54 protein-coding genes and 1 pseudogene (1 of these 55 only partly in view) are annotated in these 56,322 nt (G+C 70.9%); 14 read left to right on the forward strand and 41 right to left on the reverse strand.

From position 1 onward, the window contains the following. From ACFYW7_RS32960 to fabG, 18 genes are all read right to left on the reverse strand, one after another. On the reverse strand, positions 1-93 hold a 93-nt coding region (locus ACFYW7_RS32960; protein WP_280842533.1), incomplete at its 3' end, for a biotin carboxylase N-terminal domain-containing protein. 122 nt (positions 94-215) lie between these two features. After that, a complete protein-coding gene (locus tag ACFYW7_RS32965) occupies positions 216-452 on the reverse strand; it encodes an acyl-CoA carboxylase epsilon subunit (RefSeq protein ID WP_389509160.1) in 237 nt (78 codons plus the stop codon). A 17-nt stretch (positions 453-469) separates the two neighbouring features. After that, entirely contained in the window at positions 470-2,038 is a 1,569-nt protein-coding gene (locus ACFYW7_RS32970; RefSeq protein ID WP_389509162.1) for an acyl-CoA carboxylase subunit beta, read from the reverse strand. Between the two features lie 3 nt (positions 2,039-2,041). Further along, the gene (gene fabD / locus ACFYW7_RS32975; RefSeq protein WP_389509164.1) at positions 2,042-3,025 is read right to left on the reverse strand and encodes an ACP S-malonyltransferase; all 984 of its coding nucleotides are present in this window, start codon (positions 3,023-3,025) and stop codon (positions 2,042-2,044) included. 16 nt (positions 3,026-3,041) lie between these two features. After that, entirely contained in the window at positions 3,042-4,634 is a 1,593-nt protein-coding gene (locus ACFYW7_RS32980; protein ID WP_389509166.1) for an MFS transporter, read from the reverse strand. 118 nt (positions 4,635-4,752) lie between these two features. After that, positions 4,753-5,481, reverse strand: coding sequence for a 2-hydroxychromene-2-carboxylate isomerase (locus ACFYW7_RS32985; protein ID WP_389509170.1), 729 nt, complete (start codon positions 5,479-5,481; stop codon positions 4,753-4,755). Further along, the gene (locus tag ACFYW7_RS32990) at positions 5,478-6,443 is read right to left on the reverse strand and encodes a thioesterase family protein (RefSeq protein WP_389509173.1); all 966 of its coding nucleotides are present in this window, start codon (positions 6,441-6,443) and stop codon (positions 5,478-5,480) included. The genes ACFYW7_RS32985 and ACFYW7_RS32990 overlap by 4 nt, the downstream gene beginning before the upstream one ends. Continuing rightward, positions 6,440-7,387 (reverse strand): alpha/beta fold hydrolase, encoded by a 948-nt coding sequence (locus ACFYW7_RS32995; RefSeq protein ID WP_389509175.1) that lies wholly within the window; start codon positions 7,385-7,387, stop codon positions 6,440-6,442. Before ACFYW7_RS32995 ends, ACFYW7_RS32990 begins: the two co-directional genes overlap by 4 nt. Position 7,388: 1 nt before the next feature. Further along, positions 7,389-8,375 carry a beta-ketoacyl synthase N-terminal-like domain-containing protein gene (locus tag ACFYW7_RS33000; RefSeq protein WP_389509177.1) on the reverse strand — a complete coding sequence of 329 codons (987 nt, stop codon included), beginning with the start codon at positions 8,373-8,375 and terminating at the stop codon, positions 7,389-7,391. Continuing rightward, positions 8,372-9,508: a beta-ketoacyl synthase N-terminal-like domain-containing protein gene (locus ACFYW7_RS33005; protein WP_389509180.1), complete on the reverse strand. Its 1,137-nt coding sequence runs from the start codon at positions 9,506-9,508 to the stop codon at positions 8,372-8,374. The genes ACFYW7_RS33000 and ACFYW7_RS33005 overlap by 4 nt, the downstream gene beginning before the upstream one ends. Further along, positions 9,483-10,628: a beta-ketoacyl synthase N-terminal-like domain-containing protein gene (locus tag ACFYW7_RS33010; protein WP_389509182.1), complete on the reverse strand. Its 1,146-nt coding sequence runs from the start codon at positions 10,626-10,628 to the stop codon at positions 9,483-9,485. The genes ACFYW7_RS33005 and ACFYW7_RS33010 overlap by 26 nt, the downstream gene beginning before the upstream one ends. Continuing rightward, a complete protein-coding gene (locus tag ACFYW7_RS33015; RefSeq protein ID WP_389509184.1) occupies positions 10,625-11,833 on the reverse strand; it encodes a beta-ketoacyl-[acyl-carrier-protein] synthase family protein in 1,209 nt (402 codons plus the stop codon). Before ACFYW7_RS33015 ends, ACFYW7_RS33010 begins: the two co-directional genes overlap by 4 nt. A gap of 1 nt (position 11,834) precedes the next feature. Next, positions 11,835-12,092, reverse strand: a complete 258-nt coding sequence (locus ACFYW7_RS33020; RefSeq protein WP_389509186.1) for an acyl carrier protein — start codon at positions 12,090-12,092, stop codon at positions 11,835-11,837. An 88-nt stretch (positions 12,093-12,180) separates the two neighbouring features. Then, positions 12,181-13,263 carry a beta-ketoacyl synthase N-terminal-like domain-containing protein gene (locus tag ACFYW7_RS33025; protein WP_389509188.1) on the reverse strand — a complete coding sequence of 361 codons (1,083 nt, stop codon included), beginning with the start codon at positions 13,261-13,263 and terminating at the stop codon, positions 12,181-12,183. Next, positions 13,260-14,456, reverse strand: coding sequence for a beta-ketoacyl synthase N-terminal-like domain-containing protein (locus ACFYW7_RS33030; RefSeq protein ID WP_389509190.1), 1,197 nt, complete (start codon positions 14,454-14,456; stop codon positions 13,260-13,262). The genes ACFYW7_RS33025 and ACFYW7_RS33030 overlap by 4 nt, the downstream gene beginning before the upstream one ends. Next, positions 14,453-14,938 carry a 3-hydroxyacyl-ACP dehydratase FabZ family protein gene (locus tag ACFYW7_RS33035; protein WP_389509192.1) on the reverse strand — a complete coding sequence of 162 codons (486 nt, stop codon included), beginning with the start codon at positions 14,936-14,938 and terminating at the stop codon, positions 14,453-14,455. The genes ACFYW7_RS33030 and ACFYW7_RS33035 overlap by 4 nt, the downstream gene beginning before the upstream one ends. Next, entirely contained in the window at positions 14,931-15,344 is a 414-nt protein-coding gene (locus ACFYW7_RS33040; protein WP_389509194.1) for a 3-hydroxyacyl-ACP dehydratase FabZ family protein, read from the reverse strand. The genes ACFYW7_RS33035 and ACFYW7_RS33040 overlap by 8 nt, the downstream gene beginning before the upstream one ends. 39 nt (positions 15,345-15,383) lie before the next feature. Beyond that, positions 15,384-16,124: a 3-oxoacyl-[acyl-carrier-protein] reductase gene (fabG, locus tag ACFYW7_RS33045; RefSeq protein ID WP_389509196.1), complete on the reverse strand. Its 741-nt coding sequence runs from the start codon at positions 16,122-16,124 to the stop codon at positions 15,384-15,386. Between the two features lie 584 nt (positions 16,125-16,708). On the opposite strand from fabG, the gene ACFYW7_RS33050 reads away from it, so the two are divergent. The 3 genes from ACFYW7_RS33050 to ACFYW7_RS33060 all read left to right on the forward strand — a co-directional run bounded on the left by ACFYW7_RS33050 (position 16,709) and on the right by ACFYW7_RS33060 (position 18,781). Beyond that, complete coding sequence (locus ACFYW7_RS33050) at positions 16,709-17,416, forward strand: TetR/AcrR family transcriptional regulator (protein ID WP_389509198.1); 708 nt, start codon at positions 16,709-16,711, stop codon at positions 17,414-17,416. Further along, positions 17,413-18,216 (forward strand): 4'-phosphopantetheinyl transferase family protein, encoded by an 804-nt coding sequence (locus ACFYW7_RS33055; RefSeq protein ID WP_389509200.1) that lies wholly within the window; start codon positions 17,413-17,415, stop codon positions 18,214-18,216. The genes ACFYW7_RS33050 and ACFYW7_RS33055 overlap by 4 nt, the downstream gene beginning before the upstream one ends. A gap of 385 nt (positions 18,217-18,601) precedes the next feature. Continuing rightward, entirely contained in the window at positions 18,602-18,781 is a 180-nt protein-coding gene (locus tag ACFYW7_RS33060; RefSeq protein ID WP_389509202.1) for a hypothetical protein, read from the forward strand. Positions 18,782-18,831: 50 nt separating this feature from the next. Here ACFYW7_RS33060 and ACFYW7_RS33065 read toward each other — a convergent pair whose 3' ends face one another. Continuing rightward, positions 18,832-19,905, reverse strand: coding sequence for a VWA domain-containing protein (locus ACFYW7_RS33065; RefSeq protein WP_389509204.1), 1,074 nt, complete (start codon positions 19,903-19,905; stop codon positions 18,832-18,834). Positions 19,906-20,371: 466 nt separating this feature from the next. Here ACFYW7_RS33065 and ACFYW7_RS33070 point away from each other — a divergent pair, with 466 nt between their 5' ends. Then, positions 20,372-21,445 (forward strand): hypothetical protein, encoded by a 1,074-nt coding sequence (locus ACFYW7_RS33070; protein WP_389509206.1) that lies wholly within the window; start codon positions 20,372-20,374, stop codon positions 21,443-21,445. Between the two features lie 531 nt (positions 21,446-21,976). Here the strand turns inward: ACFYW7_RS33070 and ACFYW7_RS33075 are convergent. Further along, positions 21,977-23,125, reverse strand: a complete 1,149-nt coding sequence (locus tag ACFYW7_RS33075) for a hypothetical protein (RefSeq protein ID WP_389509208.1) — start codon at positions 23,123-23,125, stop codon at positions 21,977-21,979. Positions 23,126-23,407: 282 nt separating this feature from the next. On the opposite strand from ACFYW7_RS33075, the gene ACFYW7_RS33080 reads away from it, so the two are divergent. Continuing rightward, the gene (locus tag ACFYW7_RS33080; RefSeq protein ID WP_389509210.1) at positions 23,408-23,827 is read left to right on the forward strand and encodes a contact-dependent growth inhibition system immunity protein; all 420 of its coding nucleotides are present in this window, start codon (positions 23,408-23,410) and stop codon (positions 23,825-23,827) included. 363 nt (positions 23,828-24,190) lie between these two features. Next, positions 24,191-25,083: pseudogene (locus ACFYW7_RS33085) on the forward strand (phosphorothioated DNA-binding restriction endonuclease). A 149-nt stretch (positions 25,084-25,232) separates the two neighbouring features. Here the strand turns inward: ACFYW7_RS33085 and ACFYW7_RS33090 are convergent. Both ACFYW7_RS33090 and ACFYW7_RS33095 read right to left on the reverse strand, forming a co-directional pair. Next, entirely contained in the window at positions 25,233-26,561 is a 1,329-nt protein-coding gene (locus ACFYW7_RS33090) for a class I SAM-dependent RNA methyltransferase (protein ID WP_389509212.1), read from the reverse strand. 198 nt (positions 26,562-26,759) lie between these two features. Continuing rightward, entirely contained in the window at positions 26,760-28,808 is a 2,049-nt protein-coding gene (locus ACFYW7_RS33095; protein WP_389509214.1) for an APC family permease, read from the reverse strand. Between the two features lie 435 nt (positions 28,809-29,243). Between ACFYW7_RS33095 and ACFYW7_RS33100 the strand changes: the two genes are divergently transcribed. Both ACFYW7_RS33100 and ACFYW7_RS33105 read left to right on the forward strand, forming a co-directional pair. Then, on the forward strand, positions 29,244-29,915 hold the full coding sequence (locus ACFYW7_RS33100; RefSeq protein WP_389509216.1) for a potassium channel family protein: 672 nt from the start codon (positions 29,244-29,246) through the stop codon (positions 29,913-29,915). Beyond that, a complete protein-coding gene (locus ACFYW7_RS33105) occupies positions 29,915-30,592 on the forward strand; it encodes a potassium channel family protein (RefSeq protein WP_389509218.1) in 678 nt (225 codons plus the stop codon). The genes ACFYW7_RS33100 and ACFYW7_RS33105 overlap by 1 nt, the downstream gene beginning before the upstream one ends. A gap of 102 nt (positions 30,593-30,694) precedes the next feature. Here ACFYW7_RS33105 and ACFYW7_RS33110 read toward each other — a convergent pair whose 3' ends face one another. The 7 genes from ACFYW7_RS33110 to ACFYW7_RS33140 all read right to left on the reverse strand — a co-directional run bounded on the left by ACFYW7_RS33110 (position 30,695) and on the right by ACFYW7_RS33140 (position 37,710). Then, entirely contained in the window at positions 30,695-31,453 is a 759-nt protein-coding gene (locus ACFYW7_RS33110) for a DUF3159 domain-containing protein (protein WP_389509220.1), read from the reverse strand. A 3-nt stretch (positions 31,454-31,456) separates the two neighbouring features. Beyond that, a complete protein-coding gene (locus tag ACFYW7_RS33115; protein WP_351121433.1) occupies positions 31,457-31,855 on the reverse strand; it encodes an OB-fold nucleic acid binding domain-containing protein in 399 nt (132 codons plus the stop codon). Positions 31,856-32,026: 171 nt separating this feature from the next. Next, positions 32,027-32,710, reverse strand: a complete 684-nt coding sequence (locus ACFYW7_RS33120; RefSeq protein WP_389509222.1) for a response regulator — start codon at positions 32,708-32,710, stop codon at positions 32,027-32,029. Continuing rightward, complete coding sequence (locus ACFYW7_RS33125; RefSeq protein ID WP_389509224.1) at positions 32,707-35,250, reverse strand: ATP-binding protein; 2,544 nt, start codon at positions 35,248-35,250, stop codon at positions 32,707-32,709. Before ACFYW7_RS33125 ends, ACFYW7_RS33120 begins: the two co-directional genes overlap by 4 nt. A 579-nt stretch (positions 35,251-35,829) precedes the next feature. Then, complete coding sequence (locus ACFYW7_RS33130) at positions 35,830-36,588, reverse strand: DUF3710 domain-containing protein (RefSeq protein ID WP_389509226.1); 759 nt, start codon at positions 36,586-36,588, stop codon at positions 35,830-35,832. Between the two features lies 1 nt (position 36,589). After that, positions 36,590-37,081 carry a dUTP diphosphatase gene (dut, locus tag ACFYW7_RS33135; protein WP_389509428.1) on the reverse strand — a complete coding sequence of 164 codons (492 nt, stop codon included), beginning with the start codon at positions 37,079-37,081 and terminating at the stop codon, positions 36,590-36,592. Between the two features lie 44 nt (positions 37,082-37,125). Then, positions 37,126-37,710: a PaaI family thioesterase gene (locus ACFYW7_RS33140; RefSeq protein ID WP_389509229.1), complete on the reverse strand. Its 585-nt coding sequence runs from the start codon at positions 37,708-37,710 to the stop codon at positions 37,126-37,128. Between the two features lie 58 nt (positions 37,711-37,768). Here ACFYW7_RS33140 and ACFYW7_RS33145 point away from each other — a divergent pair, with 58 nt between their 5' ends. Further along, positions 37,769-38,248, forward strand: a complete 480-nt coding sequence (locus tag ACFYW7_RS33145) for a DUF3093 domain-containing protein (RefSeq protein WP_389509231.1) — start codon at positions 37,769-37,771, stop codon at positions 38,246-38,248. 421 nt (positions 38,249-38,669) lie between these two features. On the opposite strand, the gene ACFYW7_RS33150 is transcribed toward ACFYW7_RS33145, so the two are convergent. From ACFYW7_RS33150 to ACFYW7_RS33165, 4 genes are all read right to left on the reverse strand, one after another. Beyond that, positions 38,670-39,581 (reverse strand): hypothetical protein, encoded by a 912-nt coding sequence (locus ACFYW7_RS33150; RefSeq protein WP_389509233.1) that lies wholly within the window; start codon positions 39,579-39,581, stop codon positions 38,670-38,672. 13 nt (positions 39,582-39,594) lie between these two features. Beyond that, positions 39,595-39,891, reverse strand: coding sequence for a DUF4193 domain-containing protein (locus ACFYW7_RS33155; RefSeq protein WP_003997302.1), 297 nt, complete (start codon positions 39,889-39,891; stop codon positions 39,595-39,597). A 393-nt stretch (positions 39,892-40,284) separates the two neighbouring features. Further along, positions 40,285-41,517 carry a sensor histidine kinase gene (locus ACFYW7_RS33160; RefSeq protein ID WP_389509234.1) on the reverse strand — a complete coding sequence of 411 codons (1,233 nt, stop codon included), beginning with the start codon at positions 41,515-41,517 and terminating at the stop codon, positions 40,285-40,287. 6 nt (positions 41,518-41,523) lie between these two features. Beyond that, positions 41,524-42,177, reverse strand: coding sequence for a response regulator transcription factor (locus ACFYW7_RS33165; protein WP_389509236.1), 654 nt, complete (start codon positions 42,175-42,177; stop codon positions 41,524-41,526). A 411-nt stretch (positions 42,178-42,588) separates the two neighbouring features. Here ACFYW7_RS33165 and ACFYW7_RS33170 point away from each other — a divergent pair, with 411 nt between their 5' ends. Then, entirely contained in the window at positions 42,589-42,762 is a 174-nt protein-coding gene (locus ACFYW7_RS33170) for a hypothetical protein (protein WP_167459062.1), read from the forward strand. 120 nt (positions 42,763-42,882) lie between these two features. On the opposite strand, the gene ACFYW7_RS33175 is transcribed toward ACFYW7_RS33170, so the two are convergent. Further along, complete coding sequence (locus tag ACFYW7_RS33175) at positions 42,883-43,698, reverse strand: inositol monophosphatase family protein (protein WP_389509238.1); 816 nt, start codon at positions 43,696-43,698, stop codon at positions 42,883-42,885. A gap of 8 nt (positions 43,699-43,706) precedes the next feature. Beyond that, complete coding sequence (locus ACFYW7_RS33180) at positions 43,707-44,834, reverse strand: ferrochelatase (RefSeq protein WP_389509240.1); 1,128 nt, start codon at positions 44,832-44,834, stop codon at positions 43,707-43,709. A gap of 290 nt (positions 44,835-45,124) precedes the next feature. On the opposite strand from ACFYW7_RS33180, the gene ACFYW7_RS33185 reads away from it, so the two are divergent. Further along, on the forward strand, positions 45,125-46,363 hold the full coding sequence (locus ACFYW7_RS33185) for an MFS transporter (RefSeq protein WP_389509242.1): 1,239 nt from the start codon (positions 45,125-45,127) through the stop codon (positions 46,361-46,363). After that, positions 46,323-47,642 carry a D-arabinono-1,4-lactone oxidase gene (locus ACFYW7_RS33190; RefSeq protein ID WP_389509243.1) on the forward strand — a complete coding sequence of 440 codons (1,320 nt, stop codon included), beginning with the start codon at positions 46,323-46,325 and terminating at the stop codon, positions 47,640-47,642. The genes ACFYW7_RS33185 and ACFYW7_RS33190 overlap by 41 nt, the downstream gene beginning before the upstream one ends. Here the strand turns inward: ACFYW7_RS33190 and ACFYW7_RS33195 are convergent. After that, positions 47,566-48,372 (reverse strand): hypothetical protein, encoded by an 807-nt coding sequence (locus tag ACFYW7_RS33195; RefSeq protein ID WP_389509245.1) that lies wholly within the window; start codon positions 48,370-48,372, stop codon positions 47,566-47,568. The genes ACFYW7_RS33190 and ACFYW7_RS33195 overlap by 77 nt on opposite strands. A 439-nt stretch (positions 48,373-48,811) precedes the next feature. On the opposite strand from ACFYW7_RS33195, the gene sepH reads away from it, so the two are divergent. Next, entirely contained in the window at positions 48,812-49,894 is a 1,083-nt protein-coding gene (sepH, locus tag ACFYW7_RS33200; protein ID WP_389509249.1) for a septation protein SepH, read from the forward strand. 290 nt (positions 49,895-50,184) lie between these two features. On the opposite strand, the gene ACFYW7_RS33205 is transcribed toward sepH, so the two are convergent. Continuing rightward, positions 50,185-51,012 (reverse strand): sulfurtransferase, encoded by an 828-nt coding sequence (locus ACFYW7_RS33205; protein WP_389509251.1) that lies wholly within the window; start codon positions 51,010-51,012, stop codon positions 50,185-50,187. Between the two features lie 323 nt (positions 51,013-51,335). Between ACFYW7_RS33205 and ACFYW7_RS33210 the strand changes: the two genes are divergently transcribed. Next, positions 51,336-52,139: a VOC family protein gene (locus tag ACFYW7_RS33210; protein WP_389509253.1), complete on the forward strand. Its 804-nt coding sequence runs from the start codon at positions 51,336-51,338 to the stop codon at positions 52,137-52,139. Positions 52,140-52,234: 95 nt separating this feature from the next. Here the strand turns inward: ACFYW7_RS33210 and ACFYW7_RS33215 are convergent, their stop codons facing one another. The 4 genes from ACFYW7_RS33215 to ACFYW7_RS33230 form a co-directional block, all read right to left on the reverse strand. Then, entirely contained in the window at positions 52,235-52,882 is a 648-nt protein-coding gene (locus tag ACFYW7_RS33215) for a thymidine kinase (protein WP_389509255.1), read from the reverse strand. Between the two features lie 44 nt (positions 52,883-52,926). Beyond that, a complete protein-coding gene (locus tag ACFYW7_RS33220) occupies positions 52,927-54,114 on the reverse strand; it encodes an alkaline phosphatase family protein (RefSeq protein ID WP_389509257.1) in 1,188 nt (395 codons plus the stop codon). Then, a complete protein-coding gene (locus ACFYW7_RS33225; RefSeq protein WP_389509259.1) occupies positions 54,114-54,701 on the reverse strand; it encodes a DUF5998 family protein in 588 nt (195 codons plus the stop codon). The genes ACFYW7_RS33220 and ACFYW7_RS33225 overlap by 1 nt, the downstream gene beginning before the upstream one ends. 312 nt (positions 54,702-55,013) lie before the next feature. Continuing rightward, positions 55,014-56,322 carry the 3' end of a GNAT family N-acetyltransferase gene (locus ACFYW7_RS33230; protein ID WP_389509261.1) on the reverse strand. 1,520 nt of this gene lie beyond the right edge of the window, so only the last 1,309 of its 2,829 coding nucleotides appear in the window; its start codon lies off the right edge, out of view; the stop codon is at positions 55,014-55,016.

A 56,322-nucleotide genomic window follows, 5' to 3' on the forward strand; every position in this document is an offset into this window, starting at 1 on the left:
ATAAACGGCAACGCTCGCGATCCCGGCATCCCGGCACGCCCGGGCCACGCGGACAGCGATTTCGCCACGGTTGGCGATGAGCACCTTGCGCACGACGGCTCCAGAGAAGGGTGACGATTTCAGATGGATCAAATGGTGCAGGTCGTCGATGTAGTTCAGATAGAGCGGTGGTCCAGGTGGTTCATTGCAGTCACGGGGTTTCCGGGGCGGAACGCTTACCCCGTGGCGGGTACTCCTCCGTGCCAGCTGAGGGGCGACCGGTAGCCCGCCGGACGCCACCTGGCCGGGAGGCCCGTCCCGCCACCGGTGCGGGACACGTCCTGGACCGCTTCGGCGCGGGCGAGCAACACCGCGGTGAGCGCGGCCAGTTCCTCGTCCGCGGGTTCGCCCTTGACGACGCGGACGAGGGGGTCCCGGACACCGTCCGGAAGAGTGAGCGGTGTCGTCATCATGTCGTCCTCTCCGGCCGTCACTGCGGCGGGTTCCCGTGCTTGCGGGCCGGCAGTTCGGCGTGCTTGGTGTGCAGCATCGCGAGCGACCTGATCAGGACCTCGCGGGTCTCGGCGGGGTCGATCACGTCGTCGACCAGGCCGCGCTCGGCCGCGTAATAGGGGTGCATCAGCTCGGCCTTGTACTCCTTGACCATGCTCGCGCGCATCGACTCCGGATCGTCGGCGTCGGCGATCCGGCGGCGGAAGATGACGTTGGCCGCTCCCTCCGCCCCCATCACGGCGATCTCGTTGGTCGGCCAGGCGAAGGACAGGTCGGTGCCCACCGAGCGGGAGTCCATGACGATGTAGGCGCCTCCGTACGCCTTGCGCAGGATGAGGGAGATCCGCGGCACCGTCGCGTTGCAGTACGCGTACAGCAGCTTCGCGCCGTGCCGGATGATCCCGCCGTGCTCCTGGTCGACACCCGGGAGGAAGCCGGGCACGTCCAGCAGCGTGATGATCGGGATGTTGAAGGCGTCGCACAGCTGCACGAACCGCGCGGCCTTCTCGGACGCCTCGATGTCCAGGACCCCGGCGAGGTGCTGGGGCTGGTTGGCGACGATGCCGACGACCCGGCCGCCCAAACGGGCCAGCGCGCAGACGATGTTGCGGGCCCAGCGCTCGTGGACCTCCACGTAGTCGCCGTCGTCCACCAGTTCCTCGATGACCTTGGTCATGTCGTAGGGGCGGTTGCCGTCGGCCGGGACCAGGTCCAGCAGCACCTCGCAGCGCCGATCGGCGGGATCGTCCGTGGATCCGGCGGGCGGGGTCTCGCGGTTGTTGCCCGGCAGCAGCGACAGGAGGTACCGCACTTCCTCCAGGCAGGTCTGTTCGTCGTCGTAGGCGAAGTGGCAGACGCCGGAGGTCTCCGCGTGGACGTCGGCGCCGCCCAGGCCGTTCTGGGTGATCTCCTCGCCGGTGACCGCCTTGACCACGTCCGGGCCGGTGATGAACATCTGCGAGGTCTCCCGGACCATGAACACGAAGTCCGTGAGCGCCGGGCTGTAGGCGGCGCCGCCCGCGCACGGGCCGAGCATCACCGAGATCTGCGGGATGACCCCGGAGGCCTTCGTGTTGCGCTGGAAGATGCCGCCGTAGCCGGCCAGCGCCGAGACGCCCTCCTGGATCCGGGCGCCCGCGCCGTCGTTCAGCGACACCAGCGGCGCCCCGGCCGCGATGGCCATGTCCATGATCTTGTGGATCTTCGTGGCGTGGGCCTCGCCCAGCGCCCCGCCGAAGATGCGGAAGTCATGGGCGTACACGAAGACCGTGCGGCCCTCCACCGTGCCCCAGCCGGTGATCACACCGTCCGTGTACGGCTTCTTCGCCTCCAGACCGAACCCGGTCGCCCGGTGCCGGCGCAACTGCTCGACCTCCTGGAACGAACCGGCGTCCAGCAGCAGCGCGATGCGCTCCCGGGCCGTCAGCTTGCCCTTGGCGCGCTGACGCTCGGTTCCCGTCGCGTCGCCGGCCTCCACCGACTCGCGCAGCGCCACGAGTTCCGCGGTCCGGTCGCGCGCCGAACCGCTCTGCCGTATGACCTCCATGGTTCACACCTCCTGGGGGAGCGCGGCGCCGACCGCGTCCGCGTCCGTGGTGAAGTCCGCGAGCGTGGCGGCCAGCCGGCGCTCGTCATGGGTGGACCGGATGCGCAGCTCGGGTGCGATCCGCCGGCCGAGCCCGCCGAGCACCCGGCCGGGGCCGACCTCGACCAGCCGGTCCACGCCCTGGCTCCGCATGCGCTGGACCGCCTCGGTCCAGCGGACCCTTCCGGTGAGCTGGCGGGCCAGGCAGGATTTCGCCTCCGCCGCGCTCGTCACGAGGTCCGCGGTGACGCTGGAGACGACGGGCAGCACCGGTTCGGCGAAGGTGACCCGGTCGAGTTCGGTGGCGAATTCGGCCTCGATCCCGGCCATGAGGCCGCAGTGGAACGGCGCTCCGACGGCGAGGGAGAGCACCTTGAGCGCCCCGCCGGCCCGTGCCTCGGTCCCTACGCGCTCGACCGCGTCGGCCTCGCCGGAGACGACCGCCTGTCCCGGCTCGTTGTCGTTGGCGACCTCGACGATCCGTCCGGTCTCGGCCCGGACCCGCGCGCAGATCCGTTCCACGTCGTCGATCCGCAGGCCGATCACCGCGGCCATGCTGCCGGGGACGGACTCGTTGACCGCCGCCATGAGTTCGCCCCGGCGGCGGACCAGACGCAGCGCGTCGGTCCAGTCGAGCACGCCGGCACAGACCAGGGCCGCGTACTCGCCCAGGCTGTGCCCAGCGACGACGTCGGGGGCGATGCCCTGGTCACGCAGTACGTCCCAGGTCGCCACGCTGGTCAGGAAGACCGCGGGCTGGGTGATCGCCGTGTCGCGCAGGGCCTCGGCCGGTCCCTCCCAGCAGAGGGTGGACAGCGGGATCCCGAGGACGTCGTCGGCCGGCCGGTAGCGGCTGTCGACGAGGTCGGGGCGCGGCGCCAGGAGCTGCGTCCCCATCCCCACGTGCTGGGATCCCTGGCCGGGGAAGACGAATGCGGTCTTGTTCATGACGGGAGCACCCCTTTCAGGCGACCGGACGATTCGCCCGGCCCGAGTCCGCCGCCGGCGCGCCCGTGGCGTCGTAGGGGGCCGGCGACGGAGCGGTGGCGGGCCGGAGGTCGCGTACCAGGACGAGGACGAGCACGGCCCCGGCGAGCGTGACGGCGGCGGCGTACCACGCGCCGTGCTGCATTCCGTGGGCGACGGCCGTTCGCTGGAGCGTCTCCAGCGCCTGCGGGGTCAGGGCGCCCTTCCGCGCCAGGCGCGCGGCCTCGTGGTGGGCGGAGGTGGCCTGCGCGGTCATCAGCGCGCCCATGAGGGCGATGCCCACGGCGTTGCCGACCTGGCGGAACATCGTGCCGGCGCTGGCCGCGACCCCGACCTGGTCCTGCGGGGCGGCGACGACGGTCAGTTCCGAGGAGATCGGCATGACGATGCCCAGGGTCAGCCCGGTGAGGAGCATGCCGGGCAGCAGCCGGGTCCACGAGCCGCCGTCGCCGTGCGGGTCGATCAGGGTGAGGAGGGCCAGGCCCACGGCCATGACGACGAAGGCCGCCGCCAGGGTGACGCGCACCCCGAGCCGCGCCACGAGGCGGCCGCCCAGCGGGGCGCCCACGATCAGCATCAGGGTGAGCGGCAGCAGCCGCACGCCGGTCTGCATGGCGCTGAGGCCGAGGCCGTTCTGCAGGTAGATCGAGAGGTAGAAGAGGGCGGCGAACATGCCCGCCCCGAGGAGGAATCCGGTCAGGACACTGCCGCCGAAGGACGGCCGCCTAAACCAGCTCAGGTTCATGATGGGCGCCGGCGAGCGGGCCTCCACGGCGAGGAACGCGCCGATCAGGGCCGCTGCCGCGGCGAACAGGCCGAGGTCCTTGCCCGAGGTCCATCCCCAGTCGCTGCCGTTGATCAGGGCGAGGTTGAGGCAGAGCAGCGCCGCGCTGACGGTGACCAGGCCGGGCAGGTCCAGCGAGGTGCGCGGACCTCGCGCCGACCGGTCGTGCGCGGGCATCGAGGCGGCCGCGGCGACGAGGACCACGGCGCCGATCGGCAGGTTCACCAGGAAGATCCACTCCCAGCCCGCCTGCTCGACCAGGAAGCCGCCGATCAGCGGGCCGAGCGCGGTGGCGAGACCGCCGATGGCTCCCCACAGCATGAGCCCGAGGGCGCGCTTCTTCCCCTCGAAGGAGGAGTAGATGATGGCGAGGCTCAGCGGCAGGATCGCGGCGCCGCCGACACCCTGGACGACACGCGCCGCGTGCAGCACCACGATGTGCGACGAGCCGAACAGCGAGAACTCGCCCGCGCTGCCGCACGCCAGGGATCCGACGAGGAAGACCGCCACGCCGGCCGTGTAGACCCGGCGCTGGCCGTAGAGGTCGCCGAGCCGTCCGGCGGTGACGATGAAGACGGCCAGCGCCAGCATGTAGGCGTTGGCGACCCATTCGAGGTCGCTGAACGAGGCGCGCAGGTCGGTGCTGATCGTGGGGAGGGCCACCGTGACGACGGTGACGTCGAGCAGAGCGATGAACAGCCCCAGCAGGGCCGCCAGCATGATCAGTCCCGGTTTCCCGGCACGCCCTGAGGCGTGGGCTCCGTGGGACGCGTGGGTCGATGGCATGGTGTGAGAACTCCCTCTGCCCAGGCCCACGTCGGAGTCCGGGACGGCTGACTGGTATCTGCGGAGGACTGCCGTGCCGCCGGTGGTCGCGGCGGCACGGCACGCGGTGCGGCTGGGATCAACCGCAGCCGCCGGCGGAGTCGTGGTCGAGGGCGCCCACCAGCTCGGCCAGCCCGTCGGGGATCCCGGCGGCCGGGTCCGCGGGGGCGCCGGCCCGGTCCGCGGCGGGCAGCTCGCCCAGACCGGTCAGGAAGTCGTCGAGCCGGTCCAGGCCCCAGAAGCGGTGGCGGCCCAGCTTGAAGTACGGGATCCCGAAGACGTCCTCGTGGTAGGCCCGTTCCAGCGCGCCGACGCCCTCCTCGCGGATCTCGGGGTCGTCGACGGCCGCCAGGACGGGTTCGGGGTCGACGCCCGCCTCCTCCGCGGCCCGGCGCAGCACCTCGGGGTCGCAGATGTTCTCGCCACGCTCCCAACGCGCCGCGGTGAGTGCCGCGTACAGCTCGCGCTCCCGCCCGAGGCGCCGTGCCGCGAGCCAGCCGAGGTGCGGGACCTCCCACCACGGGTCGACGTCGATGGGCCAGGCCATGCGGTAGCCGAAGCGCTGGGACAGCCGCTTGGTGTCCTGGAGGATGTACAGGTGCTTGGCCTTGCTCATCTGCGTGTAGTGGAACGCGGCACCGCGTTCCCCGAGTGCCTGCCGGGTCCGCTCGTCCGGGTCCCAGTAGGGGATGTACTCGATGCGTTCGGGTGCCTGCGGGAACCGCTCCTCCAGCCGGCGCAGCGCCATCCAGCTGAAGGGGCTGCGCAGGTTGAAGTACAGCTTCGGCTGGGCGGGTTTGCGGCTCACGCGGCGTCCCCCAGCAGTGCGGTCCGGGTGGCGGCGTCGAACTCGGCGAGCGCGCCGGCGTTGTCGCCGCGGCTGACGGCGTACCCGTGCAGGATGGTGCCCGTGGCCGTCGGGACCAGCCGCCCGTCGCGCAGCACGTAGCAGTCCATGCGGGCGGTGTACATGACGTCCTTGACGATCTCCTCGACGGTGAAGACGGTGTGCAGCGTCTCCTCCATGTGGGCGTCGGCGAGCAGTTGCACCCGGGCCCGGGAGACCACCGGGATCCAGCCCCGCTCGTCGAGCATGCGGCCGACCGCGAGACCCCGGCTGTCGAGGAACCGGTCGACGACCTCCTCCATGGCGCGGATGTAGCCGGAGTGCTGGAGCCGGTCGGAGAAGTGGCAGTAGAAGTACGGGATCCGCCACGACCACAGGTAGCCGTTGGAGCCCTCGGGCACGAGGGCGGCCCGGACGTCGCTTCCGGCCGGCACGTCGATCGCCTCGGGCAGGACCAACCCCGCTGTGGACGGCGCCAGTTCGGCGACCTCGGCGACGGCGAGCGCCTCCAGTCCGGCCGGCAGGGGCGCGCTCTGCGGCGCGTCCTTCTCCCGTACGAGCGCGACGCGGACCTTGCCGCTGAGGATGGGCACGGTCTTCCCGTCCCGCTCGACGGTGAGCTTGACGGTGAAGGGCAGGCCCCGCCCCGGAGCGGGAGTGCCGGGGACTGCGGTGGCACGCACCTCGTCGTCGATGGTGAGGGTGGCGGGCAGCCGGATCGAGCTGTCCACGAACTCGAGACCGACGCCGTACGCGTGGTACAGCGCGGAGGGCCCGATGCCCCGGTCCCGGAACCACTGGAGGACGGCTTCCTCGACGAGGTACTCGAAGTGCTTGAAGCCGATCCAGGTCCGGATGTTGGCGCCCTCGTAGCGCGGGCGCCCCTGGTAGGTGGCGGGGGTGCCGTCAAGCGTGATGCTCATGCGGTGTGTCCGTTCTGGTAGGGGGTGGTCGTCAGGGGCTCTGCGGAGTCGGCGAGTTGGTGGGTGACCTCGGTCTGTTCGTGGCGCAGTTCCCGGGTCGCGGTGTCGCGCGGGCGCGTCCCGGCGCCGCCGAGATGCGCGCGTAGGAACGCCGTGATCCGTTCGTGCGCCTCACCCGCGTGGTCGACGTGGAAGAAGTGGCCGAACTCCGGACGGAGTTGGACATCGGCCATGGGCATCGCCTCGGCCAGCGCCTCGGCCCGGTCGCCGGCCAGGCCCTGGTCGTGCTCACCGGCCAGCACCAGGGCCGGGATGGGTACCTGGGAGAGGTTCAGCTCGGTGGTGGCGACGAACTGGTCGTACAGCGCGAGGAAGCCCATGGGGCCGATGCGCTCGATCAGCTTGTCCGCCATGGAGGCGAGGAGTTCGGGTTCCAGGGCGGCCGCCCGTGCCCCCAGCCGGGTCCGCATGCCTTCGGTCATCACGCTGCGGAACCCGGCGAAGGACTGGTGGTACAGACTCCAGTCGCACACCAGCGTCGAGGGCCGGTAGAACGGCGCGGCCAGTACGGCGGTGCGGGCCGCGGGCCCGGCGGGGCCGCACTGGGCGAGGTACTGGAGCACGGCGTTGGCGCCGAAGGAGTGGCCGAGCAGTACGTCGACCGGTTCCGGTATCGCCTGGAGCCCCTGGTGGAGCCAGTGGGCGGGGGTTCCGTACTGCCGCCACCGGTAGTCGTTGCCCGCGCGCCAGGGCAGGTCGAGGGCGTAGACCTGGTGATCCGCGCCGAGGAGGCCGGTCAGCTTCTCCCAGCTCTGCCAGGAGTCCTCCATCCCGTGCACGGCGACCACGACCGGGCGCCGCTGCGGTGCCCGCCACGCGGTGACGGTGTCGACGGCCGAGGGAATCTGCCCCGCCCGGTCCCACTGCGGCTGCTGGGCGCCCATGTCACACCGCCCCGGTGTCCACGGGAGCGGCCACCCGCAGCAGTTCCGCCCGCGCCCAGCCGTCCTCCGCGTCTCCGGACACCAGCGCCGCGCGCGCCGCGCCGGGTCCCTCCCACGCCCGCAGCCAGGTCGTGGCCACGGCGGCCTGGAGGACGCCGAGGGCTCCGTACGTCTCGCCGACGGCCACCGACAGGTCGAGCGCCTCCGGTACGACGGTGGGGGCGCCGGCCGCCGGCCCGGGGCTGATCAGGCGCAGCTCCGGCGCGGTGCCCTCGTCCTTGACCGCGGCCGACAGCTCGCCGTGGTGCGTCACCGGCCCGAGGATCACCTGGCCCGGCCGCGCGGAGTCCGCCGCCTCGAGGACGACGCAGGCCGCCGCGGCGCGGGGTTCCGGATGGCGTCCGTCCGAGGTGTGCCGCAGCCCGGCGAGCCGCCGCACCGTGTCGTCGACCGGTTCCACGCCGACGACCACGGCCCGCTCGGCGCGGCCCGCCCGGATCAGCAGCGCGCCGAGCCGAAGGGCCTGGAGCCCCGACACCGCGCCGGAGCAGAGCATCAGGTTGGGTCCCGCCAGGCCGTAGCGGATCGCGACGGTGCTGGCGATGACGTTGCTCGACGCGTTGGGTGCCTGGAGCGGGCTGACGTCCTTGCGCGATCCGGCCCGTACGGTGGCGACCACCTCGCGGACCGTCTGCACGTTGCCGTAGTTGGAGCTGACGACCACGGCGGTCTCCCGCCCTCCCCCGACCGGCCCCGCGGGGCGCCCGGGCGGCAGCCCGAGTGCCCGGTGCACGGCGCACAGGGCCAGCCGGGTGGCGGGCTCCTTGTACAACAGCCCCTTCCGGCCCAGCAGTTGATGAGCCTCCTCCGGCGGCAGGGCGGGCTCGGCACCGGCGGCGCCGAGAAAGGCGTCCGCGGCGGCACCGGGCACGTGGACGGCGGCGGCCCGCACCGCGACGGGGCGGCCGGACGGGCGTGAGGGAGTCACGACGCACTTCCGATCATGCAGACGGCGTTGACGCCGCCGAATCCGAACGCGTTCACCTGGGCGACGCGTACGGGGACGGCGGCCGGGGCACCGGTGACCAGCCTCAGCCGCTCCGCCTCGGCCAGTGGCCGGCGCAGGCCGGTGACACCGGGCACCGGGCGGCCCGCCAGGGCCTGCAGGGCGACCGCCAGGCTCATCAGGGCGGCGGAACCCGAGGTGTGGCCGGTCGATCCCTTGATGCCGGTCACCACGGGACCGGGCTCCGCGTCGGCGAACACCTCGCTCAAGACCCCTGCTTCGATTGGGTCGTTGAGCGCCGTGCCCGTGCCGTGGGCGACCACGAGACCGACGTCGCCGGGTGCGACCCCGGCCCGCTCGTGGGCGTCCCGCACGGCACGCGTGATGCCCTCCGGCTGTGGTGCCGTCTCGTGGTACGCGTCGCAGGACAGGCCCACGCCGAGGACCTCCCCCAGCACCGGACCGCGGCCGACGCGCGGCCGGTCGCCGCGCTCCAGGACCACGGCCGCCGCGCCCTCGCCGAGCAGGACTCCCGTCCGGTCGGCGTCGAACGGGCGCAGCTGGTCGGTCGGTTCGTCGGAGACCCGCCCGATCATCGCGAGCATGCTCTCGGTCATCGCGTCACAGCCCGCGGCGACCACGGCGTCCGCCTCGTCCAGGTCGAGCAGGTCGCAGGCGAGTGCCAGGGCGTGCCCGGAGGCCGAGCACGCGTTGCAGACCGTGATGACCTCCGTGGCGTCGGGCAGCACCTGCCGGACGGCTTCGGCGAAGTGCAACCGGGCCGTGCGCAGGGAGACTTCCGGATCGTCCAGGCGCTCCACCGCCGCCAGTTCGCGCAGCCCGGTGCCGACGACGACCGCCACCCGGACGCGCGTCACGTCGATGCCGGACTGCGCCACCGCGGAGGCCACGCAGGCGCCGAGCCATCCGCTCGCCCGCAACAGCGCCTCGGGGGCGGTGTCGTCGACGTGGTAACCGCGGTTCACGCCCAGCCGCCCGGTGTCGGGGAACCGCAGTTCCCCGACACCGGAGCGCCCTTCGGCGAGCGCCTCGAACGTCGCCCCGGACTCGCCGAAGCAACTGCGGATCTCAACTCCCGTTATCAGTTTCGTCACGGTGCCACCCCCTGATGACGGCGGCGCCGAAGGCTCCTTCGCCGGTGGCGGAGGTGATCAGGGCGGGGCGGCCGTCCAGCGCCGGGGCGCCCCGGTGATGGGCGAGCACCGCGGCGATCTGGAGCGCGCCGGCCGCGGCGTGGCACTCGCCCGTCAGTTCCTTGACGCGCAGCCGCGTCGGCCGGGCCGTGCCGAGGACGCCGTCGAGCGCCGCTTCCTCCGGCTCACCGGGGCCGGCCGAGCCGGGGGCGACCGCCCACAGCTCGTCGGCGGTGACCCCCGCGGTGCGCAGGGCGCGGGCGATGCACTCCGTGTACCCGGAGGTCACGGCCCCGGCGCCCTGTCCGGGGTCGACCGTGGCCAGTTCGACCGCGAGGATCTCGGCGTCGGGCCTGCGCCGGGTGCCCGCCGTCGCCTCACCGCTCTCGACGACGAAGACCACCGCCCCCTCACCGGCCGTCGCGGAGTCGAGTGCCAGGTGCGTGGCCCACGCGGCGTGCGGGCTGAACTCCTCGACCGCGCCGACGAGCAGCGCCTCGGCGTCGCCCCAGCGCAGGGTGCGGCTCGCGTAGCGCAGCGCGGTGAGCCCGGCGAGCTGACCGCCGGCGATCGTGGCGTTCACGCCCTTGAGCCGGTGCCAGATGGCGGCCTGCCCGGCGGCGCAGTTCATCACCGTGTTCGGGAAGAGCACCGGGTTGACCAGGTAGGGGCGCTTCTGGGTGAGGGTCTCGCGGCTGTAGTCGCTGGTCGACTTGATGCTTCCGGTGGTCGTGCCGAGGACGAGTCCGACCTGGTCGCGGTTGTCGTCGGTGACGACCAGCCCGGTGTCCTTCAGGGCGTGGTCACTGGCGATGAGCGCCAGCGACGTGCTGCGGTCGAAGAAGCTGGTGCCCTTGCGGCCCAGGTAGTCGCGGACCTGGAACTCCGGCAGCGCGTACGCCTTCTCGCCGGGGAGTTCCTCGTCGAACATGCCCGAGACGTCGACGAGTCCGCTGCGGCCCTGGACGACCGCCTCGCTGAACTCGCGCGCTCCGTCGCCCAGCGGGGACACGACTCCCCAGCCGGTGATGTAGAGCGGGGCGGGCGGCGATTCGGTGACGGGTGTCTGATCGGTGGTCATGCGACCTCCCCGAGGATCGTGATGGCGTTGTTTCCCCCGAAGGCGAAGCCGTTGTTCTGCACGACACGGAGCCGGGCGGGACGGGCGACGTTGGGGACCGGATCGATGCCCGGCATCTGCGGGTCGGGCGTGGTGAAGTTGATGGTGGGCGGGATGAACTGGCGGGCGATGCCCAGGGCCGAGGCGATCGCCCCGAACCCGCTGGCGGCGCCCATGGTGTGTCCGAGCATCGACTTGATGGAGCTGATGGGCGGCGGCGTCTCGCCGAACACGTCCATCACGGCCCGGGTCTCCATGGCGTCGTTGGCCGGGGTCCCGGTTCCGTGGGCGCAGATGTAGTCGACCTGGGAGGCGTCGATCCCCGCCTTGCGGTGGGCGCGCCGCATGCACTCGGCGATGCTGACCGCGTCGGGCGCGACCATGTGGTTGGCGTCGCAGTTGAGCCCGTAACCGAGGACTTCCGCGTAGATACGGGCCCCGCGGCGTTCGGCGCTCTCCAGGCTCTCCAGGAACAGTGCCGCGCCGCCCTCGCCGGTGAGGATGCCGGAGCGGTCCCGGTCGAAGGGCGTGCAGATGTGCTCGGTCAGGGCGCCGAGCCGGTAGAACCCGGCGTGCGCCCAGCGGCAGACGGAGTCCGCTCCGCCGGCGAGCATGTAGTCGGCCTCGTGCGTGGCGATGGCCGCGTAGGCGTATCCGAGGGCGTAGTTGCTCGCAGAACACGCGGTGGAGAGGGTGATGGCGTCGCCGGTGAGGCCCAGCTCCCGGTTGACGGCTGTCGCCAACCGGGAGGCGGGCGTCTGGCGTACCAGGGCGGGATCCAGTTCCCGCAGACCACCGTCGACCCACTGTGCGGTGAGCTGTTCGATGACCTGGGACTCGCCACTGGTGGTCCCGATGCTGGATCCGGCCCTGGATCGCGCGAGCTCCGCCGGGTCGATTCCCGAGTCCTGGGCGGCGAGCCTCGCGGCGGCCGCGGCGAACAGGCTGGTGCGTCCCCACTGCTCCGGGTCGAGGACCTGAAGGATGTCCTCGGCCTTGAAGGCGGGCACCTCACCGGCCATGCGGTGCGGGAATCCGCCGGCGTCGAAGCTCGCGATCGGCGAGATCCCGCTGCTGCCCCGCTGGAGGGCGGCGGCGAAGTCCTCGGCTCCGATACCGATGCTCGACACCGGTCCCAGTCCGGTGATGACGACTCGGCGGCGCATGTCAGACCGTCCAGCCGGCGTACTGCGCCACCACGTCGTAGACGGCACGCAGGTTGACCATCTTGGGAAGGTCGGACTGCGGGATCTCGACGTTGTACTTCTTCTCGATGCGGGCGAGTATCTCGATCGCGCGCAGCGAGTCCGCCTCGTGGTCGTCGGCGAACGAACTGGTCTCGGTGATCTCCTCGGGCTCGATCTCCAGCACCTCGGCGGCGATCTCGCGGATCTCGTCCAGGTGGGTCTGCTGGCTGGCAGTCATGTCAACTCCGCTTATCTGCACAGGCTTTGCCGTGCGTCTCAGGACTTTCATTGCTTTCACTGCAACCGGCCGGATGGCGACCGGTGGTCTATGGGGTGGTGCGCAGCGCCAGCACCACGAGGTGGCCGTGCGGCCCGACGGTCGCCTGGAGCAGCGCTGCGGGGGCGTCCGCCCGGGTGAGCAGCCGGGCCAGCCGCAGCGGCGCGGAGGCCGAGCTCTGCGCGGCGGCCCGTCCGCCGTGCTCACCGCCGACGACCGCGCGGTCCGCCCGGGCGGCCGCCCAGCGCAGGACGCCGGCGGCGGTCGCCCCGGCACGGGCGGAGGCGGGTGGCCGGCAGACGTCGACGGCGTGGGGACCGGCGGGCAGGACGGCGGCGAGCCGGTCCAGCAGCGGGTGCAGGAGCGCGTCGGTACGCTTCGGCTCGTCCAGGAGGCCACGGGGAACGAAGAGCTGGGCTCCGGCCACGACGGTGGCGTACGGCCTGACCGCACGCTCCCTGGCGCCGCCCGCCCGCTCGATCCGTAGGACACAGGCGGCGCCCTCGTCGAGCACCGGCGCGAGGTCCGCGGTCGCCGCTCGTGGCGGGCGGCCCTCCGTCGCCCCGGCCAGGGCGGCGCTCGCCCGTCCCTCGTCGATCGCCTGGCACGCGGTCCACAGGGCCGCGCTGCCGGCGGTGAACAGGTCGACGAGGGTGATGTTGAAGGCCCGGTAGCCGCGGTCGATGGAGACCTGGCTGGCGGCGACGTTGATCGAGAAGTTCGGCGCCTCGAGGGGGCTGATGCCGCGCACCCCTTCGGACAGCGTGGCACGGTCGAACCTGTCCACCGTCTCGTCGGCCGCGAAGTTCGTTCCGATGACGACCCCGGTGGACCCGGTCCCCGACCGGACACCGGCGTCCTCGTCGGCGAGGCGCGCGGCGACCAGTGCGTAGCGCGCCGCCGCGGGCAGGAACCGCCAGCCCTTGCGGCCCAGCCAGTGAGCCGGGTCGAAGTCCTCCAACGGCCTCGTCCATAACGCCTGTTCGGCATCCGGGGCGCCGTCGGGTCCGGCCTCGGCACAGACGTCGGCACGGGGCGCCCCGGCGAGTGCGTCGCGGCCGACCGCGAAGGTGGCGACCGGGCCGAGTCCGGTGATCACCAGGTCCGTCCCGAGGACGTACGGCTCGGTCATGACGACACCGGTCCGACGACCAGGGAGATGTTGTTCCCGCCGAACGCGTAGGCGTTCAGCAGCACGGGACCCGGCCTCATCGGCTGCGCCTCGGCACGGGCGGCCAGCGCGCAGTCCGGGTCCGCCCGGGTGAGGTTGGCGACCGGGGGCACGCGCCGGTGGCGGACCATGAGCGCCGCGGTGGCGCAGGCGAACGCTCCGGCGGCGCCTCCACTGTGCCCGATGACCGACTTGGGGGCGGTGACGGGCACGGTCGCGGCCCGGTGGCCGAGAAGTTCGTTCATCACCTTGCTCTCCGTACGGTCGTTGAGTGGTGTCCCCGTTCCGTGGCAGACCACGGCCGCGATCTCCTCGGGCCGGAAGCCTGCGCGGTCGAGGGCGTCATGGGCGGCGCGCAGGGCCTGAACACCGCCTGTCTCAGGGGCGGTCAGATGGCTGCCGTCACAACTCCAGCCGCCGGCACCGACGGTGGCGATCGGGTCCGCTCCCCTGGCCGCGGCCCGCTCCTCGCTCTCGACCACCAGGAACGCGGCGCCCTCCCCGTAGACGGTCCCCGCCCGGTCGGCGTCGAAGGGCCGGCAGTGCACCGGGTCGACGGCCCCGAGCCGCATGAACGACGCCAGCGCGGGACGGGAGACGGTCTCGACTCCCCCGGCCAGGGCCACGTCCACCCGCCCGCTCGTGACCGCGTGGACGGCCAGGGCCACCGCGTACGCCCCCGCGGCGCACGCGGTGGACACGGTCTGGACGGGCCCGGTGAAGCCGAGCTGATCAGCGAGGTCCGCCGCGCTCCGGTAGGGCCACCAGGCTTCTTTCCCGTCCGTACGGCGTCCGTCGCGCAGTTCCTCGGCCGGCTCGCCGTCGCCGGTCCCGGTGCCCAGGAACAGGCCCCCCACCAGCCCGTCGTCCATCGCCCCCGGACGGATGCCCGCGTCGGCGAGGGCCTGGGCGGCCGCTGTCCGGGCGATGCGCGGATAACGCGAACCGTCCGCGGAGGTCCACCCCGGTACCGGCCCCGGTCCGGGCACCGCGTCCGGTTCCGGGAGGCGGTAGGCGCGGGCGCCGTCCGGCATCCCCGGCCGGTCGGCGACCGGGACGGGCTCGGAACCGGCCGACAGGAGGCCCGCCCAGTACGCGGCCGGGCCGTCACCGGCCGGGGAGACCAGCCCGAGCCCGGTGAGCACGGCCGTCATGACGGGCGCCCCGACCGCGGCAGCTGCCCCTCGTCACGGGCCACGGCGAGGACCGATCCCATGGTGGCGATCCGGCGGTCGCCCACCCAGGTCTCACCGGTCATGAACGCGTTGTCGCCGACCAGGTGGTCCATGCGCACCTCGTGCCGCAGCACGTCGCCGGGGAAGACCCGGCCGGTGAACACGCAGTCCCGGGCCTGCGCGAAGATCAGGGTCCCCTCGACCGTGGTCCCCTTGGCCTGCGCCGTGCACAGCCACAGCAGCGCGCCGGACTGACCGAAGGACTCGATCAACAGGGAGGTGGGGTAGGCGTAGTCGGCCGCGGGCAGCGGATCGGCGAGGCCCGTGTAACAGGGCTCGCTGGCACTGACGGTCTTGGTGGCGACGATGCGCACACCGGCTTCGAACTCCAGCACACGGTCGACCAGCAGGATCGGCGGACGGTGCGGCAGGATCCTCATGATGTCGGGCAGCTCAAGCATCACGGTCCTCCAACCGGAACGTCAGCGTCATCGCCGCACACCGCGCGCCGTCCTCACGCCGCGCCTCCGCCTTGACCTGTAAGAGGTCCGATCCCGGTTCGCCCGGGGTCAGCCGCGCCGTGAGTTCCAGCGTGTTGCCGGGCACCAGCGGAGCCGTGAAGCGGACACGGGAGACCTCGACGAGCTCGGTTCCGTACGCCGCCCCGCGGTGCCGTGCGACATGAGCGCGGACGGCCTGCCCGACGGACTCCATGATGAAAATTCCCGGGTAGATCGTGAAGTGCGGGTAGTGGCCGGCGAGATAGGGATCGTCGGCCCTGATGGTCTTGGTCGCGGTCACCTCGGACTCCGACTCGGTGTTCACCGCGTCGACCGCGGTGAGCGGCGCGCAGAACTGTCGCAGCATCGTGCTTTCCTTTCGTTGCCAACCGGCTTCCCGGACAGCTCAGAGGGAGATTCCGCCGTCCACCTGGATGACCTGCCCGGTGATGTACGAGGACTTCTCCGAGACGAGGAAGGAGACGAGGTCGGCGACCTGGTCCACGCTGCCGAGCTGTCGCATGGGAATCATGCCGAGGGCCTTCTTGCGCACGGGTTCGGAGAGCCGGTCCGTCATGTCCGTCTCGATGAAGCCCGGGGCGACGGCGTTGACCCTGATCCCGTACGGACCGAGCTCCCTGGACAGGGACTTGGTCAGCATGTTGATCCCGGCCTTCGAAGCCGAGTAGTTCGTCTGCGTGGCATTCCCGTAGACGCCGGCGACCGACGAGACGTTGACGATCGTGCCGGATTTCCGCTTCATGAACCCGAACGCGGCGCAGCGACTGAAGTTGAAGGTTCCGTTGAGGTTGGTGTCGATGACGTCGTTCCAGTCCTCCACGGGCATGATCACCAGGGGGTTGTCCCGGACGATCCCGGCGCTGTTGACCAGCACGTCCACGGGTCCGAGAGCCCGCTCCGCGTTCTTGACGAACGCTTCGACGGCCGCGTGGTCGGCCACGTCGCAGGTGGCCTGGAAACAGCGCGCCCCCGCCTTTTCGATCTCTTCACGGGCCGACTCCGCGTTTTCCCCTCCAGAACGGGAGCAGAAAGCGATGTCATAACCGTCCGCCGCGAGCCTGAGGGAAATTCCCCGCCCGATGCCACGCGACCCTCCGCTGACCAGAGCCATCTTGTTTTTGCGCACAGCAAAGCCACCTTTCAGCCGCCCTCGCTTTTGACGCAAGGGGTGACCTAATCACCAGGAAAAAGGGTGCGGCCGACCGCGCAGCATGCCGTCGTCATCGACAGCACAGGGCGCTTCAAACCACAGAGAAAGTATCTGCCGCTACGTGCGAGTCAGGCAGTACAAGGAATCCAGGACCCTCGAGTCTCCGGCATAGAAATCCCCCGATTTCTAAATTGATTGTCGAATCTATCTTCCATCAATCAATCACGACACTAGCCCACCCGCCGCGCCACCACAACGAACCCTGATCCGAGTTCAATGTTGTGTAAGTCACGCGGCGGAGTTCCCTTCGCCCCCTGCTCGCATTCGGTCAATAATTCAACCGATCGCGCTTCGCACTTCTTTGTGCGGTTGCCGATTCAACATTGACCGGAGGCTTTTCCCGGTCGAATGAGGGCGGCCTGCGGCGCGTCGCCGGATGTCCATCGCGACGGCCGCTCGTCGACGAGCCGTCGACGGTGCGCGCCGCCGTGAATCCTCGGCCGCACCGTCCCACAACCCGTCGGATACATTCATAACGTCGTTATGGCATGATGTCAAACATGCCAACCAAGAGAACGGCGGGGCGGAGTGCCGCTTCGCATCGCGTACGGGAAGCCCTGATCGACGCGGCGGCGAAGATCCTGGCGGAGCAGGGATCCGGCGCGCTGACGGTCCGGCGGATGGCCGAAGCGGCCGGCACCTCGACCATGGCCGTCTATACGCACTTCGGCAGCATGGACGTCGTCATCCAGGAGGTCCTGCGCACCTCGACCCTGAACCTCTACAAGGTTCTGCAACGGGCCCCGCGCACCGACGATCCCGTGGCCGACGTGTCCACGCTCGGCCGTATCTACCGGGGACTGGCGCTGCGCCGCCCGTACATCTTCGTGGCGGCCGCCAACAGGGGCCTGCTCACCGCTCCGGACGAGGCGATCGCCGCCGAGGCCAACCCCCAGCCGCGTGGCTTGACGTGGACCACGCTGGTCGACGGCGTGCGGCGGTGCATCGAGAGCGGCCGGTTCCGGGACCAGGACTCCGAACTGTGCGCCTACGTCAACTGGAGCACGGTGCACGGCTTCGTCTCCCTCGAACTCTCCTCCCAGACCCTGGACACGAAGGATCCGGATCTCCCGTTCGAGACCGCGTTGTTGAGCCTCGCCGTCGGCGCGGGCGACACCCTCGAGCGCGCGACGGCGTCCGTCGCCGCGTCGAAGGAGGACTACGCGTCCTGGGATCTCCTGCCGACGGACGACGACGTGGCCACATGACCGGGCCCGCCCCTTCCCGTCCGCCGGAACCGGCCACCCAGCTCTGGTGGTGGACGATCCCCGACGCTCCGGACCCGGCGGACCTCGACCTGCTCACGCCCCGGGAGCAACAGCGTCTCGGGAAGTACTCCGCGCCCCGCCTCGCCACCCAGTTCGCGACCAGCCGCGCCGCGGTCCGGCGGATCCTCGCCGCACGGCTGGGCATGCCGCCCGAGTCGGTCCTCATCGGGCAGGCACCCTGCCCGGACTGCGCCGGTCGGCACGGACCGCCGAACATCCTTCGGCCCCGGACGCCGCTGCACATCAGCGTCTCCCACACCCGCGGCCTCGGCTGCCTCGGCGTGTCGACGGGGGACGGTGTCGGTGTGGACGTCGAGTTCCTGCGTCCCGTCGATCCCACGGTTCCCGGGACGGCCTTCTCCCCGGCGGAACTCGCCTACGTGAACGCCCTGGCACCAGGAACCGACCGGCAGACCGCGGTGCAGAAGTGCTGGACACGCAAGGAGGCACTCCTCAAGGCGGTCGGCGTCGGGATCTCCCGCGACCTCAGAGGCGTCGAGACGAAGCCCGCGTCGGACACCGCGACGGTGTCCGGCCCGGGCACCACGGCCCGGGCTCCTCGCAGCTGGCTGCTCAGCAGCCTCCGCCTCGGCCCCGCCCACCTGGCCGCCGTGGCCCGCCGACCGGACTCGGGCCCGCTGACGATCCACCGGCACACCGCCGAACCGGGCCCCGCCCCGGATCGGCACCCGCGCCCCGACGCGGGGGATCCACGTCCCGTCAGGGCGAGGGCTACGTGAACGCAGGCTGAGGTCACGACCTCGACGGTGCCGCGCGAAGGCCGGCGGAGCCGGTCTGCGTGCGGTGGAGCAGGCTTCGTGCGACGGAGCCGTGACGGGGCTCCGCGCGTACGGGCGGCGGCACACGAGAGGACGAACGGCCGGCGGTGCACGGCGATGGCCGGGGGAACGGACGCCGCGCGGAGCGCACGGAGTCCCGCGCGAACGCGCATGCCGTGAACGGCACTTGGTGTTCGGTACGCGCGGTCATGGGGAGGCGGCGCGTACGGACTCAGGGCCATCGTCCACTGGAAAATCCACGGGGAGACCCCCTCAAGAAGCAGACCGCAGCCGACGCCATCGGCGCCGCGGCCCTGCGCCGCGGCTTCGCCTGGACCGGACGGGCGTGAACGGCGAGCAGAGGCTTCCGGACGGCGCGTCCGGCACCGAACAGGACCTGATCGTCCGGGAGTTCCAGGCCGTCGCCCCGTCACCCCGTCGAGTCGGCGACCCGGAGACCCGGCGACCGGTGAACCGAGGCGGCGGCCCGGCCACCACGCCGAGCAGATTCGAGAAGCCCGTGTGAACACCCGTACGCGCAAAGGCATCTGCGGGCGTTCCACTCGGTCAGGAGCGTCAGCTTCCGATGCCCGGCAGCATGATGAGAAGCCGCGTGTCCGCCTTGAGCTTCCTGTTCACCGAACGGCTCTGCACGTACACCTCCAGCTTCGGATTGTTCCCGGCCCGCACGGAGACGGTTCCCTGGATGCCCGTGCCGAACAGGAGGTTGCGCGCCGCGTCGCCCGTGTAGGCGCGATCGGTGTCCTTCTCGACCACGATGACCTCCTTGTTCGGCTGAACCTGTACCCGGGTGCCCAACTGGTAGTAGCAGGAACCGCGTTCGTACGTCACGCCCGGATGCGAGTCCACGAAGGACCGGATCTCGACCTCCTTGTCGACCTTCAGGAGCCGGTACTTGTCGGCCGCGATCGGTTCGAGGTTCGCCCGAACCTGGTCGACGGATATGTCCTGGCCGACGGCGAACAGGTTCTTCGTGCCGCGCACGCCCTGCTCACGGCCCCGGAGGAAGCTGGTGGCGGCGGCGCGCACCGTACCGATGGCCTCCTCGACACCCTCCTGGGAATCCGCGTCCCAGATGGCGATGTTCCCGGCCGGGAAACCGTAGTTCTGGGCGGTGCGCTTCGCCAGGGAGTTGGGAACGAGGATCGCGGACGTCCAGTGGCCCGGAAGCCCGCCCATCTTCGCGGCGATCCTGTCGAGCCAGGGACCGAGGATGGCCATGTCCCCGTCGTGCCGCCGGTCGCCGCCGGAGGCGTTCTCCTCGCCGTCCGTCACCACGATCTGGAGGAAGCTGTGCTCGCCGTACTCCTCCCAGATGTGACCCAGGTCGTCCAGGGACTTCAGAGAGGCCTCGATCAGTGCCGTGGCACCGTTGTTGACCTTGTACAGGCCCCGCATGGACGGCAGATGCTTCACATCCATGTCCCAGACCAGGTTCTCCACCTGGTGGTCGAAGGAGTAGAGGCTGATCCGGGTCTCATGGCCGAGGCTGTCCGACTCGGCCTTCAGGCCCGCCACGAACTCGTCCACGACGCGTATGAGCTGACCCTGGTGCGGACGCATGGAACCCGAACAGTCCACGACCAGCGCGACGTGATTCACCTTGTGCTGGATCTTGTTTGCGGACATGATTCTGCTCCTTCTCCGAAGCTCCCCGAGTGATGCTTTCAGCGTATGGGGAGCCACTGACAACGCCCTTGACCTGCCGTCACGTCCATCGGCGGAAGCATCAGGGAGGCGCGCAGGCGACCGCCTCGAGGTCGGTGTCCGTGCCGGTTCACCCGGACAGGGAACACCGCTCCTCACGCCCGCCGCCGCCGGACCGGCCGATGGCGTGGTCCGCGTCCGGGACCCCTTTCGCGACTCCCGGACGCGGGTTGGTGAGCCCGCACGATCGTGGGAACCACAGACACCGCCCGGTTCAGCTCATCCGACGCGTCGGCCCGGGCCGTCGGCACGGTGAAGCCGTCTGGATCGGCCGGGCGTTGATCCGGCTATGACGCCGGCCCGCGCGCGCCTCAGCGGTTCCCGGCCACACCGTGGGTGCTGTCGGTGGGGTGGGGGCGCTGTCAGTGGGGTCCGTTACCTTCGGGCCATGTCGATCACCGCACAACTGCACGCCTCGGTGGAGCTGCCGGGTGGGGCCGCCCTGGTCAATGGTTTCGCCTTCGAGGGCCGCGGTGGAGCACCGGGTCGCGCCCTCCTCCAGAACGGGCACGAGCTGGAGGTCTACGACCTGCGCGAGGTCTTCTCCGGGGAGCGGGCGCCGAAGGCCGTTTTCCCCCTTCCCTGGCCGGGGTGGAACCGCGGCGTGCACTCGGTGAGCCCGGACGCCACGTTCGCCGTGTTCTCGGGCCAGCGCGCGGTCCGGGCCGTGGGGCCGGCAGGAGAGCGGCTGTGGCAGTACGGGCACGGCTGCTGGGGACCTGAGCTGGGCCACGCGCATACGGGGGACGAGCAGGAGGTGTGTGGCGGGTCCGAGAGCGGGTCCTGCCGGATCTCCGACGACGGCCGACTGGTCTGGGCGCATGTCGTGGTCGAGCAGAAGGGTCGAAAAGAGCAGGACTGGCAGGAATGCTGGGTCGTTCTCGACGCCCGGAACGGACAGGAACTGGCCCGGCTGCCGCTGGACAGCGCGGCCTCCGGTTCACACCAGCTGTCCCATCCGGACGGCGTCCACATGGGTCTGTGCATAGGCATGGGCCAGGACGGCATCCTGCTCCACTGGGCACGCTGGGACGGCGAGACGCTGACCGGCTGGGACCTGAACGAGACCATGGACCGCATCCTCGTGGACGTGCACGGCGAGCTTCCGCGGTTCCTGACCGTCGAACACTACGGAGCCGACCTGAGCCTGCACGCACTGGACGGATCCGTGCTCGCCGAGGGGGTACCCGAGTCGTCCGACGACGAGGACCCGCTCTACTGGGACTACGGCTGCGGCTTCGTCGACGCCGACACCGTCATCGCTTCGACAGCCGAATCCGACGAGGATCCGGACCAGGCCCGGCACTGGATGCTCGACGCCCGCACCCTACGGATCCGGGGTGCGATCAGCTATCCCACAGGCCCCGTCGACAGCCCTGTACGCCCGCTCGGAGACGGCACCTGGCTCACCTACGACAGCGGGAGCGGGACACTCGATCGCTGGGTCGAGGCGACGCCCTGAGAGCGGCGGTGAGCCGGCACCGAGCCGCAACCGCGTTCACCGGACGAGGGTGACGCACACGAGCGTCGAGGCGGAGACGCGGTTGCCGACAGGTGGCGGGCCCGCGAGACCGAGTACGGAAGGGTCTCGTCCGGAAGAACGTGTCCCTGACGACAGCCGCCGGCGGCTGCGGCTGACGCGGTCCGCAACGAGGGCGTACAGCCTGGTCGTCGTATCCGTTTCCGCCCTCCTCCTCGCCTCCCCGGCGGCGTTCGCCGTCGGAGACAAGCACGGCCAGGCGCCGCCCCCTTCGGGCCCTACGGCCGCACGTCCGGCAGCACGCTGCGGATCTTCGCGACCAGGACCACCACAGCGGCCTGATGCCCGTCTTGAACGGTCCGTCGTCATAGGTACCTTGCGCGCAGGCGCGTGCTCACCTCACACGACTGGAGCCACTGTCGGACGACTCGATGGAACAGCGAAGGACGACCGCGAAGGGCGACTGGTCCGTCCAAGCCCGCGGGCACCGTCCGGCCCCGTCGGCGTCCGCGGTCAGGCGGAGGGATCGCGGCTGCCGATGAGCTGCTGAATCGCGGACAGGATCCCGTCCAAGGCGCCGGGCTCGGACGCGAGGACGGGCAGGGAGACGGACGGCCAGGCGTTGTACGCCTTGCCCGGCAGCGCCGCCAGCCTCTCCGCCAGGCCGGGAAGCGTAGGAAGGGAAGCCGCGAACGCCGCCGCCCGCTCACGGCCGAGATGATGGGTGATCGATCCGAAGGAGAAGGAGAGGTCGTCCCGCATGGGGCCGTCCTGCAAGGACAGCGTCCAGACCGGCACCTGCCGCCCGGAGACGGGATAGTAGACGGACATGCTCCGGTACTTGGCCGTTCCGCCCTCCGGTCGCCCGTTGGCCGTCGCGTGATCAAGCAGGACGGTTGCGATCCGACGCACCTCGAGATCGGGGCGAGTCCGAATCGCCGCGTCCATCTCGGCCCGCGTGGTCCTCTGCACGGTGCGGCGACCGGACGGGGACTTCGCCGCTGTGGCAACCTCCCCGTGAATGCGCGGGACGAGAACACGAAGATCTCCCCCGCCCCTGTACTGAGTCAGCTCGACCGCGTACACATCCGTCTGCCGCATCTGCCGGTTCAGGAACTCGACGATCGCCCGCAGCTCCAGCGGAATCCGGTCGGCAACGAACAGCAGCCGCATCTGTCCGGCGGCCAGCCGCTCCTCGACCGTCGACCAGAACTCGTCCGCGGAACGCTCGCCCAGGAACTCCCCGTACGCGTCCTGCAGTGACCGCCCGTCCTTGGCGCAACTGTCCTCGAAGGACCGCTGCAACAACACCGCCGGCCAGTAACGGGCGGCATTCGCCGCGTAGTCCAGCATCTGTCCGACGACCTCACGCCGGATCCGGGTATCGGTGGCCCGTTTGACCTCCACCAGAGTCGGCACACCGTCGGCGTCGACGAAGAGATGGTCCAGCCAGTACGCCGACCCGCTCTCCGTGCCCGTCGGGACCCCCATCTCCCGGGCCACCAGTACCAGCCGCAGCGGTCGGCCGTCCGCCAGCGAGCCGAAGTCCAGCACCCGCGGATGGCGCGCGAGGAGCTCCTGGAACTCCTCCTCGGTCTCGAACCCGGCAAGCTCCAGAGCCTGCAATTCCTCACCGAGGACGAACACCGGCTGATCGGTCACGCGCTGCCCACTTTCTCACGCCCACTTCTCATGATGCCTTCGGCGCCGGCGGCTCCAGCACCACTTCACCGAAACCGGTCGGCACCGCCGCAGGAACTTCGTCCAGAACGGCTTCGAGGGGGTGTTCCCCCAGGCCGGACGCACAAGGACGTTTCCACAAACCCCAGGCCCGCCCCGGGAAAATCCTGAGCGGTACCCTCCAGCCGACAGGCCAGGGAGATGCGTTGGTGATCGGGTCGTTGCCGCACCACGTGCAGCCGCGGAGCACGAGAGGACCCGACGATGCCCGAAGACTTCGACCTCAGTGGATCCCTCGAGGAACTTGAGGGCCTGCGCTGGCCGGCTCCTCCTGCGGACACGACCCCCATGGTCCGGAACGTGTACGCGCTGCGGCGTCGACCGGTCGCAACCCTGGAGCCGCACGAACTCGCCCGGCTGATCGGACAGGACGTGGGACTGCCCTGGCTGCTGCCCGTGGCCGTGGACATTCTGCGGGACACCGCACCGAAGCAGACCGAAGGCGGCTGGTTCGACGACGACTTGCTGTACGCGGTCATCACCAGAAAGCCCGAGGTCTGGGCCACCGCCCCGGAGCTGGCTCACGAACTCGAGGAAGCCGTCACCGTCCTGACCGACGTCTCGCGCCACGTCCGCCAGGACATCGACGCGTTCCTCTCGGCGCTTCCCCGGGACGAAGCCTGACAACGAGGCACTCCCCAGGTGGTGGGCAGCGCGTGGCAGATCTTCGTGTTGCCGCCGCACGTCGTCGCACATCTCAACGGTAGGGAGTCACCCACGGCCGGCTTCCCGGCCGGAACTTCGAGATGCGGCTCCGCCTCGACAGGTACACCCTCCGGATCAGAGCGTCGGACCAGCGCGGTGAACGCCGCGCCGCCGGGCCCTGCGCTCCGACTCCTGCAGCGAGCCGCCCTGACGGGCGTCGGGCTGCTCCTCGTCGAGGCCCGGCACACCGCTGAGTCGTTCTCGACCGTCTGCCCCCACCGCAGCCTCCCGGGACACCTGCCCGGCCCCCACTCCGGCAGACCCTCACTACGATCATCTGCCATGGACTGGCTGGAGCGCACCGCGAAGCTCAGGCAGTGGACCCGGAGCGGAACACGCGCTCCGCACAAGCCGCTGCTGCTCCTGTACGCCCTCGGGCGTTTCCAGGAAGACGCCGACAGCCGGTTGCGGTACACGGCGGTCGAGGAAGACCTGCAGGGGCTGCTGACCGAGTACGGCCCTCCCCACAAGACGACGCCCGCCTACCCGTTTCACCATCTCGTCAGTGACGGCGTGTGGGAGGTCCGGACCGACCTCGGGCAGGGGAGTCCGGGAAGCGGGGTCAACGATCTCCGGGCGACCGGTGCCACCGGGCGGCTGGCACCGGAACTCAGGGCCGCGCTGCGACGCGAACCCCAACTGCTCGCAGGGATGGCAAGGTTGCTGCTCGACCTGCACTTCCCGGCTTCCCTCCATGGCGAGTTGTGCGAAGCCGTCGGCCTGGAACTCGACCCTGCGCAGGTCAAGCAGCTCCCGGCCGCGGGGAGGCAGCGCGACCGACGCATGCGCGAGGCGGTACTGACCGCCACGAGTACCGGTGCGCGTTCTGCGGCTACGACGGCCGGATCGGCACCGTTCCGGTCGGACTGGAGGCAGCACACGTACGCTGGTGGGCCTTCGGAGGTCCGGACGACGTCGACAACGGACTGTGCCTGTGCTCGCTGCACCACAAGCTCTTCGACAAAGGTGTCCTCGGAATCGACGCAGGCCACCGCATACTCGTCTCCCAGCGGTTCGTCGGCCACAGCCCAGCCGCACGCGAACACGTCATCGCGCTTTCCGGCCGCCCCCTGGTCGGCCCACAGCACGGCGTACGCCCTGTCGCGGCCGACCATCTCACCTGGCACACCACCCAGGTCTTCCACGGAACCCCGCGCCCGACGACCGCGGCCTGACAGATGCCTCAGTAACCTGACACCCCGCCAAACCAGCGTCCGATGAGCGTCAAAAGACCCCGGCGAGCGTCATTCCAGCGTCGAAGGTCCACCCGCAACACTCACACCGCACCCGACACGCACCACCGAAATCCACCCGAACCCGCAGCTCAGGCGTCCTTCTTCACCGGCTCCAGGATCGCCACGCACTCCACGTGGTGCGTCATCGGGAACAGGTCGAACGCCCGCAGCGTCCGCACCTTGTAGCCGCCGTCGCGGAAGTACGCGATGTCGCGGGCCAGTGCCGCGGGGTCGCAGGCCACGTACGCGATCTTCCGGGCGCCCAGGGACGCCAGGTGTTCGACCGTCTTCTTGCCGGCGCCCGCGCGGGGCGGGTCCAGGACGATGAGGTCGACCTCGGTGATGCCGGTGCGCGGGAGGTCCGTCTCCACCTTGCCCTGTTCGATGCGGACGCGGTCGAAGCCGGCGAGGTTGTGGCGGGCGTCCTCCACCGCGCGCTTGCCCGACTCCATGCCGAGGACCGCGCCCTGGTCGCCGAGGCGGTCGGCGAGGGCGCCGGCGAAGAGGCCGACGCCGCAGTACAGGTCGAGGGCCATGTCGCCCTTGCGCGGCAGCAGGCCCTGCATGACCGCCTTGACGAGGGTGTCGGCGGCCATCGGGTGGACCTGCCAGAAACCGCCGCTGCCGACCCGGTAGGTGCGGCCGTCGGCGCGCTCACGGACGAACGCGCGACCGTGGACCCGGTGGATGCCGCCGTCCTGTTCGGCGACCCGCATCACGGAGGCCGGCTTGTCGAGTTCGACGAGGGGCAGGCGGGCGCCGGGGCGGGGCTCCAGGATCACCATGCGGTCCTGCGAGCCCGTCGCGGCGATCGCGTCCACGGACGCCATGCCGGACCAGTCGCGCTCCTCGATGCCCAGTTCCGTGATGCCCGGCGCCGCGATCATGCAGCGCTCGATCGGCTCGACCTCGTGGGAACGGTGACGGCGGAGTCCGGCGTTGCCGTCCGGGTCCACCGCGTACTGCATGCGCGTACGCCAGGCCGGCACCTCGCCGGCGGGCAGCTTGTCGCCCTCGGCGGGCATCACCGTGCCGTCCCAGCCGGCCTCCTCGGGCGTGAGGCCCGCGAGGCGCAGCAGCTGCTCGGCGATGACCTCGCCCTTGAGGCGGCGCTGCGCGCCGGGCTTGGCGTGCTGCCAGTCGCAGCCGCCGCAGCGGCCGGGGCCCGCGTACGGGCAGGGGGCCTCGACGCGGTCCTTGGACGGGTCGACGATCCGCACGGCGTCGGCGCGCAGGAACCGCGCCCCTTCCTCGCCCTCGGTCACCCGGGCGACGACGCGCTCACCGGGCAGCGCGTGCCGGACGAAGAGGACCTGGCCCTCGTCCGTACGGGCGACGCAGTGCCCGCCGTGCGCGACGGGGCCGATCTCGACCTCGTACTCGTCCCCCACCAGCGACTTCTTCGGTTCTGCCTGCATGGTGGGGTGACTCCAGATGAGAAGGGGGAAACAGCCGGACAACAGCCCACCAGTCTACGTGCTTCCGGCGTGCTTCCCGCCCTCGTCACTCTCCGAGGCGCGCTCCTCGCCCATCCCACGACGTGGTGGGCCCTTCGCCCGTCCCCACGACACGATGGGCCCCTCGCTCGTCGCCTCTTCGCCAGGGGTCCGATCCCGTCACTTCTTCGAGGTGGGCTCCTTCGGCCGCTCCTGGGCCGGACCGCGGCGCACCGCGCCCGGCGCGTTCCAGTCCTGGCGCTTGCGGGCGCGCAGTTTCGCGGCCTCGGAGGACTCCAGCTGGTAGGGCACGGAGGTCACCATGACCCCCGGTGTGAACAGCAGGCGGCCCTTGAGGCGCAGGGCGCTCTGGTTGTGCAGCAGGTGCTCGTACCAGTGGCCGACCACGTACTCGGGGATGATCACGGACACCGCGTCGCGCGGCGACTCCTTGCGCAGGCCCTTCACGTACTCGATGACCGGCCGGGTGATCTCGCGGTAGGGCGAGTCGAGGACCTTCAGCGGTACGTCGATGCCGCGCCGTTCCCATTCGTCGCGCAGGACCTTCGTCTCGGCCGGGTCGACGTTGACGCTGAGCGCTTCGAGGGTGTCGGAGCGCAGCAGTTTGGCGTAGGCGAGGGCGCGCAGCGCCGGACGGTGGATCTTGGAGACGAGCACGACGGAGTGGACGCGGGAGGGGCGGACACTGTCGTCGGACGGTCCGTCGGGGGCTGCGAGCTCCTCGGAGACGCGGTCGTAGTGCTTACGGATCGCCGTCATCGTCGCGTAGAAGATCACCATGCCGAGCAGGGCGACCCAGGCACCGTGCGTGAACTTGGTGACGAGGACGACGACCAGGACCAGGCCGGTGAAGAAGGCGCCGAAGGTGTTGATCGCCCGGGAGCGGACCATGTGGCGCCGCTTGGCCTGGTCGGTCTCGCCGGCCAGGTGGCGGTTCCAGTGGCGGACCATGCCGATCTGGCTGAGGGTGAAGGACACGAAGACGCCGACGATGTAGAGCTGGATCAGGCGCGTCGAGTCGGCCCCGTAGATGATGACGAGCATGCTGGCGGCGCCGGCCAGGAGCACGATGCCGTTCGAGAACGCGAGGCGGTCGCCGCGGGTGTGCAGCTGGCGCGGCAGGTAGCGGTCCTGGGCGAGGATCGAGCCGAGCAGCGGGAAGCCGTTGTACGCAGTGTTCGCGGCCAGGAACAGGACGAGCGCGGTGGCTGCGGCCAGGACGATGAACAGGAAGCTGTCCTTGCCGAACACGGCCTCGGCGACCTGGGAGATCACCGGGTTCTGCACGTAGTCGGCACCGACCGCGACGCCGTCGTGGATCAGGTCGGTGGCCGGGTTCTCGGCCATCCGGACGTTGGTCGCCATGGCCAGGGCGATGATGCCGCAGAACATGGTGACGGCGAGCAGGCCCATCATCGCGAGCGTGGTCGCCGCGTTCTTCGACTTCGGCTTGCGGAAGGCGGGAACGCCGTTGGAGATCGCCTCGACGCCGGTGAGCGCCGCACAGCCGGACGAGAAGGCGCGCAGCAGCAGGAAGACGAGGGCGAAGCCCGCGAGCCCCTGGTGCTCGGCCTTGATGTGGTAGTCGGCGGTCGGCGCACTCATCGTCTCGCCGAGCACGAGTCCGCGGAAGGCGCCCCACGCGATCATGACGAAGACGCCCGTGACGAAGACGTACGTCGGAATCGCGAAGAGCTTTCCGGACTCCTTGACCCCGCGCAGGTTCATCAGCGTGAGCAGCACGATGACGGCGACCGCGCAGACCACCTTGTGCTCCACCACGAAGGGAACCGCCGAGCCGAGGTTCTCGATGCCGGAGGCGATGGAGACGGCGACGGTCAGGACGTAGTCGACGAGCAGTGCGCTGGCGACGGTGAGTCCGGCCCGCGGGCCGAGGTTGGTGGTGGCCACCTCGTAGTCGCCGCCGCCGCTCGGGTACGCGTGCACGTTCTGGCGGTAGGACGCGACCACCGTGAACATCAGCACGACGACCGCGAGCGCGATCCAGGGGCTGAAGTGGTAGGCCGACACACCCGCGATGGAGAGGACCAGCAGAACTTCTCCGGGCGCGTACGCGACGGAGGAGAGCGGGTCGGATGCGAAGACGGGGAGGGCGATGCGCTTCGGCAGGAGCGTCTCGCCCAATCGGTCGCTGCGCAGTGCGCGCCCGATCAGGATCCGTTTGGGCACGTCGGTCAGTTTGGACACAACAGGGAATCGTAGGGGTTCGAACTGGCAGTCGCCCACCCGCAGTCCCCCTTAGGCTCGTCGACCGCTTCCCATCTGCTCTCCGAGTGAAAACGCAGTGGGCTCCGGCTGCGGATTCCGTGGACCCGGAGGTCGACGTGTCTATATGACAAAACCCCTCTCCCGACCGCCCTGGAGGACCCATGCACCTGGCCCCGGAGCTCATCGGCGCCGCTGTCGGACTCGTCGGCCTCGGAATCCTGACACTCGCGAGTGTTCGCAGCATCACACGGCGCTGAAACCGTCCGTTCGCCGCCGCTCACCGGACGTTCCGCCGAAAACCGCAGGCGAACCCGCACGGGGGTGCCGCTGGGTGACCGCGCGTGTGTAGCTTGGGCGGCGGTCTGAGACCCTGTTTAGCCTGAGCCGTAACCATTCATATGCGGAAGGACGGTCGTGCACATCGTCATCATGGGCTGCGGAAGAGTGGGTTCCGCACTTGCCCAGAACTTGGAGCAACAGGGGCACACGGTCGCCGTCATCGACCGTGACCCCACCGCCTTCCGTCGGTTGGGCTCCGGGTTCGGCGGCCGTCGTGTCACCGGAGTCGGCTTCGACCAGGACACCCTGCGCGAGGCGGGCATCGAGGAGGCGGGCGCGTTCGCGGCCGTCTCCAGCGGTGACAACTCCAACATCATCGCCGCCCGGGTGGCCCGCGAGATGTTCGGTGTCGAGAACGTCGCGGCACGCATCTACGACCCGCGCCGCGCCGAGGTCTACCAGCGCCTCGGCATTCCGACCGTCGCCACCGTCCGCTGGACGGCCGACCAGATGCTCCGCAGGCTGCTGCCCTCGGGGGCCGAGCCGCTGTGGCGCGACCCCACGGACGGTGTGCAGCTCGCCGAGGTGCACGCCTCCGCCTCCTGGGTGGGCCACAAGATCAGCCGCCTCCAGGACGAGACGGGCGTGCGGGTCGCCTTCCTCACCCGGCTGGGCGAGGCGGTCCTGCCCTCCTCGCAGACGGTGCTGCAGGAGGGCGATCTGGTGCACGTGATGATGCGCACCGACGAGGTGGACAAGGTCGAGGCGGCGTTCGCCAAGGGCCCTGAGGAAGAGGCGGGGCACTGATGAGAGTCGCCATTGCCGGTGCCGGCGCCGTGGGCCGCTCGATCGCGGGCGAGCTGCTGGAGAACGGCCACGAGATCCTGCTGATCGACAAGGCGCCGACCGCCATCTCGGTCGAGCGCGTCCCGCAGGCGGAGTGGCTGCTCGCCGACGCCTGCGAGATCACCTCCCTGGACGAGGCCGCGCTGCAGCGCTGCAACGTGGTCATCGCGGCGACCGGGGACGACAAGGTCAACCTCGTCGTCTCCCTGCTCGCGAAGACCGAGTACGGGGTCCCGCGGGTCGTCGCTCGCGTCAACAACCCCAAGAACGAATGGCTGTTCAACGAGTCGTGGGGCGTGGACGTCGCCGTCTCCACCCCGCGCCTGATGTCCGCCCTCGTCGAGGAGGCCGTCAGCGTCGGCGACCTGGTACGGCTGCTGCGCTTCAGCCACGGCGACGCCAACCTGGTCGAGCTGACCCTGCCGCCGGAGTCCGCCCTGGCCGGCACGACCGTCGGCGACGTCGAGTGGCCGGAGGACACCTCGCTGGTGACGATCATCCGCGGCACCCGCGTCCTCACGCCCTCCAAGGAGGACTCCCTGGAGGCCGGCGACGAACTCCTCTTCGTGGCCGCCCAGGCGCGCGAGGAGCAGTTGGAGGACCTGTTGTCGGTACGTCGCGACGACGTGACCGGCTAGCGGTTCCCGTAGGCGGTACGACGAAGGGGGCGCCCGGAGAATTCTCCGGGCGCCCCCTTCGTCGTACGCGAGCCGGTGTCGTTGCCCGCCGGCCGAGGTCCGCTACGCTCCGCGTCGGTGCCGGGCGGGGGCCGGGGCGTCGCCGCGCGCCTCGGCGAGGACGGCCTTGCGCTCCTTCTCCGCCTGCTCCTCCGCCTCCATCTCCGCGAACACGTCGATGGGCGGCGGCGCCTTGGCCAGGAAGACCCAGGTGAGCCAGACGGCGAGCAGGAACGGCGGGATCTTCAGGGCGATCAGGACCCAGCCGAACTGGGTGGTGTCGGCCCACCAGTAGAGCGGGAAGAGCACCGCGCACTTGGCGAGCAGGATCAGGCCCCAGGCCCAACTGGCCTTCGCGTACGCCTTCTTCCGACCCGGGTTGCGCTTGCGCCAGGAGAGGTTCTCCTTGAACACCGGGCCGAGCATCAGGCCCATCAGCGGGACGCCCACGAGGGTCGTCACGATGTAGGCGACGGCCATCCCGAGCGTGTAGAGCATGCCCGGCAGGTAGAAGTCCTTCGCGTTGCCCGTCATCATCGCGAAGACCACGCCGAAGGCGACGCCGAAGACACCGCTGAAGGCGTGCTTCACGGTGTCGCGGCGCACCAGGCGGACGACGACGAGCAGCAGGGACACGGCGAGGGCGGCGATCGCCGCCCAGTGCAGGTTCTTGTTGATCGTGAAGATGGTGACGAAGAGCAGGCCGGGCATCACGGTCTCGACCATGCCGCGCACGCCGCCGAAGGCCTCGAAGAGTGCGGCCTCGGTCACCGCCCTGGAATCCTGCTGGGCGTCTTCGGTCGGCTTGTCGAGCGACGTCACCGGCTACTCCCGTCCGAGCGGTCTGAGTTCGTACTTCGGATTGAACAACACCCTACGGCCCCGGCTCATCGAGATACGGCCCGATGCGATCAGCTTGCGCCCGGGCTCGATGCCGACGATGGAACGGCGGCCGAGCCAGACCACGTCCAGGGCGGCCGAACCGTCGAACAGCTCGGCCTCCAGGGCCGGGACACCGGCCCGCGGCCGCAGAGTGACCGTGCGCAAGGTACCAGTAACCGTGACGATCTGCCGGTCGTGGCAGTCGCCGATCCGGGTGCAACCCGCGGTCTCGGTGTCCTCCCGCAGCTCCTCCGACTCCAGGTCCTCCTGGGAGGAGGAGAGCCGGTCCATCATGCGCCGGAACCGGCCCGCCGGCTTTTCGGAACGAGGAACAGCACTCATACCGAAAGCGTACCGGGGGCTCCGTCAGCTACGTACCCGCGGGCCGTCTCCCCCGTACCGAGGACGGCCTTCCGCCGCCGGTCCGGAGTCGCGGGGCACGATCGGCGGTCGTCGTCCTCCGGCGTCCGGTGCAGGCGATGTCACACGGAACCGCCCGGACAGGTGATCGCCTCACCTCTCGAACCGGTAGCCCATCCCCGGCTCGGTGATGAAGTGCTTCGGGTGCGAGGGGTCCGCCTCCAGCTTGCGGCGCAACTGGGCCATGTAGACCCGCAGGTAGTTCGTCTCCGTCCCGTACGAGGGCCCCCACACCTCCTGGAGCAGCTGCTTCTGGCTGACCAGCCGTCCCGTGTTGCGGACGAGGACCTCCAGCAGGTGCCATTCCGTGGGCGTGAGACGGACGTCCCGGCCGTCCCGGTGCACCTTCTTCGCCGCCAGGTCGACGGTGAACCCGGCGGTTTCCACGATCACGTCGTCCTCGCCGCCCCCGGTGGGCTCAGCCCGGCGGACGGCGGCGCGCAGCCGGGCGAGCAGCTCGTCCATGCCGAAGGGCTTGGTGACGTAGTCGTCGGCGCCCGCGTCGAGCGCCTCGACCTTCTCGTCGGAGGAGTGCCGGGCGGACAGCACCAGGATCGGCACCCGGGTCCAGCCGCGCAGCCCCTTGATCACCTCGACGCCGTCCATGTCGGGCAGGCCGAGGTCGAGCACGATGACGTCGGGGTGACGGGTGGCGGCGAGCTGGAGCGCGGTGGCCCCGTCGGGAGCCGCGTCCACTTCGTACTTGCGTGCCTTCAGGTTGATCACGAGGGCTCGGGTGATCTGCGGCTCGTCGTCGACCACGAGGACCCGGGTCATGAGGCCTGCCTTTCTGCGACTGCTGATCGGGCGGCGAGGCCGGGCCGGCGATCCACCGCCCGCACCGTCAGCACCATGGTGAGTCCGCCGCCGGGGGTGTCCTCGGCGTTGAGCGTGCCGCCCATCGCCTCGGCGAAACCGCGGGCGACCGCGAGGCCGAGGCCCACTCCGGTGCCGCGCGGGGCGTCTCCGTAGCGCTGGAAGGGGGCGAATATCCGGTCCTTGGCGTCGTCCGGAACGCCGGGGCCGCGGTCCACGACGCGTACCTCCACGCGGTCGGCGATGGCACTGGCGGCGACCAGGACCCGCTCCCCGACATGGCTGTACTTGACGGCGTTCTCGACGAGGTTGGCGACGGCGCGCTCCAGGAGTCCCGCGTCCACGGCGACCATCGGCAGGCTCTCCGGGATCTCCAGGTCCACGCTGTCCTCGGGGACGCCGCCGAGCGCCATGGGGACGACCTCGTCGAGGTCGATCTCGCGGATCAGCGGGGTGACGGTGCCGGTCTGGAGCCGGGACATGTCCAGGAGGTTGCCCACCAGGTGGTCGAGGCGGTCGGCGCCGTCCTCGATGCCTTCGAGCAGTTCGGCCCGGTCCTCCTCGGACCAGGCCACGTCGTCGGAGCGCAGGGACGACACCGACGCCTTGATCCCGGCGAGCGGGGTGCGCAGGTCGTGGCTGACGGCGGCCAGCAGGGCGGTACGGATGCGGTTGCCCTCGGCCAGTTCCTTGGCCTGGCCGGCCTCGTGCCGGAGGCGCTGGCGGTCCAGGACCACCGCGGCCTGCGCGGCGAACGCGGCCAGTACGCGGCGGTCGGAGGCGGGCAGTACCCGGCCGGACAGGGCGAGCGCCATGTGGTCGCCGACCGGCATGTCGACGTCGGCGTCCTCGGGGCGTACCGAGGGCGCCGGTCCGACGCTGCCCGCGCACGTCCACGGGGCGACCTCGCTCTCCCTCTCCAGAAGCGCGACCGACTCCATGCCGAAGGTCTCCCGGACCCGGTCCAGCAACGCCTCCAGGCTGGTCTCGCCGCGCAGCACGCTGCCCGCCAGGAAGGAGAGGATCTCCGACTCGGCCCGCAGCCGCGCCGCCTGGTGCGTGCGGCGGGCCGCCAGGTCCACGACCGACGCCACGGACACGGCGACGCCCACGAAGATCACGATGGCGACGATGTTCTTCGGATCGGCGACCGTGAGCCGGTGCAGGGGCGGTGTGTAGAAGTAGTTCAGCAGCAGGGTGCCGAAGGCCGCGGAGGCGAGGGACGGCAGGAGACCGCCGACAAGGGCGGCCGCCACCGTCACCGCCAGGAACAGCAGCATGTCGTTGGCGAGGCCGAGCTCGACGGTGTTCAGCAGCAGCGCCAGCGCCACCGGGCCGCCCATCCCGATCAGCCAGCCCCAGATGATCCTGGAGCGTCCGAGCCGTGCCCCGCGCGCCACCGGCAGTCCACGCCCCTTGGCGACCTCCCCGTGGGTGACGATGTGGACGTCCAGGTCGGGGCCGGACTCCCGGGCGACCGTGGCTCCCACGCCCGGTCCGAAGACGTACTGCCAGGTCTTGCGGCGGGAGGAGCCGAGCACGATCTGGGTGGCGTTGACACCCCGGGCGAAGTCAAGGAGGGAGGCGGGTATGTCGTCCCCGACCACATGGTGGAAGGTGCCGCCGAGATCTTCGACGAGGGTGCGCTGGACGGCCAGCTCCTTCGGCGAGGCCGAGGTGAGTCCGTCGCTGCGGGCGATGTAGACGGCCATGACCTCGCCGCCCGCCCCCTTCTCGGCGAGCCGCGCGGCCCGTCGGATCAGCGTCCGCCCCTCCGGACCGCCGGTCAGTCCGACGACGATCCGCTCCCGGGAGCCCCAGATCTTGGAGACGTGGTGCTCGTTCCGGTACTCGGTCAGGTACTCGTCGACCCGGTCGGCGACCCACAGCAGCGCGAGCTCGCGCAGGGCCGTGAGATTGCCCGGCCGGAAGTAGTTGGACAGGGCCGCGTCGACCTTGTCGGACTTGTAGATGTTGCCGTGCGCCATCCGGCGGCGCAGGGCGGGCGGCGACATGTCGACCAGTTCGATCTGGTCCGCCCGCCGCACCACCTCGTCCGGCACGGTCTCGCGCTGCCGGACGCCCGTTATCGACTCGACGACATCGCCGAGTGACTCCAGGTGCTGGATGTTCACGGTGGAGACGACGTCGATGCCCGCGGCGAGCAGTTTCTCCACGTCCTGCCACCGCTTGTCGTTGCGGGAGCCCGGCACATTGGTGTGCGCCAGTTCGTCCACCAGCGCGACGGCCGGGGCGCGCCGCAGGACGGCGTCGACGTCCATCTCCGTGAACGTGCCGCCCCGGTGCTCCAGCTCCTTGCGCGGCACCTGCTCCAGACCGTGCAGCATCACCTCGGTGCGCGGCCGGTGGTGGTGCTCGACGAACGCCACCACGCAGTCCGTCCCGCGTTCTACCCGCCGGTGCGCCTCGGAGAGCATCGCGTACGTCTTGCCGACGCCCGGTGCCGCACCCAGGTAGATCCGAAGCTTGCCGCGTCCCATGAGCCCTATTGTCTTCCTGTCACCGTTGTGTACGCAGCGTCGACCTTACGGCCAGGAATTCCGGCGAACGGGACGAGAAGCCGGTCCGGGAACGTCTTTGACGCAACCCTGATGCCGCCGAGACCGCCCCCGGCCGGTGGGCTCGTCGGCCATGAGCGGCACCGGGGGCGCGGACGAGGACCGGTGACGGTGCTGAAACGGGTGCCGAGCTGGGACCGGTGACTTGCTGGGACCGGTGACGGTGAGGGGTGCCGACCTGGTTCATGTCTTCTCCGCGTGATCCTGGAATCCCCATGGACCGGGCGGCGGTGTCGCGACCGACCGCCCGGTGTCTCAATGGTTCATCGGACGGAACCCCCGTTTCGGTTCACGCGGGACTGTCGCCGTGCGTCAGCGTCTCCCACGCCACGAACAGGTTGTTGCTGCCCGCGGGACGGTTCTGCCGGGTGAGCGCCCGGGTGCCGGTCCTTGATGATCTCGGCGGCCTTGGCCCAGGAGGAACCGAGGCAGACATCAGGAAAAGGGCCGCACCCCTGAGGGTGCGGCCCTTTTCCTGATGTCTGCCTGCCCGATGTCTGCCTAGTGGACCTCGGTGATCTCCGGTCCGCGCTGAAGCTGTCCCATGCCGCCGGCGAAGCGGGAGCCGCCCTGCTCCTCCTGCTGGACACCCTCGGGGACCATCTGCGCGTCGTTCGGCAGCTTCAGGACGATCGGGTCGCGCGGGGCCATCGGGCCCTCACCGCGGACGACGACCGTGTCCAGGAAGATCTGCTCCAGCAGACCCGCGGCCTGCGGCTGCACCGCGCCCTGCCCGGAGATCACTCCGCGCAGGAACCAGCGGGGCCCGTCCACGCCGACGAAGCGCACGACCTGGAAACCACCCGTGCCGTCCGGCAGCTGCACCGGAACCTGCGCCCGCAGCTCCCAGCCCAGGGGGCCCTCGACCTCGTCGATGACACCGCCCTGCTGGGTGATCCCGGAGGCGATCTCCTCGCGCACCTCGCCCCAGATGCCCTCGCGCTTGGGAGCGGCGAAGGCCTGGAGCTGTACGGCGCTGTCGTTGACGACGACGGTCGCCGCGACGATCGCGTCACCCGCGACCTCGACCCGCAGCTCCATGCCGTCGACTCCGGGCACGAAGAGACCGCCCAGGTCCACCCGGCCCTCGGCCGGGTCCCGGACCTCAGCACTGTCCCAGGGCCCGTCGGGACGCGGCTCGGGTTCGAGCCTCACGCGCTCGCGCTCCCCGTCCGCCTCAGTGTCGACACTGTCGACGACCTGCTCGGCCTCGCCCGCCGCGTCTTCGGCGGCACTGCCCTTCTTGCGACGTCCGAACACGTCACTGTCCTTCCCGGTCGGATACGACCGAAGCGTATCGATTCCCACCCGTTGTGCTGTCCACAGCGGCATGACCGCCGGTGGACCCGAAGCCCCCTGCGGCCCGCGCCGAATCGGGAAGTTCCGCGACCTCTTGGAAGCGGACCCTCTCGACCTGCTGGACGACCAGTTGAGCAATCCGGTCGAAGCGCTCGAACCGCACGGACTCGTGCGGGTCGAGATTCACCACGATCACCTTGATCTCCCCACGGTACCCGGCATCCACCGTCCCCGGGGCATTCACGAGAGCGACGCCGCAGCGGGCGGCCAGGCCGGAACGCGGGTGCACGAAGGCCGCGTACCCCTCGGGAAGCGCGATGGACACTCCCGTCGGCAGCACGGCCCGTTCACCAGGCTTCAGCTCGCGGGTCTCCGTGGTGCGCAGATCGGCTCCCGCGTCGCCGGGGTGCGCGTACTCGGGAAGCGGGACATCCGGATCCACCCGCCGGATCATCACGGCGACTTCTCGACGGGGCTCGGGAGCCCCGGGATCACGGGTCACGGGTTCACCTCGAAGGCACGGGCTCGCCGGATCTGGTCCGGATCGTCCATCGCCGCACGGATCTCCTCCGGCCGGCCGTTGTCGATGAAGTGGTCGACCTTCACCTCGACGAAGAGGGCGTCGGCGCGGACGGCGACAGGCCCGTCCGGACCGCCGATCCGTCCGGTGGCGGTGCAGTAGATCTTCCGGCCGGCCACCGCGGTGACCTCGGCCTCCAGATACAGCACGGTACCGACGGGTACGGGACGGCGGAAATCCGTCTCCAGGCGTCCCGTCACGGCGATCGTCCGCAGCAGCCAGTTCAGCGAGCCGAGCGTCTCGTCGAGCGCGGTGGCGAGGACGCCGCCGTGCGCGAGACCGGGAGCGCCCTGGTGCACGGGCCGCACGGTGAAATCCGCCGTGATCCGGACACCCTCGCCCGCGCGGGCCTCCAGATGAAGCCCGTGGGGTTGCCCGCCGCCGCACCCGAAACACTGTTCGTAGTGTGCTCCGAGGAGCTCTCCGGGGGCGGGCGCGTCAGGGTGCCGCACCGGCGCTACGGCGTCGGCGGGAGGCGTCAGAGCTGCGGAAGTACCACTCACAGCCGCAGACCTTACCCGCGAGTCCACCCAGTCTTCGCACCGTGCCAAGCTTGGCTTCATGCAGCTCTCCGCCTCCCCGTACGAAGAACGCCTCACCGCACCGCGGTCGTGGTGGGTGATCAGCTTTCTGGTCGGGCTCGCGATGGCCCTGGTGTTCCTCCCGTTCGGCACGTTGCCGATGCTGGGGGCACTGGTCGCCGGCACCGCGGTCACCGCGGTCGCGGCCAGCGCGTACGGCTCGATCCGCATCCGTGTGGTGGGTGACGCGCTGATCGCGGGCGACGCCCGGATTCCCGTCGCGGCCCTCGGGGACACGGAGATCCTGGACCAGGAGGAGGCCCGCGCCTGGCGCACGTACAAGGCGGACACCCGTGCCTTCATGCTCCTGCGCTCGTACGTTCCCACGGCGCTGCGCGTCGAGGTCACGGACCCGGCGGACCCGACGCCCTACCTGTATCTGTCGACGCGGGAGCCGGAGCGCCTGGTGGCCGCCCTGGAGGCGGCACGGGCCTCGGCCCAGCCCTCGGACAGCCAGTAGGACCCGCCGCTCCGATCGCCCCGCCGGCGACGCGGGGGCCTGCACCCGGCTCGAAGCGGGGTCCGGCACCCGGAGAGCGCGACCGCGACGTCTGAAGGAGCCTCTCGAGCCATTGGCGAAAGGCCGCACGAGACGCTGCCGGCTTGTGGACTTGCCACCACCGTGCGGCCTGTCACCGACGTGCGGCGGGACGTACGCATCCGGCCGGGCGTTCCGTCCCGGCCGGACATCACGCCCCCGCCGGGGACGCTCCTCCCGCCGCCCCAGCCGGACGCCGGATCTGCCGAAGGCTCCGGCGCGCGGGGATCGTCCGGTCTTCTCGCCGCGTCCGCCTTGCCCGGACCCGGGAAACGGCGCACGAGCAGGCCTGACGGGCGCCGGAAGTCGAAGCCGACCCCCGGCGTCGGCCGGGCTGACGGGATCAGTGCCCCAGGTCTGTGGGAATCTCTCCGATCCGCACCGGATCGATCGGCTTCTCCAGCGGTGGGAGTTCCGGGAGCGCGTCCCACGGCACCTGCATCTTGCGCAGGTCCTTGCGGATGTGCCCCGCGACGCGTTTGGTGTCGCGGCGGTTCATCACCGCCCCGACCGCCGCGCCGACCATGAACGGCATCAGGTTGGGCAGGTCCCTGACCGTTCGCTTCATGATCTGCTGGCGCAGCTCGCGCTTCATCTGGCCGCCCAGCGCGGCGTTGATCGTCACCGGCTTGGCGACGTCGATACCGCGCTCGCCCGACCAGGAGCTGAGATACGCGGTACTGCGCTGCTTGAGGCCGCCCGGCGGACGCAGGCCGTAGACCTCGTGGAGTTCGGCGATCAGCTTGAGCTCGATCGCGGCGACACCGATGATCTCGGCGGCCAGCTCCGTGGGCATGGCGGGCGGCACGGGCAGCATGGCGGCGGCGCCGATCCCGGCACCGACGGTGGACGTCGCGGCGGCGGCGCCGGCGACGAGCTTGTCCGCGAGTTCCTCGGGGCCGAGGTCCGGGAACTGTCTGCGGAGCGTGGCGAGGTCCCGCACGGGAACCCGCGGGGCGATGTCGATGATGCGGTCGGTGACGTACCCCAGGCCCGCCCTGGCCCGTACGCCACTCTGGTGGAAGCCCCTGCGGACCCCGTCCCGGACAGCCGCCGCGCGACGCCTTGCAACGTGCGCGGAACTGTCCGTGGAGGCCGCCAGGCCGCCTGTGGCGCCCGCTCGGTCGAGCGAGGCTGATCCCTGTTCGGAAGAGCCCCGCTCGTCGTCACGCACGCCTTCAGGGCCCTCGTAGGGCCCTTCGTCCGCCTCCCTGGAGGGGAAGCGGCGCTTCCAAGGAAAGGCCGAGCCAGTCACGGCCGACCCTGCCTCAGTCGCAGTCGCGGCAGATCGGCTGACCGTTCTTCTCGCGGGCCAGCTGGCTGCGGTGGTGCACCAGGAAGCAGCTCATGCAAGTGAACTCGTCCTGCTGCTTGGGCAGCACCCGGACGGCCAGCTCTTCGTTCGAGAGGTCCGCACCGGGCAGTTCCAGGCCTTCTGCGGCCTCGAACTCATCTACGTCGACGGACGACGTCGACTTGTCGTTCCGGCGAGCCTTCAGTTCTTCAAGGCTGTCCGAGTCGACGTCGTCGTCGGTCTTGCGTGGGGTGTCGTAATCCGTTGCCATGTCGCTCTCCCCCTCTGGGTGTCTGCGGTGTCTCCAGCGCACGTAACGCGTGAGAGGCCGGACTTGTGCCCGACCCGAGGCGGAGATTTTGCCTCACATCAAGGTCTGTTACTCAATCGACACCCAACCGGACTCATCAAGAGAGATCGGCTTGGATGGCGATGCGGACCGTACACGGTCCTGTGGTCGCACTTCAAAGGCGTCCCACCGTGTACTTCCCGTGATCGGGACCCCCGAAAACCCGGATTTTCCCGGCTTTCCGACAGCTTGCATGATCACGGAGAGTGGATGGAGCGAAAATCGCCCTTGTGATCGATCACACACGGGTCACTCGAATGGGTGACTAGAAAATTCAGCGCAAAGCGAACATCACCGCGTGTCCGCGACATGGTCTCAGATGGGAAGGGTGACGCGCATCACGAGCCCACCTCCTTCACGAGGCTGGGCGACGATGTGACCCCCGTGCGCGCGGGCCACGGACCGGGCGATCGACAGGCCGAGGCCCACACCCTTGTCGCTGCCCGTGCGCTCCGTGCGCAGCCTCCGGAACGGTTCGAAAAGATTGTCGACCTCGTACGCGGGAACCACCGGTCCCGTGTTCGACACTTCCAGGACGGCTCGGCCGTGCTGCACGTCGGTCGTGACCTCGACCCAGCCGTCCTTCGGCACGTTGTACCGGACGGCGTTCTGGACGAGGTTCAGGGCGATCCGCTCCAGGAGGACACCGTTGCCCTGGACGACCGCCTGAGCCCGCTTCCCGCGGATCTCCACGCCCTTGGCCTCCGCCTCGGCGTGGACCTGGTCGAGGGCCTGCGAGGCGACCTCGGCGAGGTCCACGGGTTTGCGCTCGACGATCTGGTTGTCGCTACGGGCGAGCAGCAGCAGACCCTCCACCAGCTGCTCGCTGCGCTCGTTCGTGGCGAGCAGCGTCTTGCCCAGCTGCCGCATCTCCGTCGGCACTCCCGGTCCCGACAGGTGCACCTCCAGGAGCGTGCGGTTGATCGCGAGCGGGGTGCGCAGCTCGTGCGAGGCGTTCCCGACGAACCGCTGCTGGGCGGTGAAGGCCCGCTGCAGCCGCTCCAGCATGTCGTCGAAGGTGTCCGCGAGCTCCTTCAGCTCGTCGTCCGGGCCGTCCAGCTCGATCCGCCGGGACAGGTCGGAGCCGGCCACCGCGCGCGCGATACGGGTGATGTGGCCGAGCGGCGAGAGGACGCGTCCGGCCATCGCGTAGCCGAAGGCGAAAGCGATGATCGCGAGACCGAGGAGGGCCAGCAGCGAGCGGCTGAGCAGGTCGTCCAGGGCGTGCTGGCGCTGTCGGTTCACGCACTCGTTCATCGCGTGGTTGAGCTCGTCCGAGGACGGCCCCTGCGGGAAGTTGCAGGTGTTGCTGGCGACATGCCCATCGAGGATCGTGAAGGGGAGTTCGCTGCCGACGTTCAGCGCCTGCGCCGCGAGCAGGTAGATGATCGACAGCAGCAGGATGCCGGCGATCAGGAACATGCCGCCGTACAGCAGCGTGAGACGTATGCGGATCGTGGGGCGCAGCCAGGGGAACGGCGGCTCCGCCCTTCTGGGGTCCCAGGTGGGCTTCGGAGGCGCCGCGGGCGGCGCGGGTGTGGTCGCCACGGTGGATCAGATCCTGTAGCCGGAACCGGGCACGGTGACGATCACCGCGGGCTCGCCGAGCTTGCGGCGCAGTGTCATGACGGTCACGCGCACCACGTTGGTGAACGGGTCCGTGTTCTCGTCCCAGGCCTTCTCCAGGAGCTGCTCCGCGGAGACCACGGCGCCCTCGCTGCGGAGCAGCACCTCCAGGACGGCGAACTCCTTGGGGGCGAGCTGGACTTCCTTGCCGTCACGGAAGACCTCGCGCCGATTGGGGTCGAGTTTGATCCCGGCACGCTCCAGGACCGGCGGCAGCGGCACGCTCGTACGCCGCCCGAGGGCGCGCACGCGTGCGGTCAGCTCGCTGAACGCGAACGGCTTGGGGAGGTAGTCGTCGGCGCCGATCTCCAGGCCCTCGACGCGGTCGCTGACGTCGCCGGAGGCGGTCAGCATCAGCACGCGCGTGGGCAGGCCGAGCTCGACGATCCGGCGGCAGACGTCGTCGCCGTGGACGAGCGGGAGGTCGCGGTCGAGGACGACCACGTCGTAGTCGTTGACCCCGATGCGCTCCAGCGCGGCCGCCCCGTCGTACACGACGTCGACGGCCATGGCCTCCCGGCGCAGTCCGGTGGCCACCGCATCGGCGAGCAGTTGCTCGTCCTCGACGACGAGTACGCGCACGTCGCTTGTCCTTCCTCTGTCCACCGGCGGGGCACGCCCGAGGGCACCACGCGGGCGGGTCCGTCACTGATGAGGGCTCCATCCTGCCCTTTTCGGCCATAAACCGGCTGTAAGACGGGAGAGGCGCCAGGTAAGCCCGTCCAGGGGACCGGGAATGCCAGATTTTCTCGTCGGGTTGAGGTTTCCGCGGAAGGGGGCGGGGGGAGGACGGCTTTACACCCCGCGATCACGCTCTGCATGTGGCAAGCCACCTTGTGGTACGTCCAACCGCTTCCGCAGAGCGGGCGTGGGTGTCCGGCACCGTCGCCGCCCAGCCGGGCAGCGCTGGGCACCCCACAGAGACGTGATCGCCCCTTCCCATGGCACACCCCCGTGCCACCCGACCCACGACCCAGGACGAGGGGGCGCAGCATGGACGCATTCACCGCAGGACTTCTGCAGCGCATAAGGGCGACCGAGTCCGACCTGACACGAGCTCGCGAGACAGGCGACGACTTCCTCGCGGAGGTCGAGCAGGCCGAGCTGGACGACCTGCACCGCCTCGCCGCGGAGCACGGTGTCGAGGTCGGCGCGACGCGCGTCTGATCAGCACGTACGAGAGCGGGGCCCCGGTATCGATCCAGTACCGGGGCCCCGCTCCGTTCTTCCGTCTCTTCCCTTCGGGCGGCCGAAGGGTCCGGTCGGCGCACCTCGCGCGGGCCGTCGTCAGTCGTGCCAGGCCCCGAAGTCCTCCAGGAGCTGCTGGAGGGGCCCGAAGACGCCGGGTGAGGCCGCCACCGTCAGAGCGCCCGCCGGGCGCTCTCCGGGGCGTCCACCGGTCACCGCGCCCGCTTCGCGGGCGATCAGGTCCCCCGCCGCGAGGTCCCAGGGGTGAAGACCGCGTTCGTAGTAGCCGTCGAGGCGGCCGGCCGCGACGTCGCACAGGTCGACCGCCGCCGAACCGGACCGCCGGATGTCGCGCACCAGCGGGATCAGCCGCTGGGCCACGTCGGCCTGGTGGACCTTGACCTCGGTCACGTAGTTGAAACCGGTCGAGACGAGGGCCTGGTCGAGCGGGGGCGACGGGCGGCAGGCCAGCCGGCGTTCGCCGACCCAGGCGCCGGTGGCCCGGGCGCCCCGGCCGCGGACCGCGTGGTACGTCTCGCCCCTCATCGGTGCCGCCACGACGCCGACGACGGTCTCGCCGTCCTGTTCGGCCGCGATGGACACCGCCCAGGTCGGCAGCCCGTACAGGTAGTTGACCGTGCCGTCGAGCGGATCGACCACCCAGCGGATGCCGCTGGTGCCCTCGGTGGCGGCGCCCTCCTCGCCGAGGATCCCGTCGTGCGGGCGGTGCTCGGCGATCAGCGAGGTGATCAGCTTCTCGGCGGCGATGTCCATCTCGGTGACGACGTCGATCGGGCTGGACTTGGTGGCGGCGACCGCGAGATCCGCCGGGCGGCCGTCGCGCAGCAGCGCGCCCGCGCGGCGGGCGGCCTCGTGCGCGAGCTGGAGGAGTTCGGTGTGCAGCGGCTCGGTCACGGGGCTCCTCATGCGTAGGGGCTGTCGGTGCCCGCGGCGGCGGGCTTGGGCGTGCGGGCCGGACAGCAGCCGACCGGACACAGGTCGTGACTCGCGCCCAGCGCGCCCAGGGCACACGGTGTCACCCGTCGGCCGCTCTCGGCCGCGGCACGCTCCAGCACCAGGTCACGCACCGCGGCGGCGAACCGGGGATCCGCTCCCACCGTGGCCGAACGGCGCACCGGAAGCCCCAGCTCCGCCGCCTTCGCCCGCGCCTCGGTGTCCAGGTCGTACATGACCTCCATGTGATCCGACACGAACCCGATCGGCACCATCACCGCCGCCGCGGCCCCGGCCCCGTGCAGCTCCTCCAGGTGGTCGCAGATGTCCGGCTCGAGCCACGGGATGTGCGGGGCTCCGGAGCGGGACTGGTAGACGAGTTTCCACGGGTGGGCGATCCCGGTCTCCTCGCGGACCGCCTCCGCGATCGTCCGGGCCACGTCCAGGTGCTGCCGGACGTACGCCCCTCCGTCTCCGTGCCCCTCGACCGGGCCCGAGGTGTCCGCCGCGGCGGTCGGGATCGAGTGTGTGGTGAAGGCCAGGTGCGCGCCGGCCCGGACCTCCTCGGGAAGCTCCGCCAGCGATCGCAGGACGCCCTCGGTCATCGGCTCCACGAACCCGGGGTGGTTGAAGTAGTGCCGCAGTTTGTCGATCCGCGGTGGCTCCAGCCCCTCCTCCGCCAGGACGGCCAGCGCCGCGGCCAGGTCCTCGCGGTACTGCCGGCAGCCCGAGTACGAGGCGTACGCGCTGGTGGCCAGCACCAGGATCCGGCGCCGCCCGTCGGCGGCCATCTCGCGGAGCGTGTCGGTCAGATACGGCGCCCAGTTCCGGTTGCCCCAGTAGACCGGCAGCTCCAGGCCGTGCTCCGCGAAGTCCTTGCGCAGCACCTCGAGCAGGGTGCGGTTCTGGTCGTTGATGGGGCTGATCCCGTCGAACAGGAAGTAGTGCTGCCCCACTTCCTTGAGCCGTTCCTTGGGGATGCCCCTGCCCCGCGTCACGTTCTCCAGGAACGGGACCACTTCGTCCGGGCCCTCCGGACCGCCGAACGAGAGAAGGAGCAGGGCGTCGTAGGGGGTGGCATCGAGCACTTCTGGCATACCTCCGATCCTGCCATCCGTCACTGGTATGCGAGGAACGGCGGGGCGCCGAAGCAGTGGGCGGCGCCGGGACCGCCTGCCCCCGGGCATCGGAACCGGGCACGCGGAGGGGCCCGAGGAGCACACGCGGGATGTACGGGGTGATGTGCGGTGTGACGTACGGAGGAGCGTACGAGGGGCGCGTTAGGGTCACCTAACCCGTAAGCTGTATCGGCCAGCTTCACGCCTTACCGAAGTTCGGGCCGTCCATGGTGACCGGGAGGGGCCGAGCCGAGCCGACGGAGACCCCCGTGCCCAGCCCGTACCGCGCCCTGTTCGCCGCCCCCGGCTCCAAAAGCTTCTCCGCCGCCGGTCTGCTCGGCAGGATGCCGCTGTCCATGATGGGCATCGGCGTGGTCACGATGATCTCCCAGCTGACCGGGCGGTACGGCCTGGCGGGCGCCCTGTCGGCGACCATGGCGCTGGCGGCCGCGGTGATGGGTCCGCAGGTCTCGCGGCTGGTGGACCGGCACGGACAGCGGCGGATCCTGCGCCCGGTGACGCTCTTCGCGCTCGCGGCCGCCGCCGGACTGCTGGTCGCCGCGCACTTCGGGTGGCCCGACTGGGTGCTGTTCGCCTGCTCCGCCGGCATCGGCTGCGTACCGAGCGTCGGCGCGATGGTCCGGGCCCGCTGGGCCGCCCTCTACGGAGGCACCCCGCAGTTGCACACCGCGTACTCCCTGGAGTCCGTGGTGGACGAGATCTGCTTCATCTTCGGACCGATCATCTCCATCGGCCTGTCCACGATCTGGTTCCCGGAGGCCGGGCCGCTGCTCGCCGCCTGCTTCCTGGCGGCCGGGGTGTTCTGGCTGACCTCCCAGCGCGGCACCGAGCCCGAACCCCATCCGCGCGAGCAGCACGCCGCCGGTTCGGCGCTCCGTTCGGCCGGGCTCCAGGTCCTGGTGGCCACGTTCGTGGCGACCGGGACGATCTTCGGGGCCGTCGACGTGGTCACCGTGGCCTTCGCCGAGGAACAGGGCCACAAGGGCGCCGCGAGCGTCGTCCTCGCCCTCTACGCGGCGGGCTCCTGCCTCGCGGGAGCCGTCTTCGGACTGATGCACTTCAAGGGAGCGCCCGGACGAAGGTGGCTGCTGGGCATATGCGCGATGGCCGTGAGTATGATCCCCCTCCTACTGGTCGGAAACTTGCCGTTCCTGGCTGTGGCGCTGTTCGTTGCGGGCCTCTCCATCGCTCCCACGATGATCACGACGATGTCCCTCATCGAACAGCACGTACCTCGCGCGAAACTGACCGAAGGCATGACCTGGGTGAGCACAGGTCTGGCGGTCGGGATCGCGCTCGGCTCCTCCGTGGCCGGCTGGGTCATCGACTCCGCCGGCGCCGAGGCCGGGTACGGGGTTCCGGCGGTGGCCGGAGCCGTCGCGGTCGCGGTCGGTTTCCTCGGGTACCGCCGGCTCAGCAGGCCGGTTCCGCAGCGGGGAGGGTCTCATGAGCACCACAATGAGCGAGAAGAGCGGCACGTGGCGTAACTGGGCGGGGAACGTCACCGCCCGTCCCGTACGGGAGGTCACGCCCGCCTCGGTCGACGAGCTCGCCGCCGCCGTGCGGAAGGCCGCCGAGGACGGTCTGACGGTGAAGGCCGTCGGTACCGGGCACTCCTTCACGGCCGCCGCCGCGACCGACGGCGTATTGATCCGCCCTCAACTGTTGACCGGCATCCGCGCCATCGACCGTACGGCCATGACCGTCACGGTGGAGGCGGGCACCCCGCTCAAGAGGCTCAACATGGCACTCGCGCGGGAGGGCCTGTCGCTCACGAACATGGGCGACATCATGGAACAGACGGTGTCGGGGGCGACCAGTACCGGAACGCACGGCACCGGGCGGGACTCCGCCTCGATCGCCGCTCAGATCAAGGGCCTCGAGATGGTGACGGCGGACGGCTCGGTGCTGTCCTGCTCCGAGCACGAGAACCCGGAGGTCTTCGCGGCGGCCCGAATAGGGATCGGCGCCCTGGGCGTCGTCACGGCGATCACCTTCTCCGTGGAGCCCGTGTTCCTGCTCACGGCCCGCGAGGAGCCGATGACCTTCGACCGGGTGACGGCCGGCTTCGAGGACCTCTTCACCGAGAACGAGCACTTCGAGTTCTACTGGTTCCCGCACACCGGCAACTGCAACACCAAGCGCAACAACCGCAGCGCGGGACCCGAGAAGCCCGTACCGCCGGTCCGCGGCTGGATCGAGGACGAGTTCCTCTCCAACGGCGTCTTCCAGGTGGCCAACCTGCTCGGCCGGGCCGTGCCCTCGGCGATCCCCTCGATCGCCCGGCTCTCCAGCCGCGCGCTGTCCGCGCGGACCTACACCGACATCCCGTACAAGGTCTTCACCTCTCCGCGCCGCGTGCGTTTCGTGGAGATGGAGTACGCCGTGCCGCGCGAGGCCCTCGTGGAGACGCTGCGCGAACTGAAGTCGATGGTCGACCGCTCGGCGCTGCGGGTCAGCTTCCCCGTGGAGGTCCGGACCGCGCCCGCCGACGACATCGCGCTGTCCACCGCGTCCGGACGCGAGAGCGCCTACATCGCCGTCCACATGTTCAAGGGCACCCCGTACCAGGCGTACTTCACCGAGGCCGAGCGCATCTTCACCGCCCACGAGGGACGGCCGCACTGGGGCAAGGTGCACACCCGCGACGCGGAGTACTTCTCCAAGGTCTATCCGCGCTTCGGCGAGTTCACGGCGCTGCGGGATCGGCTCGACCCGGATCGGCGCTTCGCGAACGACTACTTGCGGAGGGTTCTGGGGTCGTAGCCGTCGCGCTGGGCTCGGGAGCCGGGGTACCGTCCCCGGCCTCCGGCCCCGACGAGGCTCCGTCGCCCGCCGTCGGTGCGGACTCCGTGTCCGCTCCACCGTCACCACCACTGCCGGTGCCGCTCTCCCGGTCACCCGAAACGCCGGCGCCGGTGGAGGCGGACGGTTCCCGCGGGGAGGCCGGGGGCGAGGACGGCGAGGAACCGGTCGACGGAGCCGTACCGGACTCCGGGCTCCCCGAACCCGCACCGTGTCCCTTGAAGGCGTCGCCGACCGTCGTACTCGTGCCGTCGCCGCCGAAGCTCCGCCCCGAGACCAGTTCGTACGTGGTGATTCCGGCCATCGTGACGCCGAAGACGAGGGCGGTCGCGACCAGCGGCCTTCTCCAACTCCTGACCCGCGCGCGGTAGACGGTCCCCTCCGTGAACCCGCCGGGGGTGCCGGCCACCGGCTGCGGCTTGGGTTTCCCCTGGACCGTCACGTCACGTATCTGCTCGCCGGTACGTCTGAAGAAGTGCTGGAAGATCGTCCCTCCGCAGGTGGCTACGGCGCTGACGAGTCCGGCGCCCAGGATCGTCCCGTAGACGCCGAAGTACGAGGCGAGTTTCGCGGCGACCACCGCCGCCACCGCACTGCCCGCCACTTGAGGGACGCTCAGGTCCACTCGCTTCTTCCTCGGCTCCACGTCGGCACCCGGCTCCTCGCCGCCGACTTCCGGCTTCTCACGCATTCCCGGACCTTGCCTGCCTTTCCCGTACTTGATCGACTGACCGCACAAGAAGGGGACGTACAGGCGAAACGATTAGTTCCGTTTCTACCGATTGCGTGAAGTGCGCCACGTTCCACGACCGCCGGGGCGGCGTCCGGAACGGCCAACTAGCACCCCCCGCTCGAAGTTGGGTGGCGTGCCGATCCGCGCATGTGGGCCGAATGGAGTACTGTTGCGAGCCCTGGGTCCGGACTCCCGCCGGGGTGTCCGGGGCCTTGCAGGACCGCCGGGAGGGGGCTCGTTGCACAGGGTGATGATGTTCGTCACTTAGCGTTGCGAATAGGTAACCGTGCCATAACGGCGACCCCGGGCCCGCGCCCGACACGCCGGGCAACTCGGCAAGGTTGTGGCAGGCTGCACCCGGGCAGGCCACACTCGACTAGCGGAAGCAGCGACGCACGTGACGTCGGCAGGCACCACCCGGGAGGTCCCCATGCCCGAACTGCGTGTCGTGGCCGTCTCTAACGACGGCACACGGCTGGTGCTGAAGGCTGCGGACAGTACGGAGTACACGCTTCCGATTGACGAGCGTCTGCGCGCCGCCGTACGCGGCGACCGTCCCCGCCTCGGCCAGATCGAGATCGAGGTGGAGAGCCACCTCCGCCCCCGAGACATCCAGGCGCGTATACGTGCCGGTGCTTCCGCGGAGGAAGTGGCCCAGCTCGCCGGTATCCCCGTCGATCGCGTTCGTCGCTTCGAGGGGCCCGTGCTGGCCGAGCGTGCCTTCATGGCCGAGCGCGCCAGGAAGACTCCCGTCCGCCGCCCAGGCGAGAACGCCGGACCCCAGCTCGGCGAGGCCGTCCAGGAGCGGCTGGTGATCCGGGGCGCCGAGAAGGACACCGTCCAGTGGGACTCGTGGCGCCGCGACGACGGCACCTGGGAAGTCCTGCTGGTCTACCGGGTCGCGGGCGAACCGCACGCGGCGAGCTGGACCTACGACCCGCCCAGGCGGCTCGTCCAGGCCGTCGACGACGAGGCCCGTTCACTGATCGGCGAGTCCGACGACCTGGCCGCGCCCGAGCCGAGCTTCCCGTTCGTGCCGCGGATCGCCCGGCTGCCCCGTGACCGTCCGCTGGACCGAGCCCTGGACCGGCAGGCGGAGCGGCCGAGCCTGCCGCCGTCCCCGGAGCCGGCCGAGGAGGCCGAGGACAGGGACTCGCTGACCAGCCTCCTGGAGGCGGTGCCCAGCTTCCGCGGCGACATGGTGGTACCCGAGCGCCCCGCCACCGCCGAACGCCCCGCCGCCGAGGAGCCCGCTCCGGAACCCGAGGAGGAGGAGCCCCCGGCTCCCGCCGCCTCGGCGGGTGCCGGTTCCGCGTACGCGGACGTGCTCATGCCCCGTTCGGTCGGCAGCCATCGCGACCGGCTCGTCGGTGCGACCGACCGTCAGGCCGAGGCCGACGGTGTCCGCCCGGGCCGTAGAGCGGCCGTTCCGAGCTGGGACGAGATCGTCTTCGGCACGCGACGGAAGAAGCAGGACTAGTCAGGCCTACGACGGCGGGCCCGCACCCATCCGGTGCGGGCCCGCCGTCGCGCGCTCCGCCCACCCCGGCCTGGGCAGCGGCTTCCCGCCCGGGTCTCCCGCACCGTCGGTGGCCACGCTCGAACCCCGGCCCTCGGCCCGGGCCCGGACATCAGCGGCCCAGCCGTCGAACCGGGCCACCGCGCCATAGCCGAGACGGGCAAGGGCAAGGGCAAGGGCGACAGCAACGGGGGCAGCCTCCCCCGCCCGGCTCGGCGGTTCCGGCACGGCGGTTCCGGCTCGGCACGCGGTCACTGCGGGTCGGGGCCCACCGCCACGGGCCGGTTCCCGTCCCGCGACCACTCCGACCACGAACCCACGTACAGCGCCGCGGGGATGTCGGCCACGGCGAGGGCCAGCACCTCGTGGGCGCCGGAGACGCCGGACCCGCAGTAGACACCGACCTCGGACGCGGGTGTCACGCCGAGGGACTTGAAACGGTCGACGAGTTCGGCCGCCGGCAGGAACCGTCCGTCCTCCGTGACGTTCTCGGTGGTCGGCGCGGAGACGGCGCCGGGAATGTGCCCGCCGACCGGATCGATCGGCTCGACCTCGCCCCGGTACCGCTCACCCGCGCGGGCGTCGAGCAACAGCCCGGTGCGGGCGAGCCCGGCAGCCCCGTCCGCGTCGAGCGACGGCAGCGTGCCGGGGCCCGGCGCGAAGGTTCCGGGTACCGGCGACGGGACCTCCGAGGACACCGGACCGCTCCAGGCGGCGAACCCGCCGTCAAGCACACGTACCGACGGATGACCCGAATGGCCCAGCAGCCACCAGGCGCGCGCGGCGGCCCAGCCCTGCCCTCCGTCGTACACGACGACGTCACGGTTCTCTGACACTCCGGCGGCCCGCATCGCTGCACCGAAGACCTCGGGATCGGGAAGCGGATGACGGCCCGCCGCACCGGCCGGACCAGCGAGTTCGGAATCCAGATCGACGAAGACCGCACCGGGGATGTGCGCGCTCTCGTACACGGAGCGCTGATCGGGGCCGCCCAACTGCCAGCGGACGTCGAGGAGTACCGGCGGGTTCGGACCGGCCAGATCGCTCGCGAGGTCGGATGCGCTGATGATGGCGTTCATGGTCACCATCCTCGCGCACGGGGTGGCCGCTTCGTCCATGTCCGGCTACTCTGCTCGGCCGGACAGGTCCGATCACGAGGCGTATGGGATCGGGCACATGCTGTACAACCGATGGACACCACGCAGAAATCACCCGGAAACAGGTGGTAAGCAGCAGATCGGGCGCCCTCCGGTCGCGGACTGTCGAACGGCGGCGCGGCCCGGACGCGCGGCACGACCGGTGGTGCGAACATCGGGACGGGGCGTGCGCGCACGCGACTCAGTACGCGTGTTCGCAGGCGGAAGGTGACCGGCCACCGCGAGGGGCCGAGAAGAGAGTGACGATGACCGAGGCACGGGAGTCGGCCGGCCCGAACGGGACCACGCACACTCGGTACACGCCCGGCGCACCATGCTGGGTGAGTCTGATGGTGCATGAGATGGCCGCGACCCAGGACTTCTACGGAGCGCTGTTCGGCTGGGAGTTCCAGCCGGGCCCCGCTCAGCTCGGCCCGTACGCGCGGGCACTGCTCGACGGCCACGAGGTGGCCGGCATCGGCCAGTTGCCGCCCGACCGCCACCTGCCGATCGCCTGGACGCCGTACTTCGCCTCGGCGGACGTGGACCAGACCGCCGAGACGGTACGGCTCAGCGGCGGAACGGTGGGGGTGGGTCCGATCGACGCCGCCGAGGCCGGGCGTCTGGCGATCGCCTCCGACCCGTCGGGCGCCGTCTTCGGCATCTGGCAGGTGGGGGCGCACCTGGGCACGGGGATCACCGGTGTCCCGGGCACGCCGGCGTGGAACGAACTCGTGACGCGCGACACCGAGAGCGTCGTCAAGTTCTACCAAGGGGTCTTCGGCTACGAACCGGCGCCGGCCGTCTCGGCCGATTTCGACTACGCGACCCTGCGCGTCGACGGTCGCCCGGTGGCCGGCGTCCACGGCGTGGGCAACGCACTGCCCCGCGACCGCGGCCCGCACTGGCTGACGTACTTCGAGGCCTCCGACGTGGACGACACCGTCCGCCGCGTCACGGAACTCGGCGGGCACCTCCTCGCGGCGGCCCACGACTCGCCGTACGGCCGCGTGGCGACGGTGGCGGATCCCGAGGGCGCCATGTTCTCCCTGATCCACGCCGTCGCCTGACACGGTGAAGCACCCGAGGCGCCGCGGAGCCGGCACACCGGGCGGAGTGTCGGACCGGGCGCGCCACACCTCGGGGAACGGCCCCGGAGAAGGCCTCAGGCCGAGGCGATCGGCAGGACGTCCGGGGACAGGGCGCTCGCGTGCGCCGTGGCGGCTGTCATCCGGCGGCGGTGGTGCCGGCGGCACAGGACCTCGTAGCCGATGTCATCGACCTGGTTGACGTCGCCGACGACGACCTGCGCGCCTTCGACGACCATCTCGCCGGCCACGGTGCGGGCGTTGTGCGTGGCGCGGGCGCCGCACCAGCACAGGGCCTCCACCTGGAGTACCTCGACGCGGTCGGCGAGTTCGACCAGGCGCTGAGAGCCCGGGAAGAGCTTGGAGCGGAAGTCGGTCGTGATCCCGAAGGCGAACACGTCGACGCCCAGGTCGTCCACCACGCGGGCCAGCTGGTCGATCTGCCGGGGGGCCAGGAACTGGGCCTCGTCCGCGATCACGTAGTCCGCCCGGCCGCCCTTGGAGAGATGGTCGACCAGATAGGCGTACAGGTCCTGGTCGTCGGCCACCTCGACCGCGTCGGTGACCAGGCCGAGGCGCGAGGAGAGCTTGCCCTCGCCCGCGCGGTCGTCACGCGTGAAGATCATGCCCTGCAGGCCCCGCGCCGAGCGGTTGTGCTCGATCTGGAGAGCCAGCGTGGACTTCCCGCAGTCCATCGTTCCGGAGAAGAACACCAGCTCGGGCATGGGAAGTTGAGCACCTTTCGGCAACGGAGGAGGGAGGCAGGGAGTCAGGAGCGTACTTGGAGGAGGGGCACCAGTTGCTCGGCAGGGGTCATCGAACCGTGGTTGCCGACCATCACCGACTCCTTCGGCTCCCGCTCGGACGCGATGATCAGGACGTCGTCCCGGGCGGCGGCGACCACGTCGCCCAGCCGGGCGTACACCCGCTCGTCGACCTGCGGACCGAACCAGCCCGCCGCGATCGCCTCGTCCCGGGAGGCGATCCAGAACTGCTCGCCGAGGACCTCGCGCCAGCAGGTCAGCACGTCGGCCTCGGCACCCGGGACCGCGTACACGTGACGGGCACGGCCCTCGCCGCCCAGCAGGGCGACCCCGGCGCGCAGCTCCCAGTCCTCGTCGAAGTCGATGCGGTGCTGCTCGTCGAACGGGACGTCGATCATGCCGTGATCGGCGGTGACGTACAGCGAGGAGCGCGGCGGCAGCTGCTCCGCGAGGCGCTGGACCAGTCGGTCCACGTACATCAGCTGGCCGCGCCAGGGGTCCGAGTCGATGCCGAAGCGGTGGCCCTTGCCGTCCACCTCCGCGTAGTACGTGTAGACCAAGGAGCGGTCGCCGGCCGCCAGTTGCTCGGCTGCCAGATCCATGCGCTCCTCGCCGGTCAGTCTTCCGTGGAACGTCCCGCCGCTCAGCGCGATCTTCGTCAGCGGAGTGTTCTGGAAGGTGGGCGAGGAGACCTGGGCGGTGTGCACGCCCGCCGCGTCGGCGAGTTGGAAGATCGTGGGGTAGGGCTGCCAGGCTCCCGGGTCGCTCCACGGGTTCCAGCGGAGCTGGTTCATCAGCGCGCCGGTGTCGGGGTTGCGCACGGTGTAGCCGGGCAGACCGTGCGCGCCCGGGGGCAGGCCGGTGCCGACGGAGGCGAGGGAGGTCGCGGTGGTCGCCGGGTAGCCGGCGGTGATCGGACGCCCCGTGTCACCGCGCGAGGACGCGAGGAGCGAGGTCATGAAGGGTGCCTCGTCCGGGTGAGCCCTGAGCTGCTCCCAGCCGAGGCCGTCGATCAGGAACACGCAGTTCCGGTCGGCCGGCGTCAGCTCCGGTATGGCGGCGGTCACGCCGGGCACGGACATGCCCGCGGCGAGCGTGGGCAGCAGGTCGGCCAGGGAGCCGGTGCCGTACTCGGGGACGGGCGCGGATCCGATGGCGAGCGGTTCCGGGTGGTCCCAGGTGGACAGCGCCATCAGCGGGCGGTGTCCGCGGTCGCCTCGGACAGGGACTGCGCGAAGGCGAGCGCCTGGCGGACGGTCTCGGGGCCGTCCCCGGCCTCGCTGACGCGCAGGCTCAGGTCGTCCGCCGTCGAGTTGCCCGTGTAGCCGTGATCCGCCTCGCAATTGGCGTCGCCGCAGGCGGCCGGCTCCAGGTCGATGCGGGAGACGGCGCCCCAGCCGATGGTCAGGACCACCTCGCGGGGCAGCGTGCCCGGCGTGTACGACTCGGGGTTCGCGACGACCCGGCTGACGACGACCGACGAGATCCGGCCGATCTTGACCGACTCCGTCGAGGTCGTGGCGTACGGCGTCGGGGACGTGGTGTCCGCGTTCTGCTCGTCGGTGTGGCTCACGATGAAGCGATTGCCGGTGAGGACGAGCACGGTGACGTGCCGCCGTACCTCGTTCGCGTCGAACGTCGTCTCCTGGTGGACCAGGTACGACCGGATGGTCTCGCCGCCGATGGCGGCCTCCACCGCCTCGGCCACGAGGGCCGGGTAGTAGCCGCTGCGCTCGATCGCCGCTCGCAGCCCCTGGGTCGTCGTACTGGTCTTGGCCATGTCCTCCATCCTACGGGGGCCCACTGACTGCGAGGCACCGCTCGCCAGGGTCTGTCGTGGACGGAACAGATCGAAACGGGAACGGCGACCGCGAGGACGTGGACACCCGGACGGCGGCGGCTCGGCTGCGACGGGCCGGTGCGGGGGCGCGCACGGCGGCGGGCCGGACGGCAGGCGGACACCCCCGGTCGTCACCCGGGGCGGGCCCGCGTTTCAGGGCGCCGGTCCCCCGCCGCACCCCTCGGACGCCGACGGGGCCCGGGGCGGACGCATGCGCCCGGGACACGGCTCCCCACGGGCGGCCGGCAGTACTCAGACGACGGGGAGTGTCCGGGGCCCGAGGTCGTCCCGGAGCGGTGCCCGGGCCAGTCGTACCGTGGCGCCCAGCACGCTCAGGCCGGTCGGCGCGACCACCACCGGCTCCAGGGAGACCGCGACGACCTCGGGGTGGTCGTCGACCAGCCTGGACACGCGCAGCATGAGCTCTTCGAGGGCGGCCGTGTCGACCGGTGCGGAGCCCCGCCAGCCGAACAGGAGCGGTGCCGTCCGGATCGACCGGATCAGCGAGGTCGCGTCCCGGTCGGTGACCGGAATCAGCCGGTGCGCGGTGTCCCCGAGCAGTTCTGAGGCGGCTCCGGAGAGCCCGAAGGAGAGGACGGCCCCGGCCGCGGGGTCGATCACCGCGCGGACGACCGTGTCGACGCCGCGCGGCGCCATCCCCTGCACGACCGGCCGCAGGACCGTGGGCGTCCCGAACAGCTCGGTCAACTCCGTGTACGCCCGGCGCAGTTGCTCCTCGTCCGCGAGGTCGAGCCGTACGCCGCCCAGGTCTGCGCGGTGTCGCAGGTGCGGGGCGGTGGTCTTGAGGGCCACGGGATAGCCGATGGCCCGCGCGGCCGCCACGGCGTCGTCCGGCGTGGCGGCGGGCAGGGCCCGGTGCACGTCGATGCCGTACCGCCCGAGCAGGGCCGCCGTCTCCTCACCGCCGAGCGTCAGCCCCTCCCCGCGCGCGAGGAGGTCGTCGACCATCCGGGCCGCCCCCTTCTCGTCGATGTCCTCGTACTCGGGCACCTTGCCGGGCTCGCCGGCGTCCTGGCGCCACCGGGAGTAGTTGACGGCCTCGGCGAGTGCGCGGACGGCACGCTCGGCGGCGGGGTACGCGGGGATCAGCCGGGAGTCCGGCGCGACGTCGGCGGGGACCGAGGCGGGCGAACGGTTCGCCGGGTGGAACCGGGCTCCGGGCGCCGCGCCGGGCGCCGTCCCGGCGGTCTGGGGAGCGGTGCTCGCGGCGGCGGACAGCGCCTCGGCGAGCCCGCCCAGTTCGACGTGCACCACGAGCACGGGTTTCGCCGGAGCCGCCGCGGCGGAGGACCGGAGCGCCTCGGCCAGTGCGGCGTCGGCGGCCGACGTCTCCCCCACCGCCGGTATGGCCGTCACGACGACGGCGTCACAGCTGTCGTCCGTCAGGGCGGCCGACAGCGCCCGGTGGAAGTCCTCCGCGGAGGCGGCCGTGGTCAGGTCCTGGGGGGGCAGGGGCCTGAGCCCTTCGGCGAGGCACGCGTCGTACGTCAGGAGCCCCAGCGACTCGGAGTTCCCGAGGATCGCGACCCTGGGTCCCCGC

Origin of the sequence: Streptomyces sp. NPDC002580 (assembly GCF_042889485.1) — a bacterium.
Taxonomy (GTDB): domain Bacteria; phylum Actinomycetota; class Actinomycetes; order Streptomycetales; family Streptomycetaceae; genus Streptomyces.

What these genes read in the sequence shown, in the direction of transcription:
- ACFYW7_RS33105 (WP_389509218.1), top strand. Translation starts at nt 29,915, where the DNA reads ATGAGAGTCGCCATTGCCGGTGCCGGCGCCGTGGGCCGCTCGATCGCG.
- ACFYW7_RS33090 (WP_389509212.1), bottom strand. Translation starts at nt 26,561, where the DNA reads ATGCAGGCAGAACCGAAGAAGTCGCTGGTGGGGGACGAGTACGAGGTC.
- ACFYW7_RS33145 (WP_389509231.1), top strand. Translation starts at nt 37,769, where the DNA reads ATGCAGCTCTCCGCCTCCCCGTACGAAGAACGCCTCACCGCACCGCGG.
- ACFYW7_RS33040 (WP_389509194.1), bottom strand. Translation starts at nt 15,344, where the DNA reads ATGCTGCGACAGTTCTGCGCGCCGCTCACCGCGGTCGACGCGGTGAAC.
- ACFYW7_RS32990 (WP_389509173.1), bottom strand. Translation starts at nt 6,443, where the DNA reads ATGAGCATCACGCTTGACGGCACCCCCGCCACCTACCAGGGGCGCCCG.
- ACFYW7_RS33180 (WP_389509240.1), bottom strand. Translation starts at nt 44,834, where the DNA reads ATGCCAGAAGTGCTCGATGCCACCCCCTACGACGCCCTGCTCCTTCTC.
- ACFYW7_RS33195 (WP_389509245.1), bottom strand. Translation starts at nt 48,372, where the DNA reads ATGCGTGAGAAGCCGGAAGTCGGCGGCGAGGAGCCGGGTGCCGACGTG.
- ACFYW7_RS33210 (WP_389509253.1), top strand. Translation starts at nt 51,336, where the DNA reads ATGACCGAGGCACGGGAGTCGGCCGGCCCGAACGGGACCACGCACACT.
- ACFYW7_RS33115 (WP_351121433.1), bottom strand. Translation starts at nt 31,855, where the DNA reads ATGAGTGCTGTTCCTCGTTCCGAAAAGCCGGCGGGCCGGTTCCGGCGC.
- ACFYW7_RS32995 (WP_389509175.1), bottom strand. Translation starts at nt 7,387, where the DNA reads ATGGGCGCCCAGCAGCCGCAGTGGGACCGGGCGGGGCAGATTCCCTCG.
- ACFYW7_RS33070 (WP_389509206.1), top strand. Translation starts at nt 20,372, where the DNA reads ATGTCGATCACCGCACAACTGCACGCCTCGGTGGAGCTGCCGGGTGGG.
- ACFYW7_RS33065 (WP_389509204.1), bottom strand. Translation starts at nt 19,905, where the DNA reads ATGTCCGCAAACAAGATCCAGCACAAGGTGAATCACGTCGCGCTGGTC.
- ACFYW7_RS33190 (WP_389509243.1), top strand. Translation starts at nt 46,323, where the DNA reads ATGAGCACCACAATGAGCGAGAAGAGCGGCACGTGGCGTAACTGGGCG.
- ACFYW7_RS32965 (WP_389509160.1), bottom strand. Translation starts at nt 452, where the DNA reads ATGATGACGACACCGCTCACTCTTCCGGACGGTGTCCGGGACCCCCTC.
- ACFYW7_RS33170 (WP_167459062.1), top strand. Translation starts at nt 42,589, where the DNA reads ATGGACGCATTCACCGCAGGACTTCTGCAGCGCATAAGGGCGACCGAG.
- fabD (WP_389509164.1), bottom strand. Translation starts at nt 3,025, where the DNA reads ATGAACAAGACCGCATTCGTCTTCCCCGGCCAGGGATCCCAGCACGTG.
- ACFYW7_RS32980 (WP_389509166.1), bottom strand. Translation starts at nt 4,634, where the DNA reads ATGCCATCGACCCACGCGTCCCACGGAGCCCACGCCTCAGGGCGTGCC.
- ACFYW7_RS33050 (WP_389509198.1), top strand. Translation starts at nt 16,709, where the DNA reads ATGCCAACCAAGAGAACGGCGGGGCGGAGTGCCGCTTCGCATCGCGTA.
- ACFYW7_RS33020 (WP_389509186.1), bottom strand. Translation starts at nt 12,092, where the DNA reads ATGACTGCCAGCCAGCAGACCCACCTGGACGAGATCCGCGAGATCGCC.
- ACFYW7_RS33125 (WP_389509224.1), bottom strand. Translation starts at nt 35,250, where the DNA reads ATGGGACGCGGCAAGCTTCGGATCTACCTGGGTGCGGCACCGGGCGTC.
- ACFYW7_RS33015 (WP_389509184.1), bottom strand. Translation starts at nt 11,833, where the DNA reads ATGCGCCGCCGAGTCGTCATCACCGGACTGGGACCGGTGTCGAGCATC.
- ACFYW7_RS33225 (WP_389509259.1), bottom strand. Translation starts at nt 54,701, where the DNA reads ATGGCCAAGACCAGTACGACGACCCAGGGGCTGCGAGCGGCGATCGAG.
- ACFYW7_RS33205 (WP_389509251.1), bottom strand. Translation starts at nt 51,012, where the DNA reads ATGAACGCCATCATCAGCGCATCCGACCTCGCGAGCGATCTGGCCGGT.
- ACFYW7_RS33120 (WP_389509222.1), bottom strand. Translation starts at nt 32,710, where the DNA reads ATGACCCGGGTCCTCGTGGTCGACGACGAGCCGCAGATCACCCGAGCC.
- ACFYW7_RS33215 (WP_389509255.1), bottom strand. Translation starts at nt 52,882, where the DNA reads ATGCCCGAGCTGGTGTTCTTCTCCGGAACGATGGACTGCGGGAAGTCC.
- ACFYW7_RS32970 (WP_389509162.1), bottom strand. Translation starts at nt 2,038, where the DNA reads ATGGAGGTCATACGGCAGAGCGGTTCGGCGCGCGACCGGACCGCGGAA.
- ACFYW7_RS33030 (WP_389509190.1), bottom strand. Translation starts at nt 14,456, where the DNA reads ATGACGGCCGTGCTCACCGGGCTCGGGCTGGTCTCCCCGGCCGGTGAC.
- ACFYW7_RS33055 (WP_389509200.1), top strand. Translation starts at nt 17,413, where the DNA reads ATGACCGGGCCCGCCCCTTCCCGTCCGCCGGAACCGGCCACCCAGCTC.
- ACFYW7_RS33080 (WP_389509210.1), top strand. Translation starts at nt 23,408, where the DNA reads ATGCCCGAAGACTTCGACCTCAGTGGATCCCTCGAGGAACTTGAGGGC.
- ACFYW7_RS33220 (WP_389509257.1), bottom strand. Translation starts at nt 54,114, where the DNA reads ATGGCGCTGTCCACCTGGGACCACCCGGAACCGCTCGCCATCGGATCC.
- ACFYW7_RS33010 (WP_389509182.1), bottom strand. Translation starts at nt 10,628, where the DNA reads ATGACCACCGATCAGACACCCGTCACCGAATCGCCGCCCGCCCCGCTC.
- dut (WP_389509428.1), bottom strand. Translation starts at nt 37,081, where the DNA reads ATGATCCGGCGGGTGGATCCGGATGTCCCGCTTCCCGAGTACGCGCAC.
- ACFYW7_RS33155 (WP_003997302.1), bottom strand. Translation starts at nt 39,891, where the DNA reads ATGGCAACGGATTACGACACCCCACGCAAGACCGACGACGACGTCGAC.
- ACFYW7_RS33035 (WP_389509192.1), bottom strand. Translation starts at nt 14,938, where the DNA reads ATGCTTGAGCTGCCCGACATCATGAGGATCCTGCCGCACCGTCCGCCG.
- ACFYW7_RS33025 (WP_389509188.1), bottom strand. Translation starts at nt 13,263, where the DNA reads ATGACCGAGCCGTACGTCCTCGGGACGGACCTGGTGATCACCGGACTC.